General features: G+C 50.1%; 52 protein-coding genes, 5 tRNA genes, 1 other RNA gene and 3 pseudogenes (2 of these 61 running past the window's edge). 40 read left to right on the forward strand and 21 right to left on the reverse strand.

Going from position 1 to position 55772, the window contains the following annotated elements; genetic code table 11:
- Window positions 1–1338 carry the 3' portion of a DUF748 domain-containing protein gene (locus tag AC0L4K_RS20310; protein ID WP_473267690.1) on the forward strand. The gene continues 1542 nt to the left of window position 1, outside the view, so 1338 of the gene's 2880 nt are visible here — the last part of the coding sequence; its start codon lies off the left edge, out of view; it ends in the stop codon at window positions 1336–1338.
- Between the two features lie 25 nt (window positions 1339–1363).
- On the opposite strand, the gene AC0L4K_RS20315 is transcribed toward AC0L4K_RS20310, so the two are convergent.
- On the reverse strand, window positions 1364–3826 hold the full coding sequence (locus AC0L4K_RS20315) for an ABC transporter permease (protein WP_473267692.1): 2463 nt from the start codon (window positions 3824–3826) through the stop codon (window positions 1364–1366).
- A 1-nt stretch (window position 3827) separates the two neighbouring features.
- Window positions 3828–4514: an ABC transporter ATP-binding protein gene (locus tag AC0L4K_RS20320; protein ID WP_417227051.1), complete on the reverse strand. Its 687-nt coding sequence runs from the start codon at window positions 4512–4514 to the stop codon at window positions 3828–3830.
- Between AC0L4K_RS20320 and AC0L4K_RS20325 the strand changes: the two genes are divergently transcribed.
- Window positions 4513–5130, forward strand: a complete 618-nt coding sequence (locus AC0L4K_RS20325; RefSeq protein WP_417227049.1) for an arylesterase — start codon at window positions 4513–4515, stop codon at window positions 5128–5130. The two genes, AC0L4K_RS20320 and AC0L4K_RS20325, sit on opposite strands and share 2 nt — an antisense overlap.
- On the opposite strand, the gene AC0L4K_RS20330 is transcribed toward AC0L4K_RS20325, so the two are convergent.
- Together AC0L4K_RS20330 and AC0L4K_RS20335 are read right to left on the reverse strand one after the other, a co-directional pair.
- A complete protein-coding gene (locus tag AC0L4K_RS20330) occupies window positions 5051–6679 on the reverse strand; it encodes an ATP-binding protein (RefSeq protein WP_473267693.1) in 1629 nt (542 codons plus the stop codon). The two genes, AC0L4K_RS20325 and AC0L4K_RS20330, sit on opposite strands and share 80 nt — an antisense overlap.
- A 267-nt stretch (window positions 6680–6946) precedes the next feature.
- Complete coding sequence (locus AC0L4K_RS20335; protein WP_473267694.1) at window positions 6947–7531, reverse strand: superoxide dismutase; 585 nt, start codon at window positions 7529–7531, stop codon at window positions 6947–6949.
- A 288-nt stretch (window positions 7532–7819) separates the two neighbouring features.
- On the opposite strand from AC0L4K_RS20335, the gene AC0L4K_RS20340 reads away from it, so the two are divergent.
- Window positions 7820–8101 (forward strand): hypothetical protein, encoded by a 282-nt coding sequence (locus AC0L4K_RS20340; RefSeq protein ID WP_417227043.1) that lies wholly within the window; start codon window positions 7820–7822, stop codon window positions 8099–8101.
- 53 nt (window positions 8102–8154) lie between these two features.
- Here the strand turns inward: AC0L4K_RS20340 and nudE are convergent, their stop codons facing one another.
- On the reverse strand, window positions 8155–8706 hold the full coding sequence (gene nudE / locus AC0L4K_RS20345; protein WP_417227041.1) for an ADP compounds hydrolase NudE: 552 nt from the start codon (window positions 8704–8706) through the stop codon (window positions 8155–8157).
- A 68-nt stretch (window positions 8707–8774) separates the two neighbouring features.
- Between nudE and yrfG the strand changes: the two genes are divergently transcribed.
- From yrfG to AC0L4K_RS20365, 4 genes and pseudogenes are all read left to right on the forward strand, one after another.
- Window positions 8775–9428 carry a GMP/IMP nucleotidase gene (gene yrfG / locus AC0L4K_RS20350; protein WP_417227040.1) on the forward strand — a complete coding sequence of 218 codons (654 nt, stop codon included), beginning with the start codon at window positions 8775–8777 and terminating at the stop codon, window positions 9426–9428.
- Window positions 9425–9834, forward strand: a pseudogene (hslR, locus tag AC0L4K_RS20355) (ribosome-associated heat shock protein Hsp15). The gene yrfG and the pseudogene hslR overlap by 4 nt, the downstream one beginning before the upstream one ends.
- 101 nt (window positions 9835–9935) lie before the next feature.
- Window positions 9936–10808, forward strand: coding sequence for an Hsp33 family molecular chaperone HslO (gene hslO / locus AC0L4K_RS20360; RefSeq protein ID WP_417227036.1), 873 nt, complete (start codon window positions 9936–9938; stop codon window positions 10806–10808).
- A gap of 243 nt (window positions 10809–11051) precedes the next feature.
- Window positions 11052–12599: a phosphoenolpyruvate carboxykinase gene (locus AC0L4K_RS20365; protein WP_417227034.1), complete on the forward strand. Its 1548-nt coding sequence runs from the start codon at window positions 11052–11054 to the stop codon at window positions 12597–12599.
- 57 nt (window positions 12600–12656) lie between these two features.
- On the opposite strand, the gene ppx is transcribed toward AC0L4K_RS20365, so the two are convergent.
- Window positions 12657–14168, reverse strand: a complete 1512-nt coding sequence (gene ppx / locus AC0L4K_RS20370; protein WP_473267695.1) for an exopolyphosphatase — start codon at window positions 14166–14168, stop codon at window positions 12657–12659.
- Between the two features lie 193 nt (window positions 14169–14361).
- On the opposite strand from ppx, the gene trxA reads away from it, so the two are divergent.
- The 4 genes from trxA (at window position 14362) to AC0L4K_RS20390 (ending at window position 18759) form a co-directional block, all read left to right on the forward strand.
- Window positions 14362–14688, forward strand: coding sequence for a thioredoxin TrxA (gene trxA / locus AC0L4K_RS20375; protein ID WP_417227030.1), 327 nt, complete (start codon window positions 14362–14364; stop codon window positions 14686–14688).
- 242 nt (window positions 14689–14930) lie between these two features.
- Window positions 14931–16190, forward strand: a complete 1260-nt coding sequence (gene rho, locus AC0L4K_RS20380; protein ID WP_126159924.1) for a transcription termination factor Rho — start codon at window positions 14931–14933, stop codon at window positions 16188–16190.
- 60 nt (window positions 16191–16250) lie between these two features.
- Window positions 16251–17732 carry a 4-hydroxy-3-polyprenylbenzoate decarboxylase gene (ubiD, locus tag AC0L4K_RS20385; protein WP_473267696.1) on the forward strand — a complete coding sequence of 494 codons (1482 nt, stop codon included), beginning with the start codon at window positions 16251–16253 and terminating at the stop codon, window positions 17730–17732.
- On the forward strand, window positions 17725–18759 hold the full coding sequence (locus AC0L4K_RS20390) for an FAD-binding oxidoreductase (protein ID WP_473267697.1): 1035 nt from the start codon (window positions 17725–17727) through the stop codon (window positions 18757–18759). Before ubiD ends, AC0L4K_RS20390 begins: the two co-directional genes overlap by 8 nt.
- Before the next feature lie 118 nt (window positions 18760–18877).
- On the opposite strand, the gene AC0L4K_RS20395 is transcribed toward AC0L4K_RS20390, so the two are convergent.
- From AC0L4K_RS20395 to hemC, 5 genes are all read right to left on the reverse strand, one after another.
- Window positions 18878–19264, reverse strand: coding sequence for a hypothetical protein (locus tag AC0L4K_RS20395; RefSeq protein ID WP_473267698.1), 387 nt, complete (start codon window positions 19262–19264; stop codon window positions 18878–18880).
- A gap of 187 nt (window positions 19265–19451) precedes the next feature.
- Entirely contained in the window at window positions 19452–20708 is a 1257-nt protein-coding gene (locus AC0L4K_RS20400) for a heme biosynthesis HemY N-terminal domain-containing protein (RefSeq protein ID WP_473267699.1), read from the reverse strand.
- On the reverse strand, window positions 20708–21973 hold the full coding sequence (locus AC0L4K_RS20405) for a uroporphyrinogen-III C-methyltransferase (RefSeq protein ID WP_473267701.1): 1266 nt from the start codon (window positions 21971–21973) through the stop codon (window positions 20708–20710). The genes AC0L4K_RS20400 and AC0L4K_RS20405 overlap by 1 nt, the downstream gene beginning before the upstream one ends.
- A complete protein-coding gene (locus tag AC0L4K_RS20410) occupies window positions 21970–22752 on the reverse strand; it encodes a uroporphyrinogen-III synthase (RefSeq protein ID WP_473267702.1) in 783 nt (260 codons plus the stop codon). The genes AC0L4K_RS20405 and AC0L4K_RS20410 overlap by 4 nt, the downstream gene beginning before the upstream one ends.
- The gene (gene hemC, locus AC0L4K_RS20415) at window positions 22745–23686 is read right to left on the reverse strand and encodes a hydroxymethylbilane synthase (RefSeq protein WP_417227016.1); all 942 of its coding nucleotides are present in this window, start codon (window positions 23684–23686) and stop codon (window positions 22745–22747) included. The genes AC0L4K_RS20410 and hemC overlap by 8 nt, the downstream gene beginning before the upstream one ends.
- Before the next feature lie 184 nt (window positions 23687–23870).
- Here hemC and argH point away from each other — a divergent pair, with 184 nt between their 5' ends.
- From argH to AC0L4K_RS20430, 3 genes are all read left to right on the forward strand, one after another.
- Window positions 23871–25268, forward strand: a complete 1398-nt coding sequence (gene argH, locus AC0L4K_RS20420) for an argininosuccinate lyase (RefSeq protein WP_417227014.1) — start codon at window positions 23871–23873, stop codon at window positions 25266–25268.
- 248 nt (window positions 25269–25516) lie between these two features.
- Window positions 25517–27499, forward strand: a complete 1983-nt coding sequence (locus tag AC0L4K_RS20425; protein ID WP_473267703.1) for a methyl-accepting chemotaxis protein — start codon at window positions 25517–25519, stop codon at window positions 27497–27499.
- 209 nt (window positions 27500–27708) lie between these two features.
- A complete protein-coding gene (locus AC0L4K_RS20430; protein ID WP_473267704.1) occupies window positions 27709–29691 on the forward strand; it encodes a methyl-accepting chemotaxis protein in 1983 nt (660 codons plus the stop codon).
- 64 nt (window positions 29692–29755) lie between these two features.
- Here the strand turns inward: AC0L4K_RS20430 and AC0L4K_RS20435 are convergent, their stop codons facing one another.
- Window positions 29756–30268, reverse strand: coding sequence for a glycine cleavage system transcriptional repressor (locus tag AC0L4K_RS20435; protein WP_473267705.1), 513 nt, complete (start codon window positions 30266–30268; stop codon window positions 29756–29758).
- A gap of 249 nt (window positions 30269–30517) precedes the next feature.
- Here AC0L4K_RS20435 and AC0L4K_RS20440 point away from each other — a divergent pair, with 249 nt between their 5' ends.
- The gene (locus tag AC0L4K_RS20440) at window positions 30518–31438 is read left to right on the forward strand and encodes an AEC family transporter (protein WP_473267706.1); all 921 of its coding nucleotides are present in this window, start codon (window positions 30518–30520) and stop codon (window positions 31436–31438) included.
- A 172-nt stretch (window positions 31439–31610) separates the two neighbouring features.
- Window positions 31611–31736 carry a hypothetical protein gene (locus tag AC0L4K_RS20445; protein ID WP_417227004.1) on the forward strand — a complete coding sequence of 42 codons (126 nt, stop codon included), beginning with the start codon at window positions 31611–31613 and terminating at the stop codon, window positions 31734–31736.
- A gap of 6 nt (window positions 31737–31742) precedes the next feature.
- Here the strand turns inward: AC0L4K_RS20445 and AC0L4K_RS20450 are convergent, their stop codons facing one another.
- The 4 genes from AC0L4K_RS20450 to AC0L4K_RS20465 all read right to left on the reverse strand — a co-directional run bounded on the left by AC0L4K_RS20450 (window position 31743) and on the right by AC0L4K_RS20465 (window position 33208).
- Window positions 31743–32348: a 5-formyltetrahydrofolate cyclo-ligase gene (locus AC0L4K_RS20450; protein WP_473267707.1), complete on the reverse strand. Its 606-nt coding sequence runs from the start codon at window positions 32346–32348 to the stop codon at window positions 31743–31745.
- Between the two features lie 27 nt (window positions 32349–32375).
- Window positions 32376–32554: non-coding RNA, 6S RNA (gene ssrS, locus AC0L4K_RS20455), on the reverse strand.
- Between the two features lie 160 nt (window positions 32555–32714).
- Window positions 32715–33002 carry a cell division protein ZapA gene (locus AC0L4K_RS20460; RefSeq protein WP_473267708.1) on the reverse strand — a complete coding sequence of 96 codons (288 nt, stop codon included), beginning with the start codon at window positions 33000–33002 and terminating at the stop codon, window positions 32715–32717.
- The gene (locus AC0L4K_RS20465; protein WP_473267709.1) at window positions 32999–33208 is read right to left on the reverse strand and encodes a DUF904 domain-containing protein; all 210 of its coding nucleotides are present in this window, start codon (window positions 33206–33208) and stop codon (window positions 32999–33001) included. The genes AC0L4K_RS20460 and AC0L4K_RS20465 overlap by 4 nt, the downstream gene beginning before the upstream one ends.
- A gap of 139 nt (window positions 33209–33347) precedes the next feature.
- Here AC0L4K_RS20465 and AC0L4K_RS20470 point away from each other — a divergent pair, with 139 nt between their 5' ends.
- The 8 genes and pseudogenes from AC0L4K_RS20470 (at window position 33348) to AC0L4K_RS20505 (ending at window position 42020) form a co-directional block, all read left to right on the forward strand.
- On the forward strand, window positions 33348–33947 hold the full coding sequence (locus AC0L4K_RS20470; RefSeq protein WP_473267711.1) for a UPF0149 family protein: 600 nt from the start codon (window positions 33348–33350) through the stop codon (window positions 33945–33947).
- Window positions 33948–34019: 72 nt separating this feature from the next.
- Window positions 34020–35284 (forward strand): annotated as a pseudogene (gene pepP / locus AC0L4K_RS20475) (Xaa-Pro aminopeptidase).
- A 57-nt stretch (window positions 35285–35341) separates the two neighbouring features.
- On the forward strand, window positions 35342–36619 hold the full coding sequence (gene ubiH, locus AC0L4K_RS20480; protein WP_473267712.1) for a 2-octaprenyl-6-methoxyphenyl hydroxylase: 1278 nt from the start codon (window positions 35342–35344) through the stop codon (window positions 36617–36619).
- Between the two features lie 61 nt (window positions 36620–36680).
- Window positions 36681–37940 carry a UbiH/UbiF/VisC/COQ6 family ubiquinone biosynthesis hydroxylase gene (locus AC0L4K_RS20485; protein ID WP_473267713.1) on the forward strand — a complete coding sequence of 420 codons (1260 nt, stop codon included), beginning with the start codon at window positions 36681–36683 and terminating at the stop codon, window positions 37938–37940.
- A gap of 185 nt (window positions 37941–38125) precedes the next feature.
- Complete coding sequence (gene gcvT, locus AC0L4K_RS20490; RefSeq protein ID WP_473267715.1) at window positions 38126–39232, forward strand: glycine cleavage system aminomethyltransferase GcvT; 1107 nt, start codon at window positions 38126–38128, stop codon at window positions 39230–39232.
- A 23-nt stretch (window positions 39233–39255) separates the two neighbouring features.
- Complete coding sequence (gene gcvH, locus AC0L4K_RS20495; RefSeq protein ID WP_417226987.1) at window positions 39256–39648, forward strand: glycine cleavage system protein GcvH; 393 nt, start codon at window positions 39256–39258, stop codon at window positions 39646–39648.
- 119 nt (window positions 39649–39767) lie between these two features.
- Window positions 39768–40958 (forward strand): class I SAM-dependent rRNA methyltransferase, encoded by a 1191-nt coding sequence (locus AC0L4K_RS20500; RefSeq protein WP_417226985.1) that lies wholly within the window; start codon window positions 39768–39770, stop codon window positions 40956–40958.
- A gap of 24 nt (window positions 40959–40982) precedes the next feature.
- A complete protein-coding gene (locus tag AC0L4K_RS20505) occupies window positions 40983–42020 on the forward strand; it encodes an NADP(H)-dependent aldo-keto reductase (protein WP_473269256.1) in 1038 nt (345 codons plus the stop codon).
- A gap of 64 nt (window positions 42021–42084) precedes the next feature.
- Here AC0L4K_RS20505 and AC0L4K_RS20510 read toward each other — a convergent pair whose 3' ends face one another.
- Window positions 42085–42489, reverse strand: coding sequence for a CBS domain-containing protein (locus AC0L4K_RS20510; protein WP_417226983.1), 405 nt, complete (start codon window positions 42487–42489; stop codon window positions 42085–42087).
- Window positions 42490–42657: 168 nt separating this feature from the next.
- On the reverse strand, window positions 42658–43311 hold the full coding sequence (locus tag AC0L4K_RS20515) for a histidinol-phosphatase (RefSeq protein ID WP_417226981.1): 654 nt from the start codon (window positions 43309–43311) through the stop codon (window positions 42658–42660).
- Window positions 43312–43480: 169 nt separating this feature from the next.
- On the opposite strand from AC0L4K_RS20515, the pseudogene AC0L4K_RS20520 reads away from it, so the two are divergent.
- Window positions 43481–43983: pseudogene (locus AC0L4K_RS20520) on the forward strand (RNA pyrophosphohydrolase).
- Window positions 43984–43990: 7 nt separating this feature from the next.
- Window positions 43991–46270, forward strand: coding sequence for a phosphoenolpyruvate--protein phosphotransferase (ptsP, locus tag AC0L4K_RS20525; RefSeq protein WP_473267717.1), 2280 nt, complete (start codon window positions 43991–43993; stop codon window positions 46268–46270).
- 7 nt (window positions 46271–46277) lie between these two features.
- On the opposite strand, the gene AC0L4K_RS20530 is transcribed toward ptsP, so the two are convergent.
- Window positions 46278–47051 carry an NRDE family protein gene (locus AC0L4K_RS20530; protein WP_473267718.1) on the reverse strand — a complete coding sequence of 258 codons (774 nt, stop codon included), beginning with the start codon at window positions 47049–47051 and terminating at the stop codon, window positions 46278–46280.
- A 175-nt stretch (window positions 47052–47226) separates the two neighbouring features.
- On the opposite strand from AC0L4K_RS20530, the gene lgt reads away from it, so the two are divergent.
- Window positions 47227–48024 (forward strand): prolipoprotein diacylglyceryl transferase, encoded by a 798-nt coding sequence (gene lgt / locus AC0L4K_RS20535; RefSeq protein WP_473267719.1) that lies wholly within the window; start codon window positions 47227–47229, stop codon window positions 48022–48024.
- A 16-nt stretch (window positions 48025–48040) separates the two neighbouring features.
- Here the strand turns inward: lgt and AC0L4K_RS20540 are convergent, their stop codons facing one another.
- Together AC0L4K_RS20540 and AC0L4K_RS20545 are read right to left on the reverse strand one after the other, a co-directional pair.
- On the reverse strand, window positions 48041–48595 hold the full coding sequence (locus AC0L4K_RS20540) for an NUDIX domain-containing protein (protein WP_417226973.1): 555 nt from the start codon (window positions 48593–48595) through the stop codon (window positions 48041–48043).
- 41 nt (window positions 48596–48636) lie between these two features.
- Window positions 48637–49488 (reverse strand): thymidylate synthase, encoded by an 852-nt coding sequence (locus AC0L4K_RS20545; protein ID WP_473267720.1) that lies wholly within the window; start codon window positions 49486–49488, stop codon window positions 48637–48639.
- Between the two features lie 107 nt (window positions 49489–49595).
- Here AC0L4K_RS20545 and folA point away from each other — a divergent pair, with 107 nt between their 5' ends.
- The 13 genes from folA to rplK all read left to right on the forward strand — a co-directional run.
- Entirely contained in the window at window positions 49596–50102 is a 507-nt protein-coding gene (folA, locus tag AC0L4K_RS20550) for a type 3 dihydrofolate reductase (protein ID WP_473267721.1), read from the forward strand.
- An 11-nt stretch (window positions 50103–50113) separates the two neighbouring features.
- The gene (gene birA / locus AC0L4K_RS20555) at window positions 50114–51079 is read left to right on the forward strand and encodes a bifunctional biotin--[acetyl-CoA-carboxylase] ligase/biotin operon repressor BirA (protein ID WP_417226967.1); all 966 of its coding nucleotides are present in this window, start codon (window positions 50114–50116) and stop codon (window positions 51077–51079) included.
- Window positions 51076–51774, forward strand: coding sequence for a type III pantothenate kinase (locus tag AC0L4K_RS20560; protein ID WP_417226965.1), 699 nt, complete (start codon window positions 51076–51078; stop codon window positions 51772–51774). The genes birA and AC0L4K_RS20560 overlap by 4 nt, the downstream gene beginning before the upstream one ends.
- Complete coding sequence (locus tag AC0L4K_RS20565; protein WP_417226963.1) at window positions 51726–52448, forward strand: hypothetical protein; 723 nt, start codon at window positions 51726–51728, stop codon at window positions 52446–52448. Before AC0L4K_RS20560 ends, AC0L4K_RS20565 begins: the two co-directional genes overlap by 49 nt.
- A gap of 24 nt (window positions 52449–52472) precedes the next feature.
- Window positions 52473–52548: transfer RNA gene (locus AC0L4K_RS20570), tRNA-Thr, on the forward strand.
- A gap of 24 nt (window positions 52549–52572) precedes the next feature.
- Window positions 52573–52656: transfer RNA gene (locus AC0L4K_RS20575), tRNA-Tyr, on the forward strand.
- Between the two features lie 11 nt (window positions 52657–52667).
- A tRNA-Gly gene (locus AC0L4K_RS20580) sits at window positions 52668–52741 on the forward strand.
- 9 nt (window positions 52742–52750) lie between these two features.
- A tRNA-Thr gene (locus AC0L4K_RS20585) sits at window positions 52751–52825 on the forward strand.
- Between the two features lie 93 nt (window positions 52826–52918).
- The gene (gene tuf, locus AC0L4K_RS20590) at window positions 52919–54142 is read left to right on the forward strand and encodes an elongation factor Tu (protein WP_473267722.1); all 1224 of its coding nucleotides are present in this window, start codon (window positions 52919–52921) and stop codon (window positions 54140–54142) included.
- Between the two features lie 75 nt (window positions 54143–54217).
- Window positions 54218–54293, forward strand: a tRNA-Trp gene (locus AC0L4K_RS20595).
- A 61-nt stretch (window positions 54294–54354) separates the two neighbouring features.
- Entirely contained in the window at window positions 54355–54723 is a 369-nt protein-coding gene (gene secE, locus AC0L4K_RS20600) for a preprotein translocase subunit SecE (protein ID WP_473267723.1), read from the forward strand.
- A 12-nt stretch (window positions 54724–54735) separates the two neighbouring features.
- Window positions 54736–55269 (forward strand): transcription termination/antitermination protein NusG, encoded by a 534-nt coding sequence (nusG, locus tag AC0L4K_RS20605; protein WP_473267724.1) that lies wholly within the window; start codon window positions 54736–54738, stop codon window positions 55267–55269.
- 105 nt (window positions 55270–55374) lie between these two features.
- Window positions 55375–55772 carry the 5' portion of a 50S ribosomal protein L11 gene (rplK, locus tag AC0L4K_RS20610; protein WP_473267725.1) on the forward strand. Its footprint extends 37 nt past the window's final position, so the window shows 398 of its 435 coding nt (coding positions 1–398); its start codon is at window positions 55375–55377; its stop codon lies off the right edge, out of view.

Consider the following 55772-nt stretch of genomic DNA (forward strand, 5'->3'; position numbering starts at 1 on the left):
TTAGGTGGGTTGAATGCAACCGGGCTTGAAGTGTCGCCGCAAGTGGATGACACCTTGGCTCAGTTAGATTTACAGGTTACCAATGTTGACTTTACCCTTGGAGAACGCCTAGGTATTACGCGACTTGAGGTACAAAATCTAAAGGTGAGAGAACAGTTGAGTGCTGAGAAACAGCCGCTCAGTGTGGCTCGCTTGCAGGCCGGTATTGAGAGTCTCGCAGATAGTCATGACAGCCGTGCAACGGCGACTCCTGATACGGCTGCAGAGCCCTCCTTACGAGTGCAGATTGATGAGTTGCTGGTGAGCGGTGACAGTCAGGTAATGTTTACGGATAACGGCACTCAACCTCCATTTAGTACTGCGATTGTGATAGATAAGGCTCGGGTGCAGGGGCTGGATAGCGGTAGCCAAACACCGGCGCAGTTCGAGTTGGCGCTGAAGTTAAATGATTTCACTACCTTTGATCTTAGCGGTGATACAGATATGGCTGGCGGTGGTGCAAATGCCAACTGGGAAGGCGCGCTGAAGCAGTTGGACCTACCCCGTTTAAGTCCATATAGCATCGAATACACTGGTTATTATTTGCAAAACGGCCAGTTGGCCCTGAAGAGCTCCGGTCAGTTGGATGGCGGTAAAATCACCGGTAAAAACGAGATTAAAATTCACCGACTGGGTGTTGAACCTGCCGATAAGCAGCAGATGGCTAAATTCAGTCAGCAGCTATCGATGCCTCTGGGGACGGCCATCTCGGTGTTACAGGACGGTGATGACAATATCGATCTTGATATCCCTATTAGTGGTTCACTTGATGACCCTGACTTTGGCTTGCAAAGTGTGGTCACGCGGTTAGCAGGCAAAGGGCTGAAGAAAGCCGCTTTTAGTATTCTGCTGAAATCCTTACAGCCTTATGGAACATTGATTAGTTTGGCTGCCGGTGCGGTTAACGAAGGTAACTTTATCAATCTAGACCCGGTCGTCTTTGCCCCGGGTAGTGTTGAGTTAGACGACTATGGACAGGGTTATCTGGCGAAGATTGAGGCGATGATGGCCGAGCGTAAAGGGATGCGTTTGAATATTTGTGGTCAGGCGGTGCAACAAGATCAAGTATTGATCCAAGCGGCGCTGGCAGAAGAGAATAGTAAGCGGAAAAAGCCGTTTACTCCGGAAGAGCTGACAGCACTGGAACAGCAACGGTTGGCGAGCTTAGCACAGCAGCGTTCTGACCGGGTAAAGCAGCAGCTGACCAGCACTATCGCTGGTGAGCGGTTGTTCAGCTGTTTCCCGGTGCCAGCACTGGATGATCCGCAGGCTAAGCCCGCTGCAACCCTCGGTCTTTAAGGGTTGCGCGAACTAAATTAACGGCTTAGCGCCGTTGGAGTTGGCTAAAGCCACTCTGGCGGTGACTGATGAGAGTGCTGAGGGTAAACAGCCCTGCGCCCGCTAGCGGCAGCATAATCCAGAGACTTGGGTGCAGAATCGACGGTAGTTCCAATAAGCGGTAGCTGATCAGTCCGGTGATGATTTCGGTTAGCAGGGCGGCCATTAAGCCACTGGCAAACCCTAGCATCGCGAATTCAAGAATATCCAACTGACGTGTTTGTCCCGGCGTGCTGCCAAGCACTTGTAGTAGGGCGTTCTCGTGTCGGCGCTGTTCCAGCTCTTGATAAACCAGTAGTTGAACCAACACTAAGCCAGCCGAGACAGTGAGGCCGAGAATCAGTGTCGATGCTTGAATCAAACGATCGATTAGAGTGCTGGCCTGATCGATCCACTGACTGACATCGATGAGTGTCAGCGAAGGAAACTGTCGCAGTAGTTCACGGCTGAGCCCTGTTTGTTGCTCATCTAGACGGAAGCTAGTGATGTAGGTCTGGGGATAGTTTTGTAATACCCCAGGGCTGAAAATCATATAGAAGTTGGGCCGAAATGAGCGCCATTCAACCTTACGGATATTACTGATTTTCGCACTAAAAGGCTGCCCCGCTACCTCAAAACCAACGCGATCTCCGAGTGTTAATCCTAAACTACTCGCGAGCTGTTGCTCGATCGAAATTAAGCTCTCTTTGGTATCCTCGGGCCACCATTCACCGGCCAGCAATTCATTGTGCGCGGGGGCCGTTGCCGACCAACTGAGATTAAGCTCTCTTTTTAACGCGTTATGCTGCATCTGTTCGGGATTAAGCACCGCTTCGGGAGGCTGATCGTTAATCAGTGTGACCCGTCCCCGAATCATTGGATAAAGGGTGGTATCGATGCCGGACTTTGTCAGGAACTGGCTGAGGGGCTGTAGTTCCCACGGCTGAATATTGATAACAAACTGATTCGGGGTGTTGACTGGTAGCTGTTGTTGCCAGCGATTGACCAACTCCGATTGTGTCAGCAGCAGGCTGCTCAACAAGGTTAGTAAGAGACACATAATACCGAGCTGAATGCGATGCCACTGACGTTGTTGCCGTAAACGATAACGGAGTAGACATCCGAGTCGAAAGTGCCTAGCCAATAGGTGCCCGAGTGGCGGCAGTAATAGGCTGGCACACAGGCCGGCCACCATAATGGTGATCACGGTGAGAGCAATAGCCGCCAGTGCGTTGAGCGCCGAGCCGAGATACAGCGTGATAACGACACCGGAGATCAGCAGAATGATCAGCCGGATAGGCCAGCTCAGCCCCTGATGGCTGAGTTGATCCCGACGCAATAGGCCCATCACGGGAATGCGGCTAATTCGTAGCAACGGTGAAAAGCCGATCAATATCAGCAGTGCCAAACTCAGTAATGGGCCGGTCGCAAAGAGGCGGTAGTCCGGTGCAGGTAAGCCGGAGGGCAGCAATGTTTGTAGCAGTGAACCGGTGAGTTGCAGCACTAAGGCGCTAGCCAGTAAGCCGGCTAAGGCCGCGATAGCCCAGCCCAGCAGTAGCTTAAAGAGATAGAGGCACAGAATGTGTTGCGGTCGGAGGCCTAAACACTGTAGCAGGGCGCTACGACGATACTGTGCACTGCTATAACGCCGCAGGCTTAGGGTGATCAGTAGGCCGCATAATAATAGACCGAAGAGCGAGGTCATGCGCAAAAAGCCAGAGGCATTTTGTAGCGCGCCGGTGGCTAGAGGCTGATCCGCATAGACTGACCAGAGTCGCTGTTGCGGCGTTAATTGGCTGTTTAATTGGCTGTAAAAATCCCGCACCGGCGTTTCTGCACCACTGAATAGGGTGCGATAGCCGATACGACTACCCGGCTGTATCACGCGGGTCGCCGCTAAATCTTGATGATTGATCAGCAGTTGCGGGCTGAAGCTACGAAAGCCGGTGCCGCGGTCGGGTGAACTGACCACCGCCGCAGTAATGGTGAAGGTTGCATAACCGAGGTCAATGGTCGCGCCCACTTGCACACCTAAGCGTTCTAACAGTTGTTGCTCGGCCCAGGCGGTGCCTGGGGTTGGAATCTGGGATGCTTGTGGAGGCTCGGTGATGACCTCGCCCCGCAGAGGGTATGGAGCATCGACGGCTCTAATCGAACTGAGCAGCATCTGCTCATCGGTGCTTACCATCGAGGAAAACTGCACCACGTCGGTATATTGTAGGCCGAGCTGTTTTGCGGCGTTGTGCAGCGTCTCGGTGATCGGCTGGCTATCGCTGAGGCTCAGGTCTGCGCCGAGCATGGAGGCACTTTGGCGGCTTAGGCCTTTTTCTAACTGATTCCCAAGGAGTGTGAGAAAACCGGATAGTGCCGTCGCTAGAAATAGCGCCAGTAATAAGGCTCGCCATTCGAAGGTGAGCAGGTCAGAGCGGGTCTGTTTTAAGGCCAGTCGAACAAGCTGTTTAGATTTCATCTTATTGCTCCTGCAGCGTTCCATTATGCAGGTAGAGTCGTCGCTGACAGCGCTGCGCCAAGGAGGCATCGTGGGTGATCAAAATCAGCGTGGTATTCAGCTGGCGGTTCAGTTCAAACAGTTGCTCGATGATCTCCGTGCCGGTCTTTTCATCTAGGTTGCCGGTGGGCTCGTCAGCAAACAGCAAGCTCGGCTCGGTGGCAAAGGCGCGAGCGATAGCGACCCGTTGTTGTTCGCCGCCGGATAGTCGTGCTGGGGTGTGCTGGTGGCGGTGACTCAAGCCCACCCGGTCAAGCCAATAGCCGGCCTGTTGTGCTGGATTCGGGTGACCTTGTATCTCGAGGGCTAGCTGTACATTATCAAGGGCGCTAAGTTCTGGCAGCAACTGAAATGACTGAAACACAAAACTGATATGATTGGCACGCAGTTCGGCGCGGGAGGCTTCATCGAGCCCAGCAAGCGGTTGGCCGAGTAATTCAACGCTACCCTCACTGGGTTCATCAAGACCGGCCAGAATACTCAGCAGGGTTGATTTTCCGGCCCCGGATGGGCCAATAATCGCCACACTTTCACCCGCATCAGCGCGGATGTTGATATGATTAAAAATATTCAGTCCGCCGCGTTCATCTGGAAAGGTTTTAGCCAGTGCGGTGGCAATCAAAACAGAACGGGATTCAGGAGTCGTCATGGCATCTCTATTTGGAATCGGCTTATTACTGCTGTCTAGCTTAGCATGGAGTGGTTCAGTTTTAGTCATGGGTGACAGTCTTTCTGCGGCCTATGGCATCCCAGCAAAACAGGGTTGGGTGACGTTGCTTGAACAGCGGTTGGCACAGAGTCATCCGGACTATGAGGTGGTGAATGCGAGCATTAGCGGCGAAACCACTCACGGTGGTATTACGCGGCTACCGGCGGCATTGGATCAGTATCAACCGCAATTGGTTATCCTTGAGCTAGGGGCTAATGATGGTTTGCGAGGTGCGCCGCTTAACGTTATTGAACGTAACCTCAATCAACTCGTGAGTCAGTCTAAGGCCGCAGGTGCTTCAGTGTTGTTGTTAGAGATGCGGATTCCTCCCAATTATGGCCCCCGCTATAGCGAAGGGTTTACTGCAATATTTAATCGGGTGGCGGAGCAGCAAGGGGTGCCGTTAGTGCCGTTTTTTATGGCCTCGGTGGTGTTGCAACCCGAGCTTATGCAAGCGGATGGTTTGCATCCCACTGCTAAGGCTCAACCGGCTCTGCTTGATCAAGTGTGGCCGGCGTTACAGGATCTGCTTCCTCCGTCTCCATCTCAGCCTTAGACAGCGGGATAATAGCAACGATACGGGTGCCATGATCATGGTTTTGGCTGATCTGAAAAAAGCCGCCCAGTGCGCGGACCCGTTCACGCATGCCGATCAGGCCAAAGCCTTTTTTAAAGGCGTCTGCGGCGATATCAAAGCCGCAGCCATCATCACTGATCATCAATTCTAATCGATCACCGCGGATATCTTTACGCTGTCCCAGCGAGGTGCGGTGAATATCCAGCCAGACATTATGCGCCTGCGCGGCATATTTTATGATGTTGCTAAAGGCTTCTTGGGTCAGCCGGAATAGAGTGATGTTATACACTTCCGACATCTCATTGAGTGCGCCACTAAAATCAGTATGAAGGGTGATGCCGTGCTCTTTGAAACGATTAGATATGATGCACTCTTGGATGGCATCGACCAGCCCGAGATCATCCAGTGCTGAGGGGCGCAGGCTGCGCATCATACCGTAGGTAACATCGTAGATATTCTGCGCAATGGCGTCGATAGATTCCGCGGTTTGGTTAACTAAACTACTTTCTTCAGGGTGGATACGTTTGAGTATCTTGGCGTCGGTGCGGATGGCCGTCAGTGACTGGCCGAGTTCATCGTGGAGTTCGCGGGATAGATTACGGCGCTCAAGTTCCTGTACCGCTAGGACCTGATGGGTTAAACGGCGATTCTCGAGTAGTTGTTCGCGCAGCTCTCGGGTGCGTTTGTGTATCCGTACCTCTAATTGTTGGCGCTCATGTTGCAGAGTCTCATACACGGATGAGTGTTCAATGGCCGAGCGAACCTTCTGGCGTAGATAGGCGGTCAAAACGAAGTAAAAGGCGATTGATGCCACTAACAGCGTGAGCAGCATGCCTAAATTAATATCCATGAAGCCGAAGGGGTGAACAATACTTAATGTAAACGACTGCCCGAAGCGGTTGATGGTGCGCTCTTCTGTCAGCGTGGGTAGCCATGTTGAGATTGGTTGGTCAGAGTTGGATAGGTATTGGTCAATAATATCGCCTTGATCATTCATCAAGCTGATACTGGCATGTTCTGAAAGAAAACTGGTGGCCGGTAACATGCCATGGGTGCTGATCACAAGAGAGGCGATATACAGGTTGTTAGGTGTTGGCTCGGCATCACGCTCAAAGAACGCCAGAAATAGGCCATAGCCTTGTTTGTTATGACTGATCGGAAAGGGCGGTGACGTCACCGGCTGGTGGTATTTGCGAGCAAAACGCAGTGTTTCGGTAAACAGTGGCTCGGTGAGTAGGTCTTTGTTCAGTAGATAGCGAGTATCGGCGTTTAGTGGCTCAATAAAGGTGACCGGAAAGCGAGCATTGAAATCGCTATTGTCCTGATCGAGATGATAGTTGTTGGTACTGCTATAACTAATGTTCGACGGCAGTTTTTGTTGCTGAATCTGTAGTCGTTCTATATGTGGGTAGCGCTTGCGTATCTCGCTGGCAAAGCGTCTGATGGCATCATGATCGTTGGGACTTGCTGATACCAAGATGGTGAAGTTCTGTAGTAGGACTTCATTGATGTAGGTTTTTTCATACACCGAAGAGTAGACAAAGTGGGCATCATTGCTGAGCTTTTTTTCAGTCGGTCATAATCGGAGAGTAGACTGATACTCACCATGAGCAGGGTTAGCGATAACCAGATCGTGGTGGTAAGCGGGAAATAGCTTTTTTGCATAAGGGTGTGTGGTTCCGTGACCAGTATGATGAAGTCCGTATCATCCGCTTAGTGTAGTCTATTTCCTTTGTGAGCTAAATCAGAAGCAAAAAAAAGACACCTAACGGTGTCTTTTTTTGCATTTAAGCGATTAGCCAGCAAGGTTCTGGTTAACGAAGTCCCAGTTTACCAGTGCCCAGAAACCTTTCAGGTAATCAGGACGCACGTTACGGTAATCGATGTAGTAAGCGTGTTCCCACAGGTCAACAGTCAGTAGTGCTGTTTGACCGTTAGTCATTGGCGTACCTGCATTGCTAGTGTTAACAATTTCCAGAGAACCGTCAGCGTTTTTAACTAACCAAGTCCAGCTAGAACCGAAGTTGTTAACCGCTTTGTCATTCAGCTCTTCTTGGAATGCTGCGAAAGAACCCCATTTAGCGTTGATCGCATCGGCGATTGCACCAGTTGGCTCACCGCCGCCGTTTGGTGACAGGCAGTTCCAGTAGAATGTGTGGTTCCAGATCTGAGCAGCGTTGTTGAATACGCCGCCAGCAGGCGCTGACATGATGATCTCTTCGAGAGATTTGTTTTCGTATTCAGTACCTGGAAGCAGGCCGTTCAATTTTACAACATAAGTGTTGTGGTGTTTGCCGTGGTGGAAGTCTAGAGTTTCGGCAGAGATGTGTGGTTCCAGTGCATCTTTGGCGAATGGCAGTGCTGGCAGTTCAAAGCTCATAGTTAATTACCTTTTATAGTGTCAGGTTCAGCATAGGTTGTGAAATGGCTATATAAACCAGGGTGTTTATATAGGGTCTTGATGGGCATAATTCAAGCGCTGCTGATCCGTGGAAGCCAAATCATAGCACCCTTATTCAAGGTTTTCATCGCATTGTTAATGCCTTATTAAATAAGGGGAATTGGTGTGCTAAATGAGTGCATCAGACTAAAGTAAGCTGACAGATGTTACTGAACTGTTAGAATCAGTGCTGCATTAATAATGATAACAATAGGATGATGATAGGTTATGGGTAAAGTTTTTCTCTGGATTGCGGCGGTCTTGCTGGTAGTTTTTACCGTTAAAACCCAGTATCTGACATCAACGACCTGGGAGCCTTTTAAACAGGGTTGTATGGCTGGAGGCACGGCCACCGAGGCACAGTGCAGCTGTCTGTCAGATTATGTGCATAAGCATTTTAGTGATAATGAGGTTGAACGGATTATGCAGGGCACGATGACTGACCCAGCCATGAAATTGAAAGTTGAAGGAATTGTGCGCGTGGGCACTCGGCAGTGTAAAAATCCGTAATCGTTCGAGCCCTGCGGCGCTGTGCAGCAGGGCTAACTATTGGCGATGAACCGCTATTTCGCCATCGACCGCAGTTTATCTCTTACCATATAGAGTGCCGCAATTGCTCGGCCTTCAGAAAAATCATCCCGGCTGAAAAGTTCTTCTAGTTGCGACAAAGGCCAGTGGGTGACAGGCATCTCTTCAGGCTCATCACCTGGTAAACGACAGGGGTATAGCCCTTGAGCTAGCACCACGGTGATTTTGTGGCCCATATAGTTTGGCGCTGACGTCATCTCTTTTATGATCTCTAGCCGTTCGGCTCCGAACCCCGCTTCCTCTTTGAGTTCGCGGTTGGCGGCTTGCAGTGCATCTTCGCCGGGATCGATCAGACCTTTAGGCAGCGTCAGTAGATAATCCTCTAGACCCACCGCATACTCCTGGATCAGCAAAACGTTCTGTTGCTCATCAATGGCGGCGATCATGACCGCGCCAAGCCCTCGACTGGCGAGTCGTTCATAGGTTCTTTCAACCCCATTGGAAAAGCGTAGGTCAATCTCTTCTACTTGAAATAGACGGCTTTTGGCGGTGGCGGTTACCTTCAAAATATCCGGTTTTACAGGCATACTGGATCATTCCTCGTCATTCAGTGACAAATCTAACCCAATACTAACCTGCAGCTTTGACTTTTTATATGGATTGGAAAAATATTGATACGGTGCTGCTCGATATGGACGGCACCCTGCTAGACCTACATTTTGATACGTATTTCTGGCTTGAGCATCTTCCGGTCCGCTATGCCGAACTGCATAGTATGGATCATAACGAGGCGTTGCAGTGGTTGCATAAACGGATTATGCAGGAACAGGGCACGCTTAATTGGTATTGTCTCGATTACTGGTCAGAGGAGCTGAATGTCGATATCAAGGCGTTAAAGCATGAGATCCGCGAACGCATCGCCTTTCGGCCTCATGTGCATGATTTTCTTGCCCATCTACAAGGCGAAGGCATTCGTCGGGTGATTGTGACCAACGCTCACCGGGACAGTTTATCGCTGAAGCTGGAAGAGACCGGCTTGGATCAACTCGTTGATAGCATTATCTGTTCCCATGATTATCGCGTGCCAAAAGAGCAGCAAGCCTTTTGGCATCGACTACAAGAGGACGAGCCTTTTGATCCTGCGCGCACGTTATTGGTTGATGATAGTTTGGCGGTGCTGGCATCGGCGCAGAAGTATGGTATTGCGTATCTGCTGAGTATTATTCAGCCGGACAGTCAGCAAGCGGGACGAGAAATTACCGATTTCAGTGCAATTGAGCATTTTGATGAGTTGATGAAAGATAAATGAGTAAACAAACGCACAATCAAGCGGGCACTCAGGAGCAGAAAGTCCGACTGGATAAATGGCTGTGGGCGGCCCGTTTTTTAAAACCCGAGGCGCGGCAAAAGAAGCCGTCGAAGGGGGGAAAGTTCACTACCAAGGACAGCGAGCCAAGTGTAGCCGTAATGTTGAATTGGGGGCGAAACTGGTGATTCGTCAGGGGCTTGATGAAAAAACAGTGATTATTATGGCGATCTCAGATCAGCGCCGTGGTGCACCCGAGGCACAGCTGTTGTATCAAGAAACAGAACAGAGCATCAAACAGCGTGAAGATGGTGCAGCCCTGCGTAAAGAGATGCGCGGTAATGTGGCACCGGATCACCGGCCAAACAAAAAAAATCGGCGCAAGATTATCCAGTTTAAGGATCGCTAGATTTGGTCAGATTATGGTAATATTGACATTTTTATCGGGCCGGAAAGTCTTTCCGTCAACCCCCGTCAGTGACATATTAAAGACAGGTTTCAGGAAATATCATGAGCAGTTCTGATCAGCTTCAAAGGGTTATGTTCGAACATGCGGATGTCCGCAGTGTTTTGGCCGGTCTTGAACAAAGTTATCAACAGGCGATTGCAAAACACCAGTATCCGAAGCTGATTAATATTCTACTCGGCGAGATGATGGCGGCGGTTAGCCTGTTAAGCGCCACCCTTAAGTTCGATGGTCGTTTACTGTTGCAGGCGCAGAGTAATAATCAGGTAAAGGTGTTGATGGCGGAGTGTAATCATCAGCGCGACCTACGCGCCATCGCCCGCTTTGATGGTGAGTTGCCAGAACAGGCTGAGTTTTGCGAGTTACTTAAAGGCGGCCAGTTAGTCATTACGATTGAACCGGACCAAGGTCAGCGCTATCAAGGCGTTGTACCACTTGAAGGTGGTCGTCTGAACGATTGTTTAGAAGCTTACTTCCGGATGTCTGAGCAATTGCCAACGCAGATTCACCTTGCGGCAGATGAACAGCGTGCCGCCGGCTTCTTATTGCAGGTCATGCCGGCCAGTGGCGATCCTACGGCAGATTGGGAACATTTTAGTAGTCTTGCTGCAACGTTGAGTGATGCGGAGTTGTTGGAACTGGATAACAACACAATACTGCATCGTTTGTTCCACCAAGAAGATTGCCGTCTCTATGATCCTGATGGCTTGCAGTTTAAATGTGATTGTTCCCGTGAGCGTACCGGTGATGCATTGCGCGCCATGTCACGGGAAGAATTAGAGCAGATTGTGCAGGAAGAGGGCAGCGTTGATGTCAGCTGTCAGTTCTGTAATGAGCTATATCAGTTCGATCTGGCGGATATCGCCATGATGTTCTCAGATAGTTCGAATATAAAGGGTTCTGATCAGGTCCACTGAGCAGGTTTAAACGATGGGTTGCTGCTTTTTTGGCAACCATTTATTGTAAAGCGTGGCTGAGCAATTTTAATTTGCCGTTGGGAGATATTTTGTCGGATGGTGTTTTGAGCGCTTTTTTGACATAATACGCCTCCTTATAATAATGACCCCATTGGTTTTCCGGCAGGAATTCGCAAGATGTAGGGGCAGTCCACTTTATTCAGGTAAATTATTTTTTTGGCTAGAAGCCAAGGGAACCAAGCAATGAGCAAAGAAACCGTGAACACTGTACACGTAAATTTGAGCCCGGCTCAGCTAGTTGAAAAAGCCATTCAGCGTGGCGAGGGAGTACTCGCTGATTCAGGTGCTCTGGTTGTTGAAACCGGTAAGCGTACAGGTCGTTCTCCGATGGATCGCTATATCGTTGACGAAGCCAGTACCTCTGATGCAATCCACTGGGGTCCGATCAACCGCCCGTTTGATGCCGATAAGTTTGATGCTCTGTGGGTTCGAGTTGAAGAGTATTTAGCCGCTCGTGAGCACTTTGTTGCTAATGTTCATGTGGGTTCTGATGCTAACCATTACCTGCCGGTTTTGATGACAACTGAAACTGCTTGGCAAAATCTGTTTGGTCAAAACCTGTTTATCCGCGCAGAAGAATACAATCCGAAGTCAAAAGAAGAGTGGCAAGTTATCAATGCTGCCAACTTCGAATGTGATCCTGAGCGTGACGGCACTAACAGCGATGGCTGCGTTATTATCAACTTTGCTAAGCGCAAAGTGTTGCTGGCGGGTATGCGCTATGCTGGCGAAATGAAGAAAGCGATGTTCTCTGTACAGAACTTCCTGCTGCCTGAAAAAGATGTGCTGCCAATGCATTGTTCCGCTAATGTGGGCGAAGACGGCGACACTACCTTATTCTTCGGTCTATCTGGTACTGGTAAAACAACACTGTCTGCTGACCCAGAACGTTACCTTATTGGTGATGACGAGCACGGTTGGGGTAAAGGTGTTGTCTTTAACCTTGAAGGTGGTTGCTACGCTAAAACTATCGACCTGAGCCAGAAGAACGAACCGATTATCTGGGATGCTATCCGTTTCGGTGCGATTGTTGAGAACGTTACGCTGAACGAAAAGCGTACAGCTGATTACTCTGATACTTCTCTGACTCAAAACGGTCGTTGTGCATATCCTCTAGAGCACGTTGAAAAACGTACAGAAGAGAACAAAGGTGGCGAGCCTAAAGCGATCGTCTTCTTGACCTGTGACTTGACCGGTGTTCTGCCTCCTGTGTCTATCCTGTCTAAAGAAGCAGCGGCATACCACTTCTTGTCTGGTTACACTGCTTTGGTGGGTTCTACAGAAATGGGTTCTGGTGAAGGTATTAAATCAACCTTCTCTACTTGCTTCGGCGCACCTTTCTTCCCACGCCCTGCTAGCGAATACGCGGATCTGCTGATTAAGCGGATTGAAGAGTTCGGTAGTCAGGTATACTTGGTTAACACTGGCTGGACGGGCGGTTCTTTCGGTACTGGCTCTCGTTTCAACATTCCAACGACTCGCGGTATTATCGCAGCGATTCAGAATGGCGATCTGGTTGATGTCCAGACTGAACATCTTGACGGTATCAACCTGACTGTACCTACGACTGTACCGGGTGTTGATTCAACCTTGCTGAACCCACGTAATACTTGGGCTGATAAGGGCGCATACGACGCTACCGCCAACGACCTGATCGGTCAGTTCACTAGCAACTTTAAAAAGTTCGACGGTGTAGCTGAGACGATCATTGCGGCAGGCCCACAGGGTTAAACGTCGGGTTATAAAAAAGGCTCCTTCGGGAGCCTTTTTTGGTTTTAGAGCCTAGTACTATTTGAAACTAAGGGTATATCCCGCGTTAGCAAGGTAGCCTGCTTCTTGCTCTAGGTCCGCTTGAGTGAGTGGCTGGTGATTGAGCCAGTTGTCGGGGAAGCTCAGAGACAAGGTGTTGTCTGCTGCGGTGAGGTGGAATGCGGGTAGCCGCTCACGGCTGCGGCTGCGGTTGAGGACAAAGGCTAGTCGCAGCAAGATCGTTAGACGGCTAAAATGCTTCGCTTCACGGGGCAATAGCTGCTCAAAGGTCGATGTGGGAAATTTCCGCCGATGGCCCTGCACGATAGCCGCCAGCTGAATCTGCTGGCGCTTAGTGAAGCCGGGGAGGTCCGAATTCAACAGTAGGTAAGCACTGTGCTTATGGTATTGGCTACGGGCGATGGTGAGGCCTGTTTCACAACAGCGTGCCGCCCAGCTGAGCATATTATGATATTCATTATTGTCTAGGTTCCAGCTATCACGCACCTGTGTTAGGGCGATCAAGGCGGTCTGCTCGACTCGCATCGCCTGTGCTTGGTCGACTCGGTAACGCTGCATCATGGCATTGATGCTACGTTCTCGAACATCCTCATGGCGGAGGCGGCCTGCCATGTCGTAGAGTAAGCCCTCGCGCAACGCACCATCCGAGAAACGGATCTCCTTGATGCCTAGTGATTCAAATGCAGCGGAAAGAATCGCGATGCCGGCTGGAAATACCGCCCGGCGTTCCTCTTTTAAGCCATCGATATCAATCTCATCGACGTGGTTATAACTAAGAATTTTTTGTTTCAATTGTTGCAACGCCGATGCGCTGACTTTGTCGGTTGAATAGCCGAGATTGATACAGGCGTTGCGTACCGCTTTTATGGTACCGGATGAGCCGACGCAGTCTTCCCAGCCGAGCCGCCGGTAGGTGCGTTTAATATTGAGTAGTTCTCTGAGCGCACCAAACACCGCCAGCTGAAAGTTTTTCTCAGTGATAATGCCATCGGGGAAGTAACGGTTATTAAAGCTAACGCAGCCCATCTCTAGACTTTCCAGTTCGAGGGGATCGAAGCGTTCACCAATAATGAATTCGGTACTTCCGCCACCAATATCGATGATCAGGCGACGGCCGTTATCGGCGGCAAGGGTATGGGATACACCAAGGTAGATCAGGCGTGCCTCTTCAATCCCTGCGATCACTTCGATTGAGCAGCCCATGATTTTTTCTGCTTCGAGAATAAAGTCGTCGCTGTTAACGGCTTCCCGTAAGGCGTTGGTGCCGACGATGCGGATCTGTTGGTCCGGAATGTCCCGAACGCGCTGGGCAAAGCGTTCCATACACTCTAAGCCACGCTGAATGGCTTCAGGGCTGAGCATACGGTTTTCATCGAGACCTGCCGCAAGTTGTACCTTTTCGGATAGCAGATCAATCGGCTGGAGTTCTCCCTGAACCAGTTTAGCGACAACGATATGAAAACTGTTCGAGCCGAGGTCGATGGCTGCCAAGAGAGACGGCCCATTGGTACTGTTGGTTTCCTGATTCATAGGGATGCACTTTAAAAAAAAGATAATGGCACCATCTTAACAGATATATGTTACTGATTAGAGCGTTGGAAACTCAGATGTTGATGTCGGTATAGCGGTCAAACGCGATTTAGGCAGTATTCACAATCGTTTAATGACAGTGGTATGATCGGTAACTATTAATATTTAGTGAATCTCACTGCAGAGGCTTTTTATGAGTGAAAATATTGTTAACGTAACAGATGCTTCCTTTGAAGATGATGTATTGAAAGCTGATGGCCCTATTTTGGTTGATTACTGGGCCGAGTGGTGTGGCCCTTGTAAGATGATTGCTCCGGTACTGGAAGAGATTGCCAAAGAGTATGAAGGCAAACTGAAGGTCTGTAAGTTGAATATCGACGAAAATAACGAAACACCACCAAAATTTGGTATTCGTGGTATTCCAACCTTGATGCTGTTTAAAGACGGCAATGTCGAAGCAACTAAGGTGGGTGCACTGTCCAAATCTCAGCTAGCCGCTTTTATTGAAGATAGTATCTAAGCGATTGAGCTGGAAAAATCGTTGGGAGTGACCAGGATCATGGTTTGCTCCCTGATTTACTGGACTCTTTTTAACCAACGCATTATAGTGTCATTTCCAAACATCGGATTCTGTCCCAGAACCGTTAAAACAGCTCTGGTTTAGAACTCTAATTTCACATTATCAATTCAATCTGACCCGAATGGTTCTTTTTTGCTGTTCCGCTCAAGGCGTTGACCTGTCTTCCTACACTACATATACCTATGAATCTTACCGAACTTAAAAAGAAAAGCGTCCCCGAATTGCTAGAAATAGCTAAAGAGATGGGACTTGATAACCTGGGGCGATCCCGTAAACAAGATGTTATTTTTGCGATTCTTAAGCGTCATGCTAAGGGTGGCGAGGATATCTACGGCGATGGCGTGTTGGAAATTTTACAAGATGGCTTCGGTTTTCTGCGATCGGCAGAGGGTTCATACCTCGCCGGACCGGATGATATCTATGTTTCGCCGAGCCAGATCCGCCGCTTTAATCTGCGTACCGGTGATACCATTTCCGGTAAGATCCGTCCGCCAAAAGACAGCGAACGCTATTTTGCTCTGCTGAAGGTTGATCAGATCAACTTTGATAAGCCGGAAAATGCGAAGAACAAAATTCTATTTGAAAACCTGACGCCGCTATTTGCACAAGAACGGTTGAAAATGGAATTGGGTAACGGCAGTACCGAAGATTTGACCGCTCGTGTTATCGACCTCGTTTGCCCGATGGGTAAAGGTCAACGGGCACTGTTAGTGTCTCCGCCTAAGGCGGGTAAGACGCTGATGCTGCAGAACATTGCCAACTCTATCAAACGGAACAACCCAGAAGTTCACCTGATCGTCTTGCTGATCGATGAGCGTCCAGAGGAAGTGACCGAGATGCAGCGTACCGTTCGCGGTGAAGTGGTTGCCTCTACCTTTGATGAGCCGCCCTCACGTCACGTGCAAGTCGCCGAGATGGTACTAGAAAAAGCCAAGCGCTTGACCGAGCATAAACAGGATGTCGTCATCCTGCTCGACTCTATTACCCGTTTAGCCCGTGCCTATAACACCGTTATCCCATCGTCCGGTAAAGTACTTACCGGTGGTGTTGATGCCCATGCCCTTGAGCGTCCTAAGCGTTTTTTTGGTGCGGCGCGTAACATCGAAGAGGGTGGTAGCCTGACCATTATTGCTACCGCCTTGGTTGATACCGGTTCGAAGATGGATGAAGTTATCTTCGAAGAATTTAAAGGTACCGGTAACTCTGAAGTACATCTGGATCGTAAAGTGGCTGAGAAACGGGTTTATCCTGCGTTCAACATCCGTCGCTCAGGCACCCGCCGTGAAGATCTGTTGACCACTGAAGAAGAGTTGCAACGGATGTGGATTTTGCGCAAGTTGCTCGATCCAATGGAAGACTCTGCCGCTATCGAGTTTGTGCTCGATAAGCTGAAAGACTTCAAGACGAACGACGAATTCTTCCTCTCAATGCGTCGTTCATAATTCATATCTTTGTTATCAAAGGGTAAGCTTAGCGCTTGCCCTTTTTTATAGCTGAATATTATGTCAAACCTGAAATACAAAGACCTGCGCGATTTTATCCACAGCCTTGAACAGCAGGGTGAATTGGTACGTATTAGTACCGAAGTGGATCCTAATCTGGAAATAACAGAGATCTGTGATCGCACGCTGAAGGCTGGCGGCCCTGCGCTGCTGTTTGAAAATCCTAAAGGCTATGATTACCCCGTGTTGGCCAACTTGTTTGGTACGCCGCGGCGGGTCGCTCTTGGTATGGGACAGGAAGATGTGGCTAGTCTGCGTGAAGTGGGCAAGCTACTGGCGATGTTGAAAGAGCCAGAGCCGCCTAAAGGGATGAAAGATGCCTGGGAAAAGCTGCCGATCTTCAAGCAAGTGCTGAATATGGGACCCAAAAAGGTCCGTAATGCTGCTTGCCAGACCCACGTGATCGAAGGTGATGATGTCGATCTGGGTAAGCTTCCGGTGCAGCGTTGCTGGCCCGGAGATGCAGGTCCGCTGGTGACTTGGCCTTTGGTCATTACCCGAGGCCCGAATAAATCGCGGCAAAATTTGGGTATTTACCGTCAACAGGTTATTGGTAAGAACAAGCTGATTATGCGTTGGCTGGCGCATCGTGGCGGCGCGCTGGATTTTCGCGAATGGCAAGAGCAGCACCCGGGCGAGAATTTCCCGGTAGCGGTGGCCTTAGGCGCTGACCCCGCGACGATTTTAGGGGCGGTCACACCGGTGCCTGATAGTCTGTCAGAATATGCTTTTGCGGGTCTGTTACGCGGTGGGAAAACCGAAGTGACCCAGTGTATTGGTAGTGATCTGCAGGTGCCGGCCAGCGCTGAGTTTATTCTTGAGGGTTATATCAGCCCTGATGAAATGGCTGATGAAGGCCCCTTTGGCGATCATACCGGGTATTACAACGAGGTCGATAGCTTCCCCGTGTTTACCGTGGAACGGATTACCCACCGGCCAGATCCTATCTATCACAGTACCTATACCGGCCGTCCACCGGATGAACCTGCGGTGCTAGGCTTGGCACTTAACGAAGTCTTCGTGCCAATTTTGCAAAAGCAGTTTCCTGAAATTACCGATTTCTATTTGCCGCCGGAAGGCTGTTCCTATCGTATGGCCATTGTAACCATGAAGAAGCAGTATCCGGGTCATGCAAAGCGGGTGATGATGGGCGTTTGGTCATTCCTGCGGCAGTTTATGTACACCAAGTTTGTGATTGTCTGCGATGATGATATCAATGCCCGTGACTGGAACGATGTTATCTGGGCGATCACTACGCGGATGGATCCGATTCGGGATACTACCCTGATCGATAATACCCCTATCGACTACCTCGATTTTGCTTCACCGGTTTCCGGACTAGGTTCGAAAATGGGGATGGATGCCACCAATAAGTGGCCCGGTGAAACCACCCGCGAATGGGGTGAACCGATTGTGATGTCGGATGAAGTGAAGCAGCGGGTCGATGAGATCTGGGATCAGTTAGGCATTACTAGTGACTGAGCATTACCGTATCACGGTTAATGAGCAGTATGTGATTGATGCTGAACCGGGGCTGTCGATATTTGACAGCCTACGCCAGGCCGGTTATCGCATGCGGATCAGTTGCCGTAACGGGGTCTGTCAGATCTGTAAAACCACCCTGCTGCAGGGCCATATTGAACAACGTTATCCTGCCCTTGATGTATGTTTGCATGCCGCAGATAAGCCGGCTCAGGTTTATGCTTGTACGGCGGTGCCGCGCAGTGATATCAAGATAGAAATTGATGGGCTCTTACGCCCAGGAGAATTACACGTGAAAAAACTGGTTTGTGATATCGCCGCATTTGAACAGCTTAGCCATGATGTCTATCGGGTGCGTTTGCATCTGCCGGTGACTGGGCGTCAGGCGATTGAATTTCATGCCGGGCAGTATCTTGAAATTATTTTGCCGGATCAGCGCCGTGCTGCTTTTTCCATCGGTAGTGCGCCGGACTTTAGCAGTGATATTGAGCTGCATATTCGGCGGATACCCGAAGGTGAAATGTCGCTGGCTATCATTGAGCATCTGACCCATAACCCCAGCGTCGAAATCGAGTTGCCGAAGGGCGACTGCTATCTTGAAGCCGAGGCGTTGGCTGCGGATACGACTGTTATTTTGGCGGCGGCTAGCACCGGCTTTTCACAGATTAAGAGTATCGCAGAGCACCTGCTGGCTAACCAAGTAAGCAACCCTATCCATATTTATTGGGGGGCTCGGGCTGAGACGGATTTCTATCTACGCAAGCTGCCGTTGCAATGGGCCGCAGAGCATACCAATGTGCATGTGCATTTGGTGATTAGTGAACCGGAAAGCAGCCCCGACTGGAGCGGTCGGATGGCATTACTGCCGGAAGCCATCGTTGCCGACTTTGAGCATTTTGATAAGACTGAGATTTATACTAGCGGCTCGCCGGCGATGGTTTATGCGTTGGCTGACGCCTGTGAAGCGAAAGGGTTGCAAGATACGCAGATCCATTCGGACGTGTTTGCTTACGCACCACGTAAGTAACATCGGTCCTTAAAATAGGACTGATGAGGCGAACAACCAAGAGTAGTGAGTTCTCTGGGGTGTTTCGCCAATGAATAACGCTAGGTAATGGCCCTGATATCGTTATCGCTTTTTGGTATTATTGTGTCACCATTTTTTTGGCTTGCGGCGAAATCATCGCTTTCTGTACGCTGCCTTTTTTATGATTATCAGCCATGACCTTGGCATCTTTAACGGTTAGATTGACCAACGACTCCGCTAACGCTTTAATATCGGCATTACTGCTGCGGATGAATCGCTTCGCTTCTTTATTTACACTATTAACCGCGGCGACACTCGTGTCTAGTCCGCGATCTGGCGCGACGTGCAGACAGATATACCCGGTGCCATCACTGCCGTAAGCGCAGAAGCTTTCACTGCATTCCATACAACCCGCGCCACCGGCATTCGGATCACACAGCCATGCGGCCTGTCCTGCCGTTGAATAAAGCCCAATCATGATCATGCATGCTTTTAATAATTTCATATGCTTCCCGTCGATAATTAACGTGATTATTGCCAAGGCTATGATCTTAGCGATATACCTCATAATAAATAGCTGTCGTGAACGACAGGGCATAGAGGAGGCAGTACCTATAAACAAAAAAAGAGAGCCACCGGCTCTCTTTTCTAAGTACTTTCTGCTGCTTGTATAAGCGTTTTATCTCAGTGCGTTAAAGCGGTGTGATTTTAGTGCTGCTGCCGGTATTTGGTAGTGGCAAGGCGGGAAGGCCTCCACCGATTACACTGAGGTGCTGATCCATTAGCTGGCGCAGTTTATCGGCTTCACCAAGGTTTTTCAGCAGTCTAGCGAGCTCGCTTAGGGCTTCAGCCTTAGGGCTTTGCTCTAGGCTCTGCTCAAAGTAGGTGATGGCTTTGCCCCAGTGCTGATTGCGCTGTGACAGGCGTCCTAATGTGAGTAGTAGGTCGGCATTCAGTGGATCATCTTTCAACCAGTTGCGGGCATTTTCCAGCTGCTTCTTCAGGTTTTCACCTTCGATGCGACCGTAGAGGTTGATCAGATCGCTATCACCGGTGCGGTTGATAAGATCACGAATGACCGGTTCAGCTTTGGCTTCTGCGCCGATGCTTACCAGTAAATGAGTGTAATGGCGGGCCAATACATCATCTTGAGTGAGCTGGCCGGGCATATTGTGCCAGGTTTCTGCGAGTGCTTTACGTTGCTCTTCGGGAGAACTGCCTTCGGTGATGCTCTGCTCTAATAGCTTTTGATAACAGAGTTGTTCGGTTTCGAGCAGTTTCTCGGGCTTCAATGCTTTGTTTTTACGCAACAGAGGAATCAGTTGTTTTACCGCTTGCCAGTCGTTTAGCTGAATATAGACTTTATTCAGCAGTTTCATAACATAGGTGTTTTTCGGTGCTTTCTGACGCAAGCTTAGCAGTGTGGCGAGGCTAGGTTCTAATTGGCCACGGGCCAGTTGAGTTTGCGCCTGATTGATGCCCACCGCGATTTCGGCTTCGGGTGTGGCTGTTCTGGCTTTTTGCAGTAGTTCATCACAGGCTTTTTCGTCGCCCTGTTCTTGGGCCGCATGGGCGGCTGCCAAGTAGTTGATCAGTGGCAGATCGGCGTTTTCGGCTGACATTGAGAGCAGTCGTTGTGCTTTCCACCAGTTCCCTTCCGACAGAGCGATTAAACCTTTAAGGGTTTTGTCGTGGGCGATACGGCTTTTACGACTACCGCTCCAGAGGCGCAGTCGGGTGCCTGATTTAAGTGACCGATTGAATAGGTTGATACCCCAGTGAAGTGCAAAAAATAGCACCACGATCAGCACCAAAAAGACCCAAAGGCTCATCTCGATGGTGGTTTGTCCGTAGGCAAACAGGGTATAGCCTGAATCCTGAATCATTTTCTGGCCGATCCAGGTTCCGGCAAAGAGGAATAATAGCAGCAGGATAAATACGCGTTTCATCAGGCAGCTCCCTCTTTCAGCTTACGCATCGCTTTCACGTAATTTTTTAGCGCCGCGAGTGAGCCTGAAATGTTCGGCATCTGCGGAGCAACTTCAACTTGCTCAAGCTCTTTCAATGCAGAGAGCAACGCTTGGGTGTTGCTGTCATTCTGTTCAAAGTAAGTGCCAACCCATTGCTGGGCTTTGGTTAGGCTATTGAGATAGCTTTTAGGCTTGCGCTGCAACAATGAGAGCTGTGCTTGCTCGAGCATCAGGTGCAGGTTCTGCTGGAGATAATAGCTTTGCTGCGGAGAGAGCAGAGGCTCGACCGGCTCACTGCGATCTTGGATAACAATCAGCTGGCTGGCTTTATCGGACAGTGTTGCCCAAGCTTGTTTGATATCGGTGCTCCAGCTAGAGGCGAACTCTTCGCTCTTCATCTGATCCAGTAAATCCGGCAGTTTGTGCTGCTCAGTTAGCGGGATAACCTGTAGTTGATCGACCTGAGTGCTAAGTGCGCCGAGGCGTAGGAAAACGCCTTCGGTATCAAGTTCAGGCACGGCTTCAAGGGCCGCGATATCGGCGGCGACCGCTTTACGAATATCATAGATGGTGACATCGTCGGTTTCGCTGAGAATCTTATCGGCCGAGCGTAGCAGTTGCAGTGCACCGCGTGGTGTTTGTTCCATCAGTACCCGTTGGTTCGCTAATCGCAGCAGGTATTCAACCTCTGCTAGCAGCCAATCTTCACGGTTGTTGTTCTGAGCGGCAGTGACTTGCTGAATACTTTGTGTCAGTCGTTTCTGTAATTCGTTAATATTCGACTGATCTTGATCCGACTTACTTTGCAGTGCCGAGAACTTCTGATTCAGTGCGTTGATCTGTTGGCTTAGCTGTTGCTGGCTCTTGGTCAGTGCACCGTTGAGTTCAGTCGCGGCAGTTTGCTGCGATTGTTGCATTTGCGTGCCGGATTGGAGTTGCAGCCAATAAAGGTAAACAACGCCGATGATAGCGATGAGTGCTAATAGAAGCGCGATTCTACCGGCCCAGCTGGCTTTGGCTTTTTTGGGTGTCTCTTTTTCAGGCGGAGAGGTTTTCGCTTTTTGATTGTCCGCTTGCTTATCGGATGCTTTGCTCGGCTTTTCCGTTGATGGCTTAGAGGCTGCCTTTTTCTCGCTAGTCTCAGGCTTATCGGCGGGGGCAGAATCCTTTTCGATCAGCTCTCCCTCAAGCACTTCTTCTGGTTTATCTGAAGTGGCTGGATTGTTATTCCCGCTTTTTTTCATGTTCTGTCATCCATATCGATAGTCGATAAAACTGTTTCTGCCATTGCCTGATTATCGGGTCCGCTGGCGGTAATTACTCGAGTATAGCCTAACTCGGCTGCGATTCGGGCGACTCGTGCACTAGGTACAACCAATGTTGTATGTTTCAGCGCCTTAAGTGCGTGGTCGTCGATTAGTTGAGTTAGGTTATTCACCGCTTCTCCGCTGGTCAGCAGGACCGCAGCGAGAGGCTTATCTGAGATAGTACCCATGATCTGCTCAGAGGTATAGTGGGGCATGCTCCGACGATAAAGATCGGCGTAGTCAATCCGGGCACCCCGCTGGCGTAACTGCTCGGCAAGCGTTTCTCGGCCACCTTCGCCACGCATGATCAATATTTTTTGTTCGCTAATGTTCTGTAATAGCGGCAGCGATAATAAAGCCTCAGAATCATAACCGATGGGGGAGCGTTGTGCCGTGATGCCATAGCTTTCGAGTTTAAGTGCGGTTTGCTGACCAATCGCGAACCATTCAATACCGATGGGTAGTTGTGGCCAGTATTGATCGATCAGCTCCATGCCGGTGGCCACTGCGTTAGCGCTGGTGAAAATGGCCTTGTGGTATAGATCGAGATCCATAATGTGGCTTTTTAACAGCGGAAAGGCTGGGTCCGCATCGGCAATCGGTGTGATGTCCAATAACGGCAAGGGTATCGGGTCAATACCCATGCTGGCCAATAATGCTGTTTGGCCCTGAGCTTGATGTTCAGGGCGAGTCACCAGTACCCGGGGGTTAGCCATTTTGTTTGTACACTTCAGCGAGAATTTTATCGGCACCGGCTGCCAATAAGCGTTCGGCGAGTTCGATGCCCATCTGTTCAGCATTGTCCGGGTGGTTGCGTAGTTCGTCCCGCAGAATTTCTGTGCCATCGGTGCTGGCCACTAAACCTCTTAGGTATAGTTCGTCGTTGGCCTCGTTGAGGGTGGCGAAACAGGCGATCGGCACCTGACAACCGCCTTCTAGACGGCGGTTCATGGCCCGCTCTGCGGTCACCCGGATAGCGGTGTGTTGATCATGCAGCGGTTTCAGGAGAGCTAACGTGGCGGCATCATCGCTGCGGCACTCGATACCAACGGCACCCTGTCCGCCAGCCGGCAGGCTGTCTTCGGGTGTAATTTCACTGGCGATCCGATCAGCCATTTTGAGCCGTATTAGCCCAGCGGTAGCGAGAATAATCGCATCATATTGGCCTTCATCCAGCTTTCGCAGTCGAGTATTGACATTGCCGCGTAGGGTGTTGACTTGTAGATCGGGCCGCTTGGCTTTTATCTGTGCTTCGCGGCGCAGGGATGAGGTGCCGACGATAGCGCCCTGTGGTAATTCATCCAGGGTTTTATAATGATTGGAGACAAAGGCATCGGTTGGCTTTTCTCGGGGGCAGATAACCGCTAGGCCTAGTCCTTCAGGAAACTCCATCGGTACATCTTTCATCGAATGTACGGCGATATCAGCTTCATTGGCGAGCATGGCCACTTCCAGCTCTTTAACAAACAGGCCTTTGCCGCCAATTTTAGACAGTGGTGAATCCAGTAGTACATCACCCTTGGTGGTAAAACCAATGAGTTCGACAGTGATATCCGGGTGGAACTTCTCTAACTCGGCTTTAACATATTCCGCCTGCCACAGGGCAAGTGGGCTTTGGCGGGTGGCAATACGGATTACTTTATTGGTCATACAGGATCCTGGAGGGCGGTTGCCCGGTCAGCTACGCAAATTATTTTCCGATTTTAACAGATAAGCAGGCCGGTAACAGCTGATCGGGCATGCGGTTGGGGGTAGGTTGCTGTATAATGCCTGCCATTGATTTAGGACAGGGTCCGCTTGCCGTCGGTGCGGATGACAGATGTGAGGTTTCAGTATGAGTGAAGAACAAACCAACCAGCAATGGGGTGGCCGTTTTAATGAACCAACGGATGCCTTCGTTGCACGCTTTACGGCATCGGTACAATTCGATCAGCGGATGTATAAACAGGATATTCAAGGCTCTGTCGCACATGCGAAGATGCTCACTAAAGTGGGCGTGCTGAGTGAAGCAGAATGTGCCGATATTCTTCAGGGGCTGAGCGAAATTCAGTCTGATATCGAAAATGGCAACTTTGAGTGGTCCATTGCGCTGGAAGATGTGCATATGAACATCGAAGCGGCGCTGACCAAAAAAATTGGTATTACGGGTAAAAAACTGCACACCGGTCGCTCACGTAATGATCAGGTCGCTACCGATATCCGTCTTTATGTACGTGAAGAGATCGATAATGTGCTGGCTGAGATTACCCGTCTGCAACAGGGCATCATCGGTTTGGCGCGTCAAGAAGCAGAGACGGTTATGCCGGGCTTTACGCATTTGCAAACGGCCCAGCCGGTGACCTTTGGGCATCATCTGATGGCATGGTTTGAAATGCTGAGCCGAGATTATGAGCGTTTTGTTGATTGCCGCAAGCGGGTCAATATTCTGCCATTAGGTGCTGCGGCATTAGCGGGTACGACTTATCCGATCGATCGTCATATGACTACTGAGCTACTGGGTTTTACAGCACCGACCGAAAACTCTCTGGATTCAGTATCCGACCGAGATTTCGCCATTGAGTTTTGTGCCGCCTCTAGCATCATGATGATGCATATGACCCGTTACTCTGAAGAGTTAGTGATGTGGGCATCGGCGCAGTTTAACTTTATTAACCTGCCAGACCGTTTCTGCACTGGCTCTTCTATTATGCCGCAGAAGAAAAATCCAGACGTACCTGAATTAGTGCGAGGTAAGAGCGGTCGTGTCTATGGTCACTTGATGTCACTGCTGACGTTGATGAAGTCGCAGCCGCTGGCTTACAACAAAGATAACCAAGAAGATAAAGAACCGTTATTTGATGCGATCGATACGGTTAAGGGTTGTTTGCGGGCCTTTGCCGATATGGTGCCAGCGATTGAAGCGAAGCGTGACAACATGCGTGAAGCGGCTCTGCGTGGGTTCTCCACCGCGACAGATCTGGCGGATTATGTGGTACGTAAAGGGATTCCATTCCGTGATGCCCATGAAATTGTCGGTAAAGCGGTGGCTTACGGTATTGAGCAGAGCAAAGACCTCGGCGAGATGACACTGGAAGAGCTGCAGCAGTTCTCGGATCAGATTACCGGCGATGTGTTTGATGTGTTGACCCTCGATGGTTCGGTCAGTGCACGGGATCATATCGGCGGCACTGCGCCTAATCAGGTGCGTCAGGCCTGTGACCGTGCAGAGCAGATGTTGGCGCAACGTCACTGATAAATATCGACTTTTTCGAACCCGCTATGGTACTGCTATAGCGGGTTTTTTCTTTTTTACTACCCAGCTTGGGATACTGAGAGAAGATCCTCGTTAAAGAACAGCGTAAATTGAGCGATAAGTCTAAGCTTGAATTAATCTACAAGGGGCTGTTTGGCTTAGCGCGTTATGGATGCTGATAGAACAGGGTGCTTAACTGATCGCCTGTGGTACACAAGTAAGATGAAATATGCCGTGCTGGAGTACAGATGAAACTTAATATCAGTCATAAAATGATTGTCGGCTTTGTCCTGATGGTGGTCTTTATCATCGTCGTCGGGGTCGGTGGTTTTAATGTAATCCAGTTAATTTCCCATAAGTTTCAGAATGTCACTCAGAATGTCGTGCCCTCTCTGACCGATGGGTTGCGACAGTTGGTGCATCTGGAAGAAGCGAATAACGAGCTATTTGTTGCTCTGTCTCAGCGGCAGGTGCGAGAGTTGAATCAGCAGCGTGATCTATTTAAGCAGCGGTTGGATGCCTTCAAAGCCGATCAACAGCGGTTAGCAGAGCGGGTGGCTGGTGATGATGAGCTGGTTGCGGAGTTGGATCGGGTCGCTGCATTAGTGGATCAATATTTCCTGCTAGCGGATACAGTGTTAGTGGAGCAACGGAATATTCTCGACAATGAGCGGCATATTATTGATGCAGATATTCGGGTGCGTAAGCTGGATAGTTCGTTGTCCGATGCGTTGAGTAAATTACAGGTCGATTATGCCGGTACACCGGTTGCGAAGGCGGGTAAAAATCTAGCGAAGACCATGCGAATCTTTCGCACCCGATTGATGAATTTCAATCGGACTAAGAGTATGACCCGGCTGGATAAGTTTCTTAAAACTAAGCAGGGTGATATTTCTGAAAATGCCGCCAAGATCATCAGCCTGAACAGTCGGTTTACCACGGAACAGGATGATGTTAAGGCATTTGAACAGCAGTTTTATGGCGACAATGGGCTGATTGCTTACCTACGTTCGATGGATGTTGCCGAAAAGGCTCAGGCGCTGCGTTTACAGCAGACCTATAAGTTGATTGCAGAAACCCGTTTAGCGGTTGAAAGCTTTATTGCTAAGAACAATCAGATACTCACGCAGGCGCAGGCGCAGGCTAATGACGAAGTGTTTGTTGGGCGTTGGTGGATTATTGGTTTATCGGTCGGTGCAGTAATTTTTGCGCTGATTGTGGCGGCGGTTTTGGTGCAAACCATACGGGTGCCGCTGGCGCGTATTCATCAGGGGTTGAGTGCTTTTCGTCAGGGTGACTTAAGCGTTGTCTTTGAGGTTGAACGGGAAGACGAGTTTGGTGATTTAAGTCGTTACCTAAACTCGGTGGTTGAAGAGTTACGGGGTATTCTGCAGCAAGTAGCGGAAGGTGCAGAGCGTTTATCAATGGTGGCTAACAGTAATGCGGCGATCAGTCAGCAAACGACGCAATCGATGTCGCAGCAAACAGCCACGCTGGAGCAAACCTCGTCTGCGGCGGTGGAGATGGAGCACAGTGTGTCTGAAGTGGCAGAACACAGTAAAACGACTTTGCAGGCGGTGCATGAATTTGAATCATTGAGTCAGAACGTCGGTCAGCAGATGCTCGATACGATCGCGAGTATCGAAACCCAGGCGCAGGGCATTGATCAGGCGATGCAGGTGAGTGCCGAGATGTCGGCCTTTGGTGAGCAGATTGTAATGATTTTGACCACAATCCAAGATATTGCCGATAAGACCAATTTATTGGCGCTGAATGCGGCGATTGAGGCTGCGCGTGCGGGTGAGCAAGGGCGTGGCTTTGCGGTGGTCGCGGATGAAGTTCGAGGCCTTGCTGGACGTACTCGGGCATCAGTGCAAGATACCCAAGAGATGGTGGGTAATATGCAGCATGCGATTGTGCGAGTGTCTGAAGTGATGGATCAGAGCTATCAGCAAACACAGAATTGTGTTGAACAGGCTGGTCGTTCGCAGAATGTGCTAAAAAGTATGAATGATTCGGTGGCGCATATTCGTGATCTGAATGTGTTTATTGAAAGTGCCGCGAATGAACAGGCAAATGCTGTTGCTGAGGTCAGCCAGACACTGGTTGAAATTAATGCGGCAGCAGCTGAGATATCTCAGGGGGCGGTGGTTGCCTCACAAAGTAGCCAACAGTTGTTGGATGTCGCTCAACAGCAGCAAGCGCTATTAGCACGCTTTTCAATCCGTTAACGGGGTTGGTGATCGAGGTTGTGCTTTCAATTTTGCTTTTAACTCTTTAAATTTATAAGCCTTTTGGGTTTGTACCCGGTCGCTTTAAAGGGCCGTTGTTGTGTCTGTATACGGTTGGCAGGATACGATAACCTGCGTTGAAAAATAATAATGATAAAGCCCAAACGGGATTTAATAATTGGAGGCCGGTGGATAGACCGGAGTTGTGAATGAGACTGAATGTCACACATAAGTTGACAGCTGGATTTGCCTTAATGGTGATGTTGATCGTTGTCGTTGGTGCGGGAGGCTTACTCGGAAGTCGAGCTATCTCGAACCATTTCTTCACGGTATCGGATAACGTTATTCCGTCGCTGTCGGGTAGCTTTCAGCAGATGGTTTACCTTGAGGAGGTTAACTCCGCCCTTTTTTCGGCCTTGTCACAGAGCCGGATTAAGGAGTTGAACAAAAAGGTAAAAGAGGTCAAAGCGAAGATTGTTAAGTTTAATGAAGCACAGGCACAGGTAGCGGAAAAAGTTGCCGGGAAACCCGAGCTCCAAGCAACTCTTGAAGAAGTGGAAACCGTTAGTCAGCAGTTTTTTGAGATCACCAGTAAGGTGATGTCTGATCGAAAGCAGGCCTTGATTCTGGAGTTCCAAACCCGTCAGGCGGAACTGGACTTTCAGTCACTCGGTAATACTCTGAGCCTCTGGACACAAACTCTCTATGAAGATCAGGTCGAGCAAGAGATGCTTGATAAGGCGCAGGATCTGAATATCGCTTTCAGAATGCATCGTTTTCAAATAGTCGACTATCAACGTACCGGTGATATTGAAAAGCTGAAGGCGTCTTTGGCCAAAAATAAAGGTGAAATACTCGCCGCCTTCAAAGCGGTTGAGCCGATGGCTCCTAATGTGCAGTTACTTAAGCGAACCATTATGTCGGTTAATAACCATCTCTACAGTAATGGCGGCTTGGTCGATTATTACACCGAGCAAGCGGCTGCGAATAAATCCTTAGTTGAAAGCTTGAGCAAAACCGATAGTCTTATTTCCCGCGCCCGTGAGGCAATGTCTGCCTTTATTGAGGCAAACCATCAGTTGGCGAGTGGTGCACGTAATGAAGCTCAGCAGTTGGTGAATTTCAGCCATGTGGGTATCTTATCGTTGGCGGTGGGCTCAGTGGTGTTGGGCTTGATTATTGCGGTTGTGTTGGTGCAAACCATACGGGTGCCGTTGGCGCATATTCATCAGGGGTTGAGTACTTTCCGTCAGGGTGATCTGAGTGTTGTGTTTGAGGTTAAGCGCGAAGATGAGTTTGGTGATCTGAGCCGTTATCTCAATTCGGTGGTGGAAGAGCTGCGCAATATTTTACAAAAAGTTGCCGAAGGTGCTGAACGCCTCTCTACGGTAGCCAACAGTAATGCGGCGATCAGCCAGCAGACAACACAGTCGATGGACCAGCAAAGTATGAAGCTGGAGCAGACGTCATCTGCCGCAGTAGAGATGGAGCACAGTGTTTCCGAAGTGGCGGATCACAGTAAGACAACCTTACAAGCGGTGCATGAGTTTGAAACGTTAAGTCAGAGCGTCAGTCAGCGAATGCTGGATACTATTGCCAGTATCGAAACCCAGGCTAAAGGTATTGATCAAGCGGTTGGCGTGAGTGCTGAGATGTCGGCTTTCGGTGAGCAAATTGTGATGATTTTAACCACCATTCAGGATATCGCTGATAAGACCAACCTGCTGGCGCTCAATGCGGCTATTGAAGCGGCTCGCGCCGGTGAGCAGGGTCGTGGTTTTGCGGTAGTAGCAGATGAGGTCAGAGGCTTGGCGGGTCGTACCCGAGCATCAGTGCAGGATATTCAAGAGATGGTCGGGAATATGCAAAATGCGATTCAACGGGTATCAGAGGTGATGAATCAGAGCTTTAAGCAGTCTCAGAATTGTGTTGAGCAGGCGGGTAGGTCACAGGAAGTCTTACAGTCGATGAATCAGGCGATCGCTCATATTCGCGATTTGAACACCTTTATTGAAACGGCGGCGAATGAACAGGCGCAGGCGGTTGCGGAGGTTAGTCAGACATTGGTTGCGATTAATTCAGCTGCGGCTGAAACCTCTCAAGGTGCGGTGATTGCGTCACAAAGTAGTCAGTCGTTATTGGATGTCGCTAAACAGCAGCAAGCGTTGCTGAGTAAGTTCTCTATCCGTTAAACGAGCTATTGAGGTCAATAAAAACCCGCCGTTTGGCGGGTTTTTTGGTTTTGTTTATGCTTATTTAATTGAGGGTAATATCGACCATTAGATCGTTAGCAATGGCTTCCAGCGATTGTTGCAAGTCATCTAGGTCGACGCCTGCCGGCACTGTTAGCTCGGCATCCGCTTTGAATAGTTCTTCGGCCGACATTGAGCCGCTCACCAGTTCGGTGGACAAACGTTCGACATTAATATGGTAACGACTGAGGGCCTGGGATATTTCGCGGACGATGCCCGGTTTATCATGACCGATTAATTCCAAGGTAATGCTGTTGCTGTCCGTTGATGCTGGTTGTGTTTGGCTGCGCGCGATAAGCACTCTAAGGCCCTGTGATTCGAGCTTTTGTAGGGCGTCGATCAGTGGCTCAGCTTGATCTTCGGTGATCGAGACGATAAGGATACCGGCAAACTTGCCTGCTAGACGGGACATACTACTCTCGAGCCAGTTACCACCATTGTCGGCGATGGTTTGGGAGAGTAGTTCTACTAGTCCGGGCTTATCCGGGGCGATAACGGTCAGTACGAGAGATGTCATTATTATTTGCTCCTTAAGGTGTATCCAGACCTAGCTGACGGTCTTGGTTGGCAGCGATGGTAATAGGTGTCTGTTATCGAGGGTTGCCGCTATGTATGGCTATGGTCTTTGAAATATAGCCAGATCGTTAAAAAGTGCTGACAACCTTAGTGGATCATCCCATAATCCTCACTGTCCTGCTATCAGGTTTGAGTTACAGGCTGCGCGCCCTGTATATATGTATAAGTTGTTAATGGATTATAAGCACAGATGAGCGAGATTCTCACGGCATTGTGGCCGGTTTTTGCACTGCTATGTATTGGCCATATCGTCAGGCGGATGGGGTTTCCCGGTGATGGTTTTTGGGAGCCAGCCGAAAAGCTGATCTATTTTTTACTCTTCCCCATGTTGTTGGTGTATAAGCTGAGTCTCGCAGATGTTGGCTCGGTACCGGTGCCCGAAGTGGCGCTGGCTGTGGTGTTATTACTGTTTTTCGGCACCTTATTGATGCTGGGGATTCAGCGATTGAAGCCGTTAGAAAACAGTAGCTTTACCTCGGTTTATCAGGGCGGGATACGCTTTAATACCTATGTTGGCTTAGCGGCGAGTGCAGCACTGTTTGGCGATGAAGGTGTTGCAGTGGCGGCGGTTATTATTGCGGTGATGGTGCCGTTGTTAAATTTGCTCTGCGTGCTGATTTTTAGTCTCTATACCCGTCGGGATGCGGGCTACCTGAGTGCTGTGCGCGCTATTATTAAGAATCCACTGATTATTGCTTGCTGTATCGGTATCTTTCTCAACCTATCGGGTATCGGCTTGCCTTGGGTTGTTGCATCGGTTGCCGGCTTGGCCAGTGGTATCGCATTACCGTTGGCGCTATTGGCGGTCGGTGCGGGGCTTAATCTGACAGCGCTACGGAAAGCAGGTGGCGCGGTGATCTATAGCAGCTTCGTTAAGTTGATGATTTTTCCCGCTCTGATGCTGCTTATCTGTATCTTATTTATTGATTCGCCTGAAGTTGCTCAGGTGTTATTGCTGTTTAGTGCGTTACCGACAGCACCGTCAGCTTATGTATTGGCTCGGCAGTTGGGTGGGGATGCGACGCTAATGTCGGCGATCATTACTGGCCAAACATTGCTCTCAATGCTGTTAATGCCGGTAGTTTTATCGATTTTTCCGTATTTTTTGTGAATTTCGTTAAAAATGTTGAACTTTTAGCTGCTTTTTAAGGTCTTTTAATAAGTTATTGAAGTATTTGTCGATAAAGTGCGTATAACGTCTTAAAAATAGTTGTATTATTTTTACTATATGAAAGAATATGCGCGCTTTTGACTTAGTGAATTAAACTTTCCGAGCAGTGAAAATGAAAAAAGGACCCGATATCGTTGTAGTACTGGTTGCTGTATTTGTTTTAGGTACAGTGTTTACCGGTGTCAGTCATGCTGATATCGAATTTGTATCGATGGTTGGCCAAGTATTTACGAACTAAACCCGCTTATCGGGCTGCGCGGTAAAAGCGTTTCTCGGTAGCAACGCCTTCTAGTGGAATATCCCAGCTTTCAGTTTTTAGCTGATCCACTTTTTGCAGATCATGCGCTAGTCCGATCAGGCGCGTGCCCCTTCCTTGACGCCAACCCTGCTTAAACGCAAAGGTGCGGTCATAATAACCACCGCCCATTCCTAAGCGGCCACCCTCTTCATCAAATGCAACGAGCGGTAGCAAGACTAGATCTAATGCCCAAGCCGGGCGTCGTGGTGCCTGAATTAAAGCCGGTTCTTTAATGCCATAGATGTTTGCATTTAAGGTCGTTTCCCGGGTGTATTCAATAAACCAGAGGCGGTTATGGCGAATAGGGTGGAGCACTGGTAGAAAACAGCGTTTACCCAGTTTGCGGCAGTATTGAATTACCTGTTCGGGGCTGATTTCACCATCGCTGGCGAGATAGAGTGCGATGGTGCGGCTGCGACGAAACTGAGTTAATTGACGAATAGTCGAGAGTAAACCGTGGGCGTGTTGACGTTGCTCTGCCGCTGTCAGGCGACGGCGCTTTTGGCGCATCTGACGACGCAAGTTCTTTTTAAAATCAGTGGCTTGGTTCATGACGGGACACAGCAGAAGGAAAAGAAAAGACTCCCCAGGGTTGCGGCGCTGGATCGGCCCTGAACCCGAAGGTTCAAGGTGGCAGCTTCAGATTAAAATTAGGCTTTCCGTCTAGCGGACATGCACATCAGATAACCAAGAAGCTTCCAAAAGTGTGATTATCGGCTCAAGGGACTAACCAGAACTACCAATAACCTCAGGGAGCTGATTCCATTATACTGCTCCCGAACGGAAAGTCAGCCTTGAAATAAAAAAATACTGTGCTAAATGGCCTAAAGGTGCCGCGTATAATTGCATGGAAAGTAAGGTTATTTAGTTGAGTTGAAAAAAATTCAAGGGCGATTTAAAAAGCGCTGCAGGGCAACGCTATTCGGATAAGGTTTTTTCGAGCAGTAAACTGAGGTGGTCGAGTCGCGAGTTGACGACTTGGCGTTCCGCTGCTTGGCTTGCTTGGAGCTCATAGGTGATATTCAAGGCGGCCATGACGGCGACTTTTTCTGCCCCGATAATGCGTCCACCCGCGCGGATATCCTGCATTTTTTTATCGAGGTAGGCGGCGGCTTTGAGCAACTCGGCTTCCGCTTCGGCGGGGCAGGCGACCACATACTCTTTGCCGAGCAGAGTTACGGAGATATTGCGGGGAGAACTGCTCATGCCTGCTGCTCCAGAGTTTTAAGGCGGCTAATCATCGCTTCGAGCTTCTGGTCGGTCTGGTTGGCGACGTGCAGGCGCTGGTTCCGCTCCTCTTTTAGGGCAGAAATTTGCTGTTGCAGATCCTGATTAGACTGCTCAAGTTGTTGGCAGTGTAGGATCAGCATATTGATCTGTTGTTCTAGTTTATCGAACGCTTGCGCAGACATAGGTTTAAGACTCAATTATCAGAGGCCGTATAATAAGCTGAAAATGGCTGGTAATCGAGTGCTGTTTCGTGGTGCCGCTGTAGTTGAAGTGCTAGGATATGAATCCTGAAAAGTTAAGCCGATACAGAGTAGCGCCTCCATGCCTGAAACCCAGTCCCCTGAAGATTTTCTTCCCGAGTATTATGAAATATGTGATGTATTGGTCGCTGAAGACAGTATGACCAGTAGTGCCGCCGAGTTGCACGGTTTGCTGTGCGGTTATCTTTCCGCCGGAGCCCGGTTTAGCCATGATGCCTGGTTGAAGCTGGTGAAGGAGTTAACCGATATCGGTGATTTTCGCCATGAGTCCTCCACGTTAGCCTTTACCGATCTTTATGATGGTGTGGTAGCGCAGTTAGAACAACATGATTTTGGTTTTCAGCTGATGCTGCCGGATGATGATCTCGCGATGGCTGAACGGGCTGAGGCGTTAGGCTGTTGGTGTCAGGGTTACCTGAGTGGCTTCGGTTTGCAAGGTGGGCATACCAATGATTCCCTGTCTGATGAGTTGAAAGAAGCGTTGGCCGATATGGCCCAGATTGCCCAGATTGAGCTAGAGCCTGAAGCCGATGAAGAGAATGAATCGGATCTGATGGAGCTGCAAGAATATGTACGTATCTCTTCAATGATGATTTTTGGCGAGTTTAACGCCGCCACGGAACAAGACGCTGCACCTGCACCGGGTGCAACAGTTCACTAACAGGGAGTGATGTCAGCTATGCGAATCAGTCAGTCAGGTTTTGCCATCCGCCGTCAGCTGCTGATGGATAAAATGAGTCCGGGCAGTGTTGCTGTTGTGCCCTCAGCGAGTGAAGTCAGCCGTAACCGGGATGTGGAATATCCGTTCCGGCAAGACAGTGATTTTTATTACCTGACCGGTTTTAATGAGCCGGATGCGATGCTGGTGTTGATTCCTGAGCAAGACGGTGGACAGGTGATTATGTTCTGCCGTGATCGAGATCCTGAAATGGAGATCTGGAATGGCTATCGTGCCGGGCCGCTGGGTGTTTGTAATCAGTACGGTGCCGATCATGCGTATCCGATTGATGAACTGAATCAGCGAATGCCGGATCTGCTGCAAGGCAAAGATCGGCTCTACTACTCCATCGGTTTAAACGATACGTTCGATCTGCAGGTGCGTGGCTGGCTCAATGATATTCGTAAAAAGGCGCGCATGGGGGCGGCAGGCCCGGGCGAAATGGTGATGTTAGATCGCCTGCTGCATGAATTACGCTTGTTTAAATCCGCTGAAGAAGCGGAGCTGATGCGGGCAGCCGGACGTATCTCTGCCGAGGCCCATGTGCGGGCGATGCAGGTATGTAAGCCAGGCTTAACGGAGTATCAGTTAGAGGCTGAAATTAGTCACCACTTTGCTATGAATGGCTGCCGCTTACCGGCTTACTCTTCTATTGTCGGCGGGGGGAGAATGCCTGCGTATTGCATTACACCGAGAATCAAGATGTGCTCAATGAGGGTGACCTCGTGTTGATCGATGCCGGTTGCGAATTGGATTACTATGCCGGTGATATTACCCGAACCTTCCCGGTCTCTGGCAAATTCAGTGCCGAGCAGAAAGCCTTATATGAATTGGTTTTGGCCGCGCAATTAGCCTGTATCGAAGCGATTCGTCCCGGTGTTCCTTGGATCTGTATCCATGACAAGTCGGTGGAGGTGTTAACCCACGGTCTGATCGAGCTTGGTCTGCTGAAAGGTGATCCAGAGGAGCTGATCGAAAGCGGTGCCTACAAAGCTTTCTATATGCATCGTATTGGTCACTGGCTGGGGATGGATGTTCATGATGTGGGTGATTATCAAATTGATGGTGAATGGCGGTCATTAGAGCCGGGCATGGTTCTAACCGTGGAGCCGGGTATCTATGTCTCGCCGCAGAACGACCATGTCGATGAGAAATGGCGCGGCATCGGTATTCGTATTGAGGATGATGTATTGGTCACTGAGGATGGTTATGAAGTGCTTAGTGCCGCAGCGCCTAAGAGTGTTGCAGAGATCGAAGCATTAATGGCGCACTCGGCTTGATGTCAGCGTAATCATCATTCGATGAGTGCGATTTAAGTGTTAACAACACGGGCGGTTATGAAACAGCATTACGATATTTTAATCATTGGTGGCGGGATGGTCGGCGCGAGTTTGGCGGCGGCATTAATCCCGGCGGGTAAGCGTTTAGGGTTGTCGATCGCAGTGGTTGAAGCCTTTCCTATGCCGGCTGCTGGTAGCGCCGAATATCAGCCGAGCTACGATACTCGCTCAACCGCGCTATCCTATGGCAGTCGGTTGATTTATGAGCAGATCGGTATTTGGCCGCAACTGCGGGAGCACCTTTGCCCGATCACCAATATTCACGTGTCTGATAAGGGACGCTTCGGCGTCTCCCGCCTGAGTGCCCATGATGAGGGCGTTGCCGCACTGGGTTATGTCGTAGAGAACCATTGGTTAGGCCAGGTGTTGATGAGTCGACTCATGGAAGACGATGCTGCACATATCGATCTCTTGTGCCCCGCGGAAGTCACCGATGTGCAGACTCACGACGCACTCATGACGGTGTCATTGTTAGTTGATGACAGCCCTCAGCAAGTCACGGCCGAACTGGTGGTGATGGCGGATGGAGGTCGGTCTGGCCTGCGGGAGCAGTTGGGCATCGGTTATCAACAGAAAAGTTATCAACAGCATGCGGTGGTCGCCAATATTAGTCCGGAAACGGCTCATGATTATATCGCTTATGAGCGGTTTACCGATACCGGCCCGATCGCGCTGTTACCTCTCGAAGATGCTCCGCCAAGCGCGTCTAACGATGCCGCGCAGCCCGGTTTGCATCGTATGGGGTTGGTCTGGACGGTACCCGATGAGCAGATAGACGAGATTCTTGGCCTTACTGATAAACAGTTTATCGAGCGGGTGCATGAACGTTTTGGCTATCGTGCTGGGGTCTTTGTGCAGGTTGGCGAACGCTTTAGTTATCCGCTGAAGCTGAGTATCGCCGATGAGCAGGTACGTCAGGGGCTGATTGTGTTAGGTAACGCCGCCCATGCACTGCATCCGATTGCCGGTCAGGGTTACAACTTGGCGTTGCGGGGTGTGGTTGCCTTAGCTGCTGAGCTGATCGAGGCCCGCGAAGCCGGTGTCAATTTGGGTGATATTAATCACCTGACTCGATTTGCCGAGCGGGTACGTCGAGATCAGCAGAAAACTATCGGATTCAGTGATAAAACCATGAAGCTATTCTCGAATGATAACCCCTTGTTGGCACTAGGGCGCAGTGCCGGGTTGCAGTTAATGGATATCTGTCCGATGGCGAAAACGGTATTTGCCCGTAGCGCGATGGGACTGGATCAGCCAACGCCTGATCTGCGCTAATAGGCTTGGCTTATAATGATGTCCCGCATGGGGACTTTGTCAGCTGTCTGTGAGGACTCCAATGACACAAGATAATATGACCGATCTGGTGATCGTCGGCGCCGGTATGGTGGGGCTGACATTGGCCGCATTACTGGCCGACAGCGGTTTGCGTATCCGAGTGCTTGAGCATCGGGATATCGATGCCGAGCAAGCACTGACGTGGGAGCAATCTCAGCGAGAGCAGGGGTATGATCCCCGGGTAAGCGCCTTAACCGTGGCCTCTCAGCAGGTGTTGAGTGTTGCCGGGGTTTGGCCGCAGATCGAACAGATGCGCTTGATGCCCTATCGGGCGATGGATGTTTGGGATGGTGAAGGCACAGGGCATATTCATTTTGACTGTGCCGAACTGCACGAACCCTGTTTAGGCCATATTGTGGAAAACCGAGTCACTCAGGCGGCACTGCTGCAACGGGTGGCTGCTCAGCCTAACTGTCAACCATCCATGGGTGTCGCACTGACCGAGTTGTCAGAGCCAGATGAGCAAGGGGCGCGCAGGTTGACCCTCAGCAACGGTGAGACGCTAGAGTCACGCTGTGTGGTCGCTGCGGATGGGGCTTTATCGAATACCCGGCGATTGGCCGGTATCGGGATGTGGGAGTGGGATTACGGCCATCATGCGATCGTCACGACGGTCACGACGGAAGTGTCCAATCAGGCGACCTGCTGGCAACGTTTTACCAATGACGGTCCTTTGGCGTTTCTGCCGTTAGCGGAAGCGCATCTCAGTTCGATTGTCTGGTCCACCTCGCCGGATCATGCCAAACTGTTGATGGAGCTGAATGATGCTGATTTTTGTCAGGCATTGGAACGTGCTTTTGAGGGTCGTTTAGGGCGCGTAACACACACCGATCCTCGGGCTGCTTTTCCACTGCGTCAGCGGCATGCTAAGCAGTATGTTAAAGCCGGCTTTGCGGCCATTGGCGATGCCGCCCATACCATTCACCCACTGGCTGGGCAGGGGGTTAACCTAGGCTTGATGGATGCGGCTGCGCTAGCGGAGACGATTCTCGAAGGCGTTAAAGACGGTGTCGATTGGCATAGTGAATATCATTTGCGCCGTTTTCAGCGTGCTCGTCAGGGCGAGAACCTACAGATGGCGGCGACGATGGAAGGCTTTAAACGTTTATTTAATGCCGAAGGTCCACTACCGAGGTTGTTGCGTAATACCGGTATGTCATTGATGGATCGATGTTCGCCGGTTAAAAATCATATTGTGCAGCAGGCGATGGGTTTAGCCGGGCCGTTGCCGCGTTTGGCGCGTCGGCCGATAAAAGAGTAACGTTGGCGTGTTAGCCTAAAAGATCAGTCAGAATCCATGGGAAAATTTGCACTGGCGATTGAATCTATATACATTGTCTGCCCTTTTTAAAGATAGCCCTAAGCTTTATTTATTGCTGAATAACAATTAATAGCGTCAGTTACAGAGCGATCAGTTATTCGCTCAGGATAAGCGAGTTAAGAATTATGGGACAGAGAACGGCACTTTACGAAAAGCATTTGCAGATGAATGCCAAGCTGGTCGACTTTGGTGGTTGGGATATGCCGATCCACTACGGTTCACAGGTTGAAGAGCACCATATAGTCCGCAACGATGCGGGTATGTTTGATGTGTCTCACATGACAGTAGTGGATGTCACCGGCGCGGATGCCAAAGAATACCTGCGTTACCTATTGGCGAATGATGTCATTCGCTTACAGGAGCAGGGCAAAGCACTTTACAGTGGTATGCTGAATGAAACCGGCGGTGTGGTTGATGATTTGATCGTCTACCTGATGACCGATCCCGATGTGACCGGCGAATGGTTCCGGGTGGTGGTTAACTGCGGTACCCGTGAGAAAGATCTACGCTGGATGGCGGATCATACTGCTCAGTTTGATAATGTTGCGCTGACCGAGCGCCCCGAATTGGCGATGGTGGCGATTCAAGGGCCGAATGCGATTGCTAAAGTTGCGGCGGTATTAAATGAGTCGCGAGTTAAGTTGATTGACGGTTTAAAGGTGTTTCAAGGGTTGGAATCGGAAGGCTGGTTTTTTGCGAGAACCGGCTATACTGGCGAAGATGGACTTGAGGTGATGGTGCCAGAGGAGTATGTTGCAGACTTCTGGCAAGCATTGGCGGATGCCGGTGTGGCTCCTTGTGGGCTGGGTGCCCGTGATACCTTGCGATTGGAAGCCGGCATGAATCTATATGGCTCGGATATGGATGAGAAAGTCTCTCCACTGACGGCGAATATGGCTTGGACTATCGCTTGGGAGCCAGCAGAACGAGACTTTGTTGGCCGCAAAGCGCTTGAAAAACAGCGTGAGACTGGTGTAAAACAGAAGTTGGTTGGGCTGGTACTCGAAACACGAGGCGTACTTCGCAGCCACCAGAAAGTCATGATTAACGGTGAGGAAGCGGGTGAAATTACCAGTGGTTCTTTCTCGCCAACACTGGGTTGTTCGATTGCAATGGCCCGGGTATCGGCTGACATAGCGGATACTTGCCATGTTGATATGCGTGGCAAACTGGTAGAAGTAAAAGTAGTTAAACCGTCATTTGTTCGCAATGGCGAGAAAGTGTATTCATAAACTCTCACTGTAGGAAAGAGAAAATGAGCGATATCCCAAGCGATCTGAAATATGTTGCCAGCCATGAATGGATCCGTGACGAGGGTGATGGTGTTGTAACTATCGGAATTACTGACCATGCCCAGGATCTGCTGGGTGATGTAGTGTTTGTTGAGCTGCCTGAAGTAGGTGCTGAATTCGCTACCGGTGATGACCTCGGCGTGGTTGAATCTGTTAAAGCAGCATCGGATGTCTATGCACCATTGAGCGGTGAAATTCTTGCTGTAAATGGTGAATTAGAAGATGCCCCTGAGTTAGTAAACAGCGATCCTTATGGTGATGGCTGGTTTGTTCGCTTGCGTCTGTCTGATACCACTGAAGTCGATGATCTGTTGGATGCCGATGGCTACGCGGAATTGTGCGAAGCCGAAAGCTGATTAACGTCTGATCATGCAATAACTAAGCCCTGCCACTGCGGGGCTTTCTGTTATCTGGGCCTGCAGGATATATGCTGCGAGCGGTCCACCGAATAACCGTCAACAGAAGGTAACTCCCCTTGCAACAACTACGTTTGAATTCGGGCGCTGATAAGCGTCTGCGCGGCGGCCATGTCTGGATTTACAGCAATGAAGTGAATACTCAGCTTACGCCACTGAAGCAGTTTACGCCGGGCGAGCAGGTGGTCGTGGAGAGCTCAGCAGGTAAGCCGCTCGGCTTAGCCTATGTTAATCCAAATTCGCTGATCTGTGGGCGTCTGGTGAGCCGTAGCGTGAAGATTCCGCTGGATCGTTCGCTCATCGTGCACCGTCTTAATATTGCCCTATCATTACGCGAGGCCTGTTTTGATAAGCCCTGTTACCGCCTAGTGTTTGGTGATAGCGATGGTCTGTCTGGTTTAGTGATCGACCGATTCTTCGATATCTTTGTGGTGCAGATCTCAACGGCGGGGATGGAGTTGTTTAAAGAGGATATCGTGGCAGCGTTAGAAAAGGTCTTTAAGCCACAGGGTATTCTCTTCCGTAATGATGGCAAAATGCGCCAGATGGAAGGGTTGGAGAGCTATTCTGAAGTAGCTTTTGGTGAAGTACCTGAATTGGTGCCTTTTGAAGAGAACGGCGTGTCATTTCTGGCGCCGGTACATAAAGGCCAGAAGACCGGCTGGTTTTATGACCACCGCTTAAACCGTGCGCGGATGCAGCAGCATGTTGAAGGCAAGCGGGTGTTAGATCTGTTCAGCTATATTGGTGGCTGGGGTGTACAGGCATTGGCAGCTGGCGCTGAGCACGTAACCTGCTTAGATGCCTCTGAGTTTGCTTTGGATATCGCCCAGGAAAATGCCCAGCTGAATGGTGGCGCAGAGCGTTTCACCAGCATTCAGGGTGATGCTTTCGATGGTTGTAAGATGTTGCTGGAGGAAGGTGAGAAGTTTGACGTGGTTGTGGTCGATCCACCGGCCTTTATTCAGCGCCGTAAAGATATTCGCAATGGTGAACAGGCGTATAAGCGGATCAATCAGTTGGCGATGCGGTTAGTGGCCAAAAACGGTGTCTTAGTGTCAGCCTCTTGCTCAATGCACCTGCAGCGTGAACGGCTGGTGGATATTATCCGTTCAGAAAGTCGCGCGTTGGATCGTCAAGCGCAGATCTTTGATCAAGGGCATCAAGGGGGAGATCATCCGGTCCACCCCGCGATTCCCGAAACGGATTACCTTAAATCCTATTTTGTCCGGTTGTTGCCGGTCACTTAAATCGATCTTGGGAAGTCATAGATGATGGAGTATAAATTACTCGGTGGTAGCGATCTTAATGTCAGCCGTATCTGTCTGGGGACGATGACCTTCGGCCAGCAAAACACTGAAGCAGAAGCGCATCAGCAGCTTGACTATGCCGTTGCCGAGGGGATTAACTTCTTTGATATGGCGGAGATGTATCCGGTGCCTCCTAATCCAGCCACGCAGGGGCGTACTGAAGAGTATGTTGGTAGCTGGATTAAGGCGCGGGGCAATCGTGAGGATATTATTCTGGCGACTAAGGTGAGTGGCCCTGCCGAAATGGCATCTCATATTCGGCCAAACCTATGCCTGAATCGAGCCAATATTCGACAGGCGGTTACCGATAGCCTGCAGCGGTTACAAACCGATTATATCGATCTGTATCAGGTGCATTGGCCTGAACGGGCAACTAACTTCTTTGGTCAGTTGAATTATCATCATCAACCGGAGCTAGACGGTATTCCGATACTTGAGACGCTCGAAGCGCTAAAAGAGTTGGTGGATGAAGGTTTGATCCGCTATGTCGGTTTATCTAATGAGGTGCCTTGGGGCGTGATGAAGTTCCTCAGTTATGCTGAGGCGCTGGGGTTGCCGCGGGTTGCTTCGGTACAGAACCCTTACAACTTGCTAAACCGCAAAGATGAAGTGGCCCTGAGTGAGGTGTTGCTACGGGAAAACGTAGACCTGATGGCGTATTCGCCTCTGGCGTTCGGGACCCTTAGTGGTAAATATCTAGATGGGAGTGCTGGGCCGAATGACCGTATTAATCAGTTCCCTCGGTTTGCTCGTTATTTTACTGATCGAGGACTGAAAGCGACCGCCGAGTATGTGTTGTTAGCGCGGGAGCATGGTATCGATCCGGCTCAGATGGCTCTGGCATTTGTTAACCGTCAACCATTTGTCGGCAGTAATGTTATTGGTGCGACAACCATGGAGCAGTTAGCCAGTAATATCCGTTCCATCGAGATAACGCTGTCGGTTGAGGTATTGGAAGGGATCGAGCGGATTAGTACCCAGTATTCCAATCCCTGTCCTTAGTCGATGCTGGTTTGATGATCAAATGCGCCTTTTAACGGCGCATTTTTTATATCTACTCAAAGCTTTAGGCCACGCGGCATTGTTTTAATTGATCATTGAGTGCCGCCATCACTTGACCTCGTTTAACCAACCCAACGAGCAGGCCGTTATCGACCACCGGATAGATTTTGGGTTTATTGCTGGCCATCATCTGGGCTAATTCCAAGACGGTGTTACTGGGTTTCACGGTCAGTGGTTCGTGCTGCATCATATCTTTGACGAGCACATGGCTATCGCAGTGGTAGCTGTCCCCCAGTAGGAAAGGGATACAATCGTGTTCTGATAGAAAACCGGTGAGGTGGTTGTGGGTATCGACCACGGGAAGTCCGATCATTTTACTGTTGATAAGCTGATCTACGGCCTGAGGCAGGGACATTGTTTCCTGCAGCGGTGTGACGTATTCCGCCATAATATCTCGAATTAGCATCATCGTCTTAATCTCCTCTGTTGCTTATACACAGTCTTGCAGCAAAACAATGATTTCACCAATTAGTACTGGCTATTTGATCGATAGTGGCAAGCTAGGGATATAAAAATGCTCCGGCCTTGTGGGGCGGAGCATGATGGGATATTAGCTGAGTACTGCAATCGCGATGGTTTACCGCAGGCTGATAATGGGCCAGCCTTTATCTTCGGCGGTTTGCTTCAGTAGTTCATCCGGGTCGACGGCGACGGGGTGGGTGACCCGTTCGAGTAATGGCTTATCGTTAATGGAATCACTATAGAAATAGCTGTCATCCATGGAGTGGCCGGTTTGCTCCAGCCAAGTGTTCAGGCGTTCCACTTTGCCTGCCTGAAAGCAGGGCGTGCCGGCTACTTTGCCGGTATAGCGACCATCAATCATCTCTGGCTCGGTGGCTAAGGTGTCGTCGACGCCGAGTGCGGTGGCAATGGGGCCGGTGACAAAACGGTTAGTGGCGGTAATGATTAACAGATAGTCACCCTGTTGCCGGTGCTTTTGCAGCAGTGTGGCGGCTTTATCCAGCATCATTGGGGCAACGGTAGTTTGCATAAACTCCTGATGCAGCTGTTCGAGGACTTCGGGTTCGTGCTCGCTAAGGGGCTTGAGGGCAAACTCCAGAAATTCGCCAATATCCAGCGTGCCGGCTTTATATTGTTGGTAGAAATAATCGTTTGCCTGACGGTAGGCTTCAGTATCGACAATGCCTTTCTTGCACAGGAACTCGCCCCAGGCGTGATCACTATCGCCGTTTAACAAAGTGTTATCTAGATCGAAAATCGCCAGGCTCAAGGTTGTCTCTCCATGTGTATATAAGGTCAGCTGAAAATGTAGCGCTTAGAATAGTGGCTCATGACAGAGCTGGCAATTATTAATCCCTGATTTTCTGGGTACGCTTAAGTTTGCTGAAAGACCTGAAGTTGTGGAACAATAGCGAAAAAGAATTTGTAAGGAATTCACCGTGATAGATTCAGATGGGTTCAGGCCGAATGTCGGTATCATTCTGGCGAACTCGATGGGTCAGGTGCTTTGGGCAAGACGTATAGGGCAAAATGCATGGCAGTTCCCCCAGGGGGGATTAACGTGGAAGAATCGCCGGAACAGGCGATGTATCGGGAACTTAAAGAGGAGATTGGGCTGTCACCTGAGGATGTAGAGGTGATCGCTGTTACCCGAGGCTGGCTTCGTTACCGGCTACCCAAACGAATGATAAGGCACCATTCCCATCCGGTTTGTGTAGGACAGAAACAAAAGTGGTTTTTATTGCGCATGTTGAGTGATGACAGCGCGGTAGTGATTGATTCAACAAACTCACCAGAGTTTGATGGCTGGCGTTGGGTGAGTTATTGGTATCCGCTCGGTCAGGTTGTGGCATTTAAGCGGGATGTGTATCGTAAAGCGATGCGCGAATTGTCACCTAAGTTGACACGGCTGGTTCTTGGGGGCTGGTATTTAAAGGAGTAAGCACTGCATGCTGGAAACGCTACGCAAAATTGTACAGGAGGTTAACGCCGCCGCCGATCTTGAGTCGGTGTTGGATGTTATTGTCCGTCGGGTGCAGCGTGCGATTCGTACAGATGTGTGTTCTATCTATCTCCTAGACCCGCAGCGTGAACGCTATGTTTTGATGGCGACCCAGGGGCTTAATCAGAAATCGGTAGGTCGGGTATCGCTCTCCGTTGAGGAGGGGGTTGTCGGGATGGTAGGTCAGCGTGCTGAGCCTATCAACCTCGAAGATGCTGCCGCCCATAGCGCGTTTACCTACCTTAAAGGCACCGGCGAGAAGAAGTTTCATGCTTTTCTTGGGGTGCCTATTATTCATCACCGAACCCTGTTGGGGGTTTTGGTTGTTCAGCAGAAGCTGATTCGCAAGTTTGATGAGTCTGAAGAAGCCTTTATGGTGACGATGTCGGCCCAGTTGGCTGGGGTGATCGCTCATGCTGAGGCGACCGGCTCGATTCTGCAGATTTCCGACCATACTAAAACCGAAGCTGACCGGAAGTTTGAAGGGGTGTCGGGTTGTGTCGGTGTTGCCATCGGGCCTGCGGTGGTTATGACGCCATTAGCCGATCTCGATGGTGTGCCGGATCGTAAGGTCGATGATATTAAGGGCGAAGTCGCCACGTTTAAACGTGCGCTGGCACAGGTGCGGCGGGATATTAAGCGGGTGGGTCGCAGTCTCGCCAAACGGCTACGTTCGGAAGAGCGGGAGCTATTCGATGTCTATATTCGTATGCTTGATGATAATGCCCTGGCCGGTGAGATTATTGCGCGCATCAAAGAGGGGAGCTGGGCACAGGGCGCGCTGAAGCAGGTTATTGGCGAGCATGTGAAACAGTTCTCGATGATGGATGACCCATACCTGCGTGAGCGGGCCACGGATATCAAAGATTTGGGTCGACGGATGCTGACCTTTTTGCAGGAGTCCGGTCCGGCGCTGTCGGAAATTGTCTTTCCAGAAAACACGATACTGGTGGCTGATGAGCTAACGCCGGCGATGCTGGGCGAGGTGCCAACAGAAAAGCTGGTGGGTTTGATCTCAGTACATGGCTCCGGTAACTCTCATGCGGCCATTCTCGCCCGCTCGATGGGCATCCCAACATTGATGGGGGTGGTCGACCTGCCCTATACCCGGGTGGAGGGACTGAAGGTTATTCTTGATGGTTATTCTGGTCGGGTGTTCGTTAATCCATCTGATGATCTGATTGAATGCTATCAAGAAGTTATTCGTGAAGAAGATGAGGTTAATGCCGGGCTAGAAGGGCTGAAAGAGCTGCCGGCCGAAACCACCGATGGTTATCGTATGCCCCTGTGGGTCAATACCGGTTTGATTGCCGATGTGGCCCGGGCACTTGATCGAGGCGCTGAGGGTATCGGCCTATACCGGACGGAAATTCCCTTTATGATTCGGGATTTCTTTCCCAGTGAGCAGGATCAGATGGAGACCTATCGCAAACAGCTGGAAGCTTTTGCGCCCCGTCCGGTCACGATGCGTACACTGGATATCGGTGGCGATAAGCCGCTATCCTATTTTCCGATCGAAGAAGATAATCCGTTCCTTGGCTGGCGAGGTATTCGGGTAACATTGGATCATCCTGAGATATTCCTCGTGCAAATTCGTGCCATGCTGCGTGCCGCCGAGGGTTTGGATAATTTGCGTATCATGTTGCCGATGGTGACCAGTGTGCGTGAAGTAGATGAATCGAAACGATTGATTGCCCAGGCCGTAGAAGGCTTGCGTGAAGAGGGGCACAATATCAGCCAGCCGTTGATCGGTGTGATGATTGAGGTGCCGGCGGCGGTGTATCAGGTGCGCCGGTTTGCGCGTCGGGTTGATTTTATTTCGGTGGGTTCGAACGACCTAACCCAGTATTTGCTAGCGGTTGATCGAAATAATCCGCGGGTCGCCGATCTCTATGTGCCTTATCATCCAGCGGTGTTGAAAGCGTTGCAGTTTATCGTGCTAGAAGCGCACAAAGAAAATGTGTCGGTGAGTATCTGTGGTGAAATGGCGGCCGATCCTGGCGGGGCTATTTTGCTGATGGCGATGGGCTACGATGTGCTGTCAATGAACGCCACTAACCTGCCGAAGGTAAAGTTTGCTCTACGGGGTATCAGCTTTGAGCGGGCTCGGGCTTTGCTTAATGAAATTATCGTGATGGGCGATGCCGATAAGATTCAAGTCGCCTTGCATAGTCGCCTGAAAGAGCTGGGACTCGGTCAGCTTACTCGGCCTGCGATCCCTGACTAAAGGCCCGTTACTCCGCCATCAAGGTTGTGGGGGCCATGAAACGAAAGGTATTACGCTCAGTTTTCCCTGCCGCATCATAATTCTGCTCGACGACTTCTGTGACGCCATTGTGTCTGATTAATATCGCGGTGGTGGCGCGGGTGCCATAATTCTCTGAACGAATAAAACTGGCTGAGAGGCGACGCTCTAGTGGCAAGGCTATACCGGTTTCTGGGAGTAATTCATCAGGATAGGTCGCAGGGTTCTGCATCAGTTTTATCAGCGTGTCGGCATCGAACTTGTCACTATCAATACTGTTTTTTAGGGCCTGTTTGGCGGTGACTAATTTTGGCCAAGGAGTGTCGAACACGGCGTTACTAATACCGTGAATTCCGCGCGGCACTGGTTGTAAGGAGGTGGCTCTATTCGAGAGATAGCAGAGCTGTTGTCCATCATCGATCAGTTGGTTGAAGCCATCGAAACGGTGCGGATCGGTAGCCTCAATAAAGGCGTTGCAGCTAAGGTCGCTGAGGAGGAACTGCAGCGGTAGATTTCCTCTGGAACTTTGGCCCTGTGGTTGACTCAAACCGTTGCGGTGATTGGTGAGAGCCGAGAAGCGTCCGTGACGAGTCAGCCCTAGCCATGTGCCACCTTGCTCTAAGTCTTGGCCGGCCAGTAACTCAGGTTGCTCCGGCCAGTATTGCATCGCTCGGGTCGGGCGGCTGTAAAACTCATCCCGATTGGCCGTTAGGATTAGTTTATAGTCCGGGTGATAATTATAAGCGAATAGGATTAGACACACAGCAGGCTCTCTCTTTTTAGCAGACAAGCGGCAATCATGACAAATATTACAGTGTATTGCTAAAGCGGATGAATCACGGTTTCATTTAAAACCAATATTTGTCATTTATCTATTGTAGGATGCGCCATGAACATGGTTTTATCCGGCAGATTCAGAATAAAGGAAGTCAGTTTTAATGTGGGTGCATGATATTGATCCAATTGCGGTGGCGTTAGGGCCATTAAAAATTCACTGGTATGGGCTGATGTATCTGGTGGGCTTTGCCTCGGCCTGGTATCTCGGTGGTAAACGTGCACGTCGTCCCGGCTCTGGTTGGACCGAAGAGCAGATTTCCGATCTAATTTTCTGGGGTGCAATTGGCGTAGTCCTCGGTGGCCGCTTTGGTTATGTAGTGTTTTATAACTTCGATCAGTTCCTTGACGATCCACTCTGGTTATTTGCGGTCTGGGAAGGCGGCATGTCATTCCATGGTGGTTTGTTGGGGGTGATTGCGGCGATTGGTTATTTCTCCCATAAATATAAGAAGAGCTACTTTGATATCGGTGACTTTGTTGCGCCGTTGATTCCCATTGGCTTGGGTGCCGGACGTATCGGTAACTTTATCGGTGGTGAGTTATGGGGGCGGCCGACCGATCAAAGCTGGGGGGTTATTTTCCCCCGTGCCGGTGATGCGCTAGCCCGCCACCCTTCGCAGCTGTATGAGTTTGCCCTAGAGGGCGTGGTGTTGTTTACGGTGCTTTGGTTCTATTCTGCTAAGCCTCGGCCCAAGATGGCGGTCTCTGGCATGTTCTTGCTCTGTTATGGTCTGTTTCGTTCGAGCGTTGAGTTCTTCCGCCAGCCGGATGTTCAGCTGGGCTATGTGGCGCTGGACTGGCTGACGATGGGGCAGTTGTTGTCGCTACCGATGATTGTTTTAGGGGCCGTGCTGGTGCTCTGGGCTTATAAGCGAGACGGCGCAACCCAGGTAGGTTAGTACGCTCGATGAGTGATTAGGGTGCCATTCGGGTTAGAGCGAGTTTAAGTAACGCGGCAACCGACATGGCGTCCGTGATCTCGCCATCGACGGCCATGCGGATGGCCTCTGCTGTAGGGAGTTTCAGCAGTTCAATGTCTTCAGTATCTTCGAGCTGTTGTGCGCCCTGGCTAAGTTGGCTTGCCACAAAGATATAGGCAACTTCATCGGTCACCGAGTTTGATGTCCTCAGCTCCATAAAGGGCTGCCAATGAGCGGCGCTTAAGCCGGTCTCTTCGCGAAGTTCTCGCTTGGCTGCATCCAGTGGTGGTTCATCGAGTGATGCGCCGCCCTCTGGAATCTCAATGGTGGTTTCATTGTTGGGGTAGCGGCTCTGTTTGACTAGGCAGATCTGGTCGTCATCATCAATGGCGATAATGCCAATCGCTCTGGATTTAAAATGTACAACGCCATAGATTCCCTCTGTGCCATTGGGGCGGATTACCTCTTCATGACGCACCTGAATCCAAGGGTTGTCATAGGCAATCGTTTGGCTCTTCTGTTGCCAGCCACCAATTTTCAGTTTCGTCATTCGGTTATCTGCTGTGTGTGAGTGGCGGTGCCAATAATCGCTTATACGGAAAAAGGATACTGAATGGGGTCGTGATACTGGTAGCCTTCGATTTCGAAGTCATCGGTGCTAACCCAGGTTTCCAAATCTTCCAGTGTCTTGATATCCGGATTGATCTTAAAGGTGGGCAGTGGCAGAGGTTTACGTGTTAACTGTACATCACGCATCAACTCGAGCTGATCTTCATAAATATGTGCATTAACAATCTTATGGTAAGCCTTGCCCGGTTTTTTTCCGGTAATCTGGGCGATAATGGCCAGCAGAAAATAGACCTGAACCATGTTGAAGGTCAGACCAAGCGGCACATCACAGCTGCGCTGCGTGCTGTTGAGATAGAGTGTATCCCCTAGCAGTGAAAAATGGTGGCTATACATGCAGGGGCGTAGGCAGCCCATGTGAAATGCACCGGGGTGATAAAAAGTGTAAATCTCCCCGCGATCATCGATGCCCTGTGTCAGGTCGTCGACGATTTTGCGCAGCAGGTCGATGCTGCCACCGTCGGGCTTGGGGAAGTTTCTGCCGACTTTACCGTAGATAAAACCACAGTCATCGGTGCCTTTACGGTAGGGGTTGGCAAGCCAAGATGCGTTATCATTGGCGTTGGCATCCCACGTCTTAGTGCCAAGTTGGCGGAACTGTGCCGCATTGTCGTAACCGCGCAGATAGCCGAGCATTTCAGCAATAGCGGATTTATAGAAACTTTTCCGAGTTGTCACCAGCGGGAATTCACCGGCGGAGACATCGTAGGTCAGATCTGCGTTAATGACGGTCAGGCAGCGTTTTCCGGTGCGTTCATTTTCCACCCAGATGCCTTCGTTGATGAGTCTTTGGCAAAGATCAAGATATTGTCTCATTGGTTTGTACTTGACACCTGTGGTTAAATTCAGCAAACGATGTTACCAAACAGTCAGTAGCAAGTCATCGATACCAGCATTAGTTCGAGTATTAGTAAGGAGAGTTTATGAACCTGGCGATCATTGTGGCCCAGGCAGAAAATCGGGTGATCGGAATTAACAACAATCTACCCTGGCATCTGCCGGAGGATCTGCGCTATTTCAAGCGGGTCACGATGGGTAAGCCGATTATCATGGGGCGCAAAACGTTTGAATCGATCGGCCGACCATTGCCTGGGCGTACCAATATTGTGGTTAGCCGGGATACGGCCTATCAGCCTGAAAATGTAAAGGTGGTACACAGCCTTGAAGCGGCGAAAGCGCTAGCTGAGAGCATTTGTATGGTGAATGGTTGTGATGAGGCGATGGTGATTGGCGGGGCGCAGATTTATGAGCAGGCGCTGCCCTTAGCGGATCGACTGTATCTCACGCAGGTTCATGCTGAGGTGAAGGGTGATGCTTTTTTTCCGGCATTTCATCCCGGTGATTGGGCTGAAATAGGGCGTGAGGACTTTCTTGCGGCAGAGCATAACCCCTATGATTACAGTTTCATTGTTCTCAAACGGATTTCTTAAAGGATATCGCGATGATTGAGCCACTGTTGTCGGTGTTGGCCGATGGTAAGTTTCATTCAGGCCAGGCGCTGGGGGCGACGCTCGGCGTGAGTCGCAGTGCAATATGGAAGCAGATAAAAGGTATTGAAGAGACAGGTATCGAAGTCTTTAGTGTTAAAGGGCGAGGTTATCGGATTCCCGGAGGGCTCGACCTGCTCGACCAGACGGTGATTGAGGCAGCCCTAGAACCGGTGGTAAGTCAGCAGCTTAAGCTGATCGATATGAATCTAATTATTCCCTCGACGAATGCCAAGGCGATGGAAGCCGTTTATCGAGATGGTCATGGTTCTCTGTATCTTGCTGAACGACAAACCGCCGGGCGGGGGCGTCGCGGCCGAAATTGGGCCAGTCCATTTGCCAGTAATATCTATTTCTCCCTAACATGGCAGTTTAGTAATGGTGCAGCAGCCCTCGAAGGGCTCAGTTTGGCGGTGGGTGTTGCACTGATTCGAGGGTTGAAGCGGATAGGTGTCGAGGAGGTGTCGGTTAAATGGCCGAACGATCTGTTATGGCGCGGGCGCAAACTGGCCGGTGTGCTGTTAGAGATGAGCGGTGACGCCGCTGGTGATTGCTTTGTGGTAATTGGGGTAGGTATTAATGTCAATATGCCGGAGCTGGCTGCCGAGGTGATTGACCAGCCTTGGATTGATTTGCAGCAGATCCTCGGCGAAGCGCCATCGCGTAATCATTTATTGGCGGAACTGATTAATGAGTTAGTGCCGGTGCTAGAGCAGTTCTCGCAGCAAGGCTTTGCTGCCTTTAAAGATGAATGGCAGGCGGTTAACGCTCATCATAATCAGGTCGTTAGTCTGAACCTTGGCAATCGCCAGGCGTTAGGTATTTGTCGAGGTGTTGATCAAAACGGCGCATTACTGTTGGAAATGGATGGTGAGTTGCAGGCATATCATGGTGGCGAAGTGAGTGTGCGGCTAGCATGAGTGTGTTAGATCTGGATGCAGGTAATACCTTTATTAAATGGCGTCTTGCCGGTTCTGCGTGTCGTGGACGGTTGCGTCATAGTGAGTTGGCGCAGGGTGAATGGCCCGAGGCTGTCAGTCGAGTAAGGATCGCGTCGGTTGCTGGTGAGCAGGTTAATCAAGCGTTGCATGATTTTGTTATGCAGCAATGGCATCTGTCACCGGAGTTTGCGGTTACTGAAGCAGCAGCCTGTGGAGTGCGAAATAGCTATAGCGATCCGTCACGGATGGGGGTGGATCGTTGGTTGGCAATGTTGAGTGCCTGGCATCAGGCACAGCAGGCTTGTTGGGTGGTGGATTGCGGTAGCGCCATTACAGTGGAACAGTTGGATCATAGTGGTCAGCATCTAGGGGGCTATATTATTCCGGGTATGCAGTTGATGGGGCGTAATCTATTGAGTAATACAGCAGAGATTTTTGTTGATCACTCGATCGAAGGGTTTAATGCTGCGCCGGGCACTAATACCTCGGAGGCAGTGCAGCATGGCCTGAATCTACTATTGGCATCTTTGGCTGAGAAAGTGATGCGCAGCGCAGCAGGGCAGCCGGTTTATGTTACCGGTGGTGACGGTGCGCTGTTTTGTTCGTTGGTGGATGGGGCGGTGTTATGTCCCGATCTGGTCTTGGATGGTTTGCCGTTAGCGTTGGGGGCATAGCGGTGCGCTGGTGTTTTCTGATTTTATTGCTCATTAATGGCGCTTACCTTGGCTGGCAGATGCAGCAGCCTGAACGTCATAAAGCGGTATCACCGGCGAATGTTACTTCGCTGCGCCTGTTGAGTGAAGAGGATCGCTCTTTATTACTACCCCGTCGAGTGTCTACTGCGACAGAGAATCAGCCAGCTGAGGCTTGGTGTCAGGTGGTTAGGGGTATAGAGGTTGAAGCGGTTGCCTATCAGTGGCAAGAGCGGCTGGAGCGGTTAGGTTTGACGGCGTTAGTGGCGCCAGCGGATATTGAGCAGGTTCAGGGTTATGAGTTGACACTCGATCAGCCTATCGAGGCTAATGTTCAGCGAGTACTGGAAGCGCGCTTGGTGGCACAGGGGTTGGGGGTAGAAACGGTCAGGCTTGGGTCCCGATGGGTCTATATTGTTGGTCGTTACCCGACGCGTGAGACGCTAAATGAGGCGCGTGATGGGTTACTTGGAGTGTTTCAGTTGGGCGAATATCAGGTTGTCAGCCAGATACGTCAATATGAGGTTTGGATCGAGGCCGATGGTTCATCAGAAACAAGCAATAAAATCAAAGAGGTAGACGATTTTTTTGATTCTTCAATAAAAATCGAAAAAAAATTATGTAAAGGGGTTGCAAGCACAGGGGTGCGTGATTAATATATGCGCCACTTCACAGCCGATGCCGGTATAGCTCAGCTGGTAGAGCAACTGACTTGTAATCAGTAGGTCCCGAGTTCGACTCTTGGTGCCGGCACCATTTTTAGCGGTGAAGTATTGGTAGGGTGGGGTTCCCGAGTGGCCAAAGGGATCAGACTGTAAATCTGACGCGCGAGCTTCGGTGGTTCGAATCCACCCCCCACCACCAATAGCTGTTAGGCGGGTATGGTACAATGGTAGAACCTCAGCCTTCCAAGCTGATGATGCGGGTTCGATTCCCGCTACCCGCTCCAGTTAGATGTGCTCATGTGGCTCAGGGGTAGAGCACACCCTTGGTAAGGGTGAGGTCGGCGGTTCAAATCCGCCCATGAGCTCCATTATTTTCATAGGGTAGATATAGCGATATGTCTGCCCTTTGTTGTATGTGGCAACGTGGTTAATCACACTTACTTTACTCAAGGTAAATGGCAATGGCTAAAGAACAATTTGAACGTAATAAACCGCACGTTAACGTTGGTACAATCGGCCACGTTGACCACGGTAAAACAACTCTGACGGCAGCACTGACCCGTGTATGTGCAGAAGTTTTCGGTGGTAAAGCTGTTGCATTCGACGGTATCGATAATGCTCCAGAAGAGCGTGAGCGTGGTATCACTATCGCGACTTCTCACGTTGAGTATGACTCTACTATTCGTCACTATGCACACGTAGACTGCCCAGGACACGCCGATTATGTTAAAAACATGATCACCGGTGCTGCTCAGATGGACGGTGCTATTCTGGTTTGTGGTGCGACTGATGGCCCTATGCCTCAGACTCGTGAGCACATCCTGCTGTCTCGTCAGGTTGGTGTACCTTACATCATCGTATTCCTGAACAAAGCAGACTTGCTGGCTGAAGATTGCGGCGGCGTTGATTCTGAAGAATACGCTGAAATGCTGGAACTGGTTGAGATGGAGCTGCGTGAGCTGCTTGATACTTACGACTTCCCAGGTGATGACACACCAATCATTGCAGGTTCTGCACTGATGGCGCTGAACGGCGAAGATGACAACGAGCTGGGTACAACTGCTGTACGTAAGCTGGTTGAAGCGCTGGATTCTTACATTCCAGAGCCAGAGCGTGCTATCGATCAGCCATTCCTGATGCCTATCGAGGACGTATTCTCAATCTCTGGTCGTGGTACTGTAGTAACAGGCCGTGTTGAGCGTGGTATCGTTAAGACAGGTGAAGAGATTCAAATCATCGGTATTCGCGAAACGCAAACAACTACCTGTACTGGTGTTGAGATGTTCCGTAAGCTGCTTGACGAAGGTCGTGCAGGTGAGAACATCGGTGCGCTGCTGCGAGGTACTAAACGTGATGACGTAGAGCGTGGTCAAGTACTGGCTAAGCCAGGTACTATCACTCCTCACACTCGTTTCGAAGGTGAAGTATACGTACTGTCAAAAGATGAAGGCGGTCGTCACACACCATTCTTCAAAGGTTACCGTCCACAGTTCTACTTCCGTACAACTGATATCACCGGTGCTTGCGAACTTCCAGAAGGCGTTGAAATGGTAATGCCAGGCGATAACATCAAAATGGATGTTACCCTGATCAACCCAATCGCAATGGAAGAAGGTCTGCGTTTTGCGATCCGTGAAGGCGGTCGTACTGTTGGCGCAGGCGTTGTAGCAAAAATCATTGAGTAATCTTTGATTTAATAGCAACTTAACGGTTGCTTCCTAGTAGGGGTGCGTGTAATATACGCGTCCCTAGTTAGTACTAGGCCAGTGGCTCAATTGGCAGAGCAGCGGTCTCCAAAACCGCAGGTTGGGGGTTCGAGTCCCTCCTGGCCTGCCAACTCTAATCTGAGTTGGTGTCTAACAAGTTCATAGCAAATTATCGATAACCGAGGCCCATCGTGAATTCTAAAGTGTCTTCCGAAGGTTCAAAGCTGGATGGCCTGAAATGGGTCGTAGTGGTAGCCATTGTTGCTGCCGGCGTAGTAGGTAACTCTGTCTATTCTGAAGAGTCTCTGCTGTATCGCGTAATTGCATTATTGGTTCTTGCTGGTGTTGCAGGCTTTGTTGCGCTGCAAACCGCTAAAGGATTGGCTTTCTTTACATTGTTTAAAGAAGCGCGATCTGAAATTCGCAAAGTCGTATGGCCCACTCGTCAGGAAACAATGCAGACTACTCTGATTGTAACTGTTGTTGTGTTGGTTGTAGGTTTGCTTTTGTGGGGTCTTGACTCATTGCTGAGTCTTGGCGTCTCGACTGTAATCGGATAAGAGGAAAGAGGCATGGCTATGCGATGGTATGTTGTACATGCGTACTCCGGTTACGAGAAACGTGTGATGAATTCTCTGAAGGAACGTGTCGAGCTGCATAAGATGCAGGAAGGTTTCGGCGATATTCTTGTTCCAACAGAAGAAGTTGTTGAGATCCGTGAAGGTAAAAAACGCAAGTCTGAGCGTAAGTTCTATCCTGGCTATGTATTAGTGCAGATGGAGATGAATGACGACACTTGGCACTTAGTTAAAGATACGCCGCGTGTGCTTGGGTTTATTGGTGGTACGGCTGATAAGCCAGCCCCGATTACCGAGAAAGAAGCGCAGGCTATTTTGCAACGTGTCGAAAGTGGTGTTGATCAGCCGCGTCCTAAGACCCTGTTTGAGCCGGGTGAAATGGTTCGGGTGGTTGACGGTCCGTTCGCAGACTTTAATGGTGTAGTTGAAGAAGTAAACTACGAGAAGAACAGGCTGCATGTTGCAGTATTGATCTTCGGGCGTTCGACTCCGGTCGAATTGGAGTTTGGTCAGGTCGAAAAAGCCTGACAATAGAATTTTAGGAACTAACCTCGGTGCTTGAATGAGTGCTGGGGTTTTTCCGTCTTTAAAACCGGGGAGCCGTAAGGCGTTACTACCCACCAGGAGTGAATCATGGCTAAGAAAATCCAGGCTTATATTAAGCTGCAGGTTGCTGCCGGTCAGGCGAACCCAAGTCCACCAGTAGGTCCAGCGCTGGGTCAGCATGGTGTTAACATCATGGAATTCTGTAAAGCGTTTAACGCTGCTACTCAGGGTATCGAAGCGGGTCTGCCGACTCCTGTTGTTATCACTGTATATGCGGATCGTAGCTTTACCTTCATCACTAAGACTCCGCCTGCTGCAGTGCTGCTGCTGAAAGCGGCTGGTCTGAAGAGCGGTTCTGGTCGTCCTAACACTGAGAAAGTGGGTTCTGTTACTCGCGCTCAGTTGGAAGAAATTGCAACGACTAAAATGGCTGACTTGACTGCTTCTGATATGGATGCGGCTGTTCGCACCATCGCTGGTAGCGC

The sequence above is a fragment of the Amphritea sp. GJ51-11 genome, assembly GCF_055808735.1.

What these genes read in the sequence shown, in the direction of transcription:
- lgt (WP_473267719.1), top strand. Translation starts at nt 47,227, where the DNA reads ATGTGGGTGCATGATATTGATCCAATTGCGGTGGCGTTAGGGCCATTA.
- AC0L4K_RS20340 (WP_417227043.1), top strand. Translation starts at nt 7,820, where the DNA reads ATGGGTAAAGTTTTTCTCTGGATTGCGGCGGTCTTGCTGGTAGTTTTT.
- AC0L4K_RS20320 (WP_417227051.1), bottom strand. Translation starts at nt 4,514, where the DNA reads ATGACGACTCCTGAATCCCGTTCTGTTTTGATTGCCACCGCACTGGCT.
- hemC (WP_417227016.1), bottom strand. Translation starts at nt 23,686, where the DNA reads ATGACCAATAAAGTAATCCGTATTGCCACCCGCCAAAGCCCACTTGCC.
- AC0L4K_RS20425 (WP_473267703.1), top strand. Translation starts at nt 25,517, where the DNA reads ATGAAACTTAATATCAGTCATAAAATGATTGTCGGCTTTGTCCTGATG.
- AC0L4K_RS20445 (WP_417227004.1), top strand. Translation starts at nt 31,611, where the DNA reads ATGAAAAAAGGACCCGATATCGTTGTAGTACTGGTTGCTGTATTTGTT.
- AC0L4K_RS20485 (WP_473267713.1), top strand. Translation starts at nt 36,681, where the DNA reads ATGACACAAGATAATATGACCGATCTGGTGATCGTCGGCGCCGGTATG.
- AC0L4K_RS20450 (WP_473267707.1), bottom strand. Translation starts at nt 32,348, where the DNA reads ATGAACCAAGCCACTGATTTTAAAAAGAACTTGCGTCGTCAGATGCGC.
- AC0L4K_RS20405 (WP_473267701.1), bottom strand. Translation starts at nt 21,973, where the DNA reads ATGAAAAAAAGCGGGAATAACAATCCAGCCACTTCAGATAAACCAGAA.
- rho (WP_126159924.1), top strand. Translation starts at nt 14,931, where the DNA reads ATGAATCTTACCGAACTTAAAAAGAAAAGCGTCCCCGAATTGCTAGAA.
- nusG (WP_473267724.1), top strand. Translation starts at nt 54,736, where the DNA reads ATGGCTATGCGATGGTATGTTGTACATGCGTACTCCGGTTACGAGAAA.
- folA (WP_473267721.1), top strand. Translation starts at nt 49,596, where the DNA reads ATGAACCTGGCGATCATTGTGGCCCAGGCAGAAAATCGGGTGATCGGA.
- gcvH (WP_417226987.1), top strand. Translation starts at nt 39,256, where the DNA reads ATGAGCGATATCCCAAGCGATCTGAAATATGTTGCCAGCCATGAATGG.
- nudE (WP_417227041.1), bottom strand. Translation starts at nt 8,706, where the DNA reads ATGCCTGTAAAACCGGATATTTTGAAGGTAACCGCCACCGCCAAAAGC.
- AC0L4K_RS20440 (WP_473267706.1), top strand. Translation starts at nt 30,518, where the DNA reads ATGAGCGAGATTCTCACGGCATTGTGGCCGGTTTTTGCACTGCTATGT.
- gcvT (WP_473267715.1), top strand. Translation starts at nt 38,126, where the DNA reads ATGGGACAGAGAACGGCACTTTACGAAAAGCATTTGCAGATGAATGCC.
- AC0L4K_RS20435 (WP_473267705.1), bottom strand. Translation starts at nt 30,268, where the DNA reads ATGACATCTCTCGTACTGACCGTTATCGCCCCGGATAAGCCCGGACTA.
- AC0L4K_RS20335 (WP_473267694.1), bottom strand. Translation starts at nt 7,531, where the DNA reads ATGAGCTTTGAACTGCCAGCACTGCCATTCGCCAAAGATGCACTGGAA.
- yrfG (WP_417227040.1), top strand. Translation starts at nt 8,775, where the DNA reads ATGGATTGGAAAAATATTGATACGGTGCTGCTCGATATGGACGGCACC.
- tuf (WP_473267722.1), top strand. Translation starts at nt 52,919, where the DNA reads ATGGCTAAAGAACAATTTGAACGTAATAAACCGCACGTTAACGTTGGT.
- AC0L4K_RS20315 (WP_473267692.1), bottom strand. Translation starts at nt 3,826, where the DNA reads ATGAAATCTAAACAGCTTGTTCGACTGGCCTTAAAACAGACCCGCTCT.
- AC0L4K_RS20325 (WP_417227049.1), top strand. Translation starts at nt 4,513, where the DNA reads ATGGCATCTCTATTTGGAATCGGCTTATTACTGCTGTCTAGCTTAGCA.
- trxA (WP_417227030.1), top strand. Translation starts at nt 14,362, where the DNA reads ATGAGTGAAAATATTGTTAACGTAACAGATGCTTCCTTTGAAGATGAT.
- ppx (WP_473267695.1), bottom strand. Translation starts at nt 14,168, where the DNA reads ATGAATCAGGAAACCAACAGTACCAATGGGCCGTCTCTCTTGGCAGCC.
- hslO (WP_417227036.1), top strand. Translation starts at nt 9,936, where the DNA reads ATGAGCAGTTCTGATCAGCTTCAAAGGGTTATGTTCGAACATGCGGAT.
- AC0L4K_RS20470 (WP_473267711.1), top strand. Translation starts at nt 33,348, where the DNA reads ATGCCTGAAACCCAGTCCCCTGAAGATTTTCTTCCCGAGTATTATGAA.
- AC0L4K_RS20560 (WP_417226965.1), top strand. Translation starts at nt 51,076, where the DNA reads ATGAGTGTGTTAGATCTGGATGCAGGTAATACCTTTATTAAATGGCGT.
- AC0L4K_RS20565 (WP_417226963.1), top strand. Translation starts at nt 51,726, where the DNA reads ATGTCCCGATCTGGTCTTGGATGGTTTGCCGTTAGCGTTGGGGGCATA.
- AC0L4K_RS20365 (WP_417227034.1), top strand. Translation starts at nt 11,052, where the DNA reads ATGAGCAAAGAAACCGTGAACACTGTACACGTAAATTTGAGCCCGGCT.
- ptsP (WP_473267717.1), top strand. Translation starts at nt 43,991, where the DNA reads ATGCTGGAAACGCTACGCAAAATTGTACAGGAGGTTAACGCCGCCGCC.
- AC0L4K_RS20545 (WP_473267720.1), bottom strand. Translation starts at nt 49,488, where the DNA reads ATGAGACAATATCTTGATCTTTGCCAAAGACTCATCAACGAAGGCATC.
- AC0L4K_RS20460 (WP_473267708.1), bottom strand. Translation starts at nt 33,002, where the DNA reads ATGAGCAGTTCTCCCCGCAATATCTCCGTAACTCTGCTCGGCAAAGAG.
- AC0L4K_RS20465 (WP_473267709.1), bottom strand. Translation starts at nt 33,208, where the DNA reads ATGTCTGCGCAAGCGTTCGATAAACTAGAACAACAGATCAATATGCTG.
- AC0L4K_RS20395 (WP_473267698.1), bottom strand. Translation starts at nt 19,264, where the DNA reads ATGAAATTATTAAAAGCATGCATGATCATGATTGGGCTTTATTCAACG.
- ubiD (WP_473267696.1), top strand. Translation starts at nt 16,251, where the DNA reads ATGTCAAACCTGAAATACAAAGACCTGCGCGATTTTATCCACAGCCTT.
- AC0L4K_RS20400 (WP_473267699.1), bottom strand. Translation starts at nt 20,708, where the DNA reads ATGAAACGCGTATTTATCCTGCTGCTATTATTCCTCTTTGCCGGAACC.
- AC0L4K_RS20430 (WP_473267704.1), top strand. Translation starts at nt 27,709, where the DNA reads ATGAGACTGAATGTCACACATAAGTTGACAGCTGGATTTGCCTTAATG.
- argH (WP_417227014.1), top strand. Translation starts at nt 23,871, where the DNA reads ATGAGTGAAGAACAAACCAACCAGCAATGGGGTGGCCGTTTTAATGAA.
- AC0L4K_RS20510 (WP_417226983.1), bottom strand. Translation starts at nt 42,489, where the DNA reads ATGATGCTAATTCGAGATATTATGGCGGAATACGTCACACCGCTGCAG.
- birA (WP_417226967.1), top strand. Translation starts at nt 50,114, where the DNA reads ATGATTGAGCCACTGTTGTCGGTGTTGGCCGATGGTAAGTTTCATTCA.
- AC0L4K_RS20540 (WP_417226973.1), bottom strand. Translation starts at nt 48,595, where the DNA reads ATGACGAAACTGAAAATTGGTGGCTGGCAACAGAAGAGCCAAACGATT.
- ubiH (WP_473267712.1), top strand. Translation starts at nt 35,342, where the DNA reads ATGAAACAGCATTACGATATTTTAATCATTGGTGGCGGGATGGTCGGC.
- AC0L4K_RS20410 (WP_473267702.1), bottom strand. Translation starts at nt 22,752, where the DNA reads ATGGCTAACCCCCGGGTACTGGTGACTCGCCCTGAACATCAAGCTCAG.
- AC0L4K_RS20505 (WP_473269256.1), top strand. Translation starts at nt 40,983, where the DNA reads ATGGAGTATAAATTACTCGGTGGTAGCGATCTTAATGTCAGCCGTATC.